Source organism: Actinoplanes sp. TBRC 11911, from assembly GCF_012933445.1.
Classification (GTDB): Bacteria; Actinomycetota; Actinomycetes; order Mycobacteriales; family Micromonosporaceae; genus Actinoplanes.
Map to the genome: position 1 here is coordinate 57,672 of NZ_JABBNC010000018.1, position 56,246 is coordinate 113,917.

58 protein-coding genes and 1 pseudogene (2 of these 59 cut by a window edge) are annotated in these 56,246 nt (G+C 70.7%); 37 read left to right on the plus strand and 22 right to left on the minus strand.

Translation table 11 applies throughout. The features are described 5' to 3' along the window. A protein-coding gene (locus tag HH310_RS23505) for a beta-L-arabinofuranosidase domain-containing protein (RefSeq protein ID WP_169177785.1) crosses the window boundary here: on the plus strand, nt 1-845 show its final stretch. Its footprint begins 1,603 nt before the window's first position; 845 of the gene's 2,448 nt are visible here — the last part of the coding sequence; the start codon falls outside the window, past its left edge; the stop codon is at nt 843-845. 607 nt (nt 846-1,452) lie between these two features. Here the strand turns inward: HH310_RS23505 and HH310_RS23510 are convergent. Then, the gene (locus HH310_RS23510) at nt 1,453-1,686 is read right to left on the minus strand and encodes a TM2 domain-containing protein (RefSeq protein WP_169177786.1); all 234 of its coding nucleotides are present in this window, start codon (nt 1,684-1,686) and stop codon (nt 1,453-1,455) included. Between the two features lie 107 nt (nt 1,687-1,793). Here HH310_RS23510 and HH310_RS23515 point away from each other — a divergent pair, with 107 nt between their 5' ends. After that, nucleotides 1,794-2,846, plus strand: coding sequence for a DUF2293 domain-containing protein (locus HH310_RS23515; protein ID WP_169177787.1), 1,053 nt, complete (start codon nt 1,794-1,796; stop codon nt 2,844-2,846). A 1,126-nt stretch (nt 2,847-3,972) separates the two neighbouring features. Here HH310_RS23515 and HH310_RS23520 read toward each other — a convergent pair. The 3 genes from HH310_RS23520 to HH310_RS23530 form a co-directional block, all read right to left on the minus strand. Beyond that, entirely contained in the window at nt 3,973-4,263 is a 291-nt protein-coding gene (locus tag HH310_RS23520) for a hypothetical protein (protein ID WP_169177788.1), read from the minus strand. Between the two features lie 102 nt (nt 4,264-4,365). Next, the gene (locus HH310_RS23525) at nt 4,366-4,986 is read right to left on the minus strand and encodes a hypothetical protein (protein ID WP_169177789.1); all 621 of its coding nucleotides are present in this window, start codon (nt 4,984-4,986) and stop codon (nt 4,366-4,368) included. Between the two features lie 57 nt (nt 4,987-5,043). Beyond that, nucleotides 5,044-5,922, minus strand: a complete 879-nt coding sequence (locus HH310_RS23530; protein ID WP_169177790.1) for an alpha/beta fold hydrolase — start codon at nt 5,920-5,922, stop codon at nt 5,044-5,046. A gap of 87 nt (nt 5,923-6,009) precedes the next feature. Here HH310_RS23530 and HH310_RS23535 point away from each other — a divergent pair, with 87 nt between their 5' ends. Then, on the plus strand, nt 6,010-6,561 hold the full coding sequence (locus tag HH310_RS23535) for a hypothetical protein (RefSeq protein WP_312034278.1): 552 nt from the start codon (nt 6,010-6,012) through the stop codon (nt 6,559-6,561). A 7-nt stretch (nt 6,562-6,568) separates the two neighbouring features. Here HH310_RS23535 and HH310_RS23540 read toward each other — a convergent pair whose 3' ends face one another. Continuing rightward, complete coding sequence (locus HH310_RS23540) at nt 6,569-7,249, minus strand: metal-dependent transcriptional regulator (RefSeq protein WP_169177791.1); 681 nt, start codon at nt 7,247-7,249, stop codon at nt 6,569-6,571. A gap of 351 nt (nt 7,250-7,600) precedes the next feature. Between HH310_RS23540 and HH310_RS45850 the strand changes: the two genes are divergently transcribed. The 3 genes from HH310_RS45850 to HH310_RS23555 all read left to right on the plus strand — a co-directional run bounded on the left by HH310_RS45850 (nt 7,601) and on the right by HH310_RS23555 (nt 12,398). Next, the gene (locus HH310_RS45850) at nt 7,601-8,299 is read left to right on the plus strand and encodes a recombinase family protein (RefSeq protein WP_169177792.1); all 699 of its coding nucleotides are present in this window, start codon (nt 7,601-7,603) and stop codon (nt 8,297-8,299) included. A 369-nt stretch (nt 8,300-8,668) separates the two neighbouring features. Then, the gene (locus tag HH310_RS23550) at nt 8,669-9,853 is read left to right on the plus strand and encodes an acetoin utilization protein AcuC (protein WP_169177887.1); all 1,185 of its coding nucleotides are present in this window, start codon (nt 8,669-8,671) and stop codon (nt 9,851-9,853) included. A 13-nt stretch (nt 9,854-9,866) separates the two neighbouring features. Then, nucleotides 9,867-12,398 carry a GNAT family N-acetyltransferase gene (locus tag HH310_RS23555; RefSeq protein WP_169177793.1) on the plus strand — a complete coding sequence of 844 codons (2,532 nt, stop codon included), beginning with the start codon at nt 9,867-9,869 and terminating at the stop codon, nt 12,396-12,398. Here the strand turns inward: HH310_RS23555 and sigB are convergent. Continuing rightward, nucleotides 12,395-13,345: an RNA polymerase sigma factor SigB gene (sigB, locus tag HH310_RS23560; protein ID WP_169177888.1), complete on the minus strand. Its 951-nt coding sequence runs from the start codon at nt 13,343-13,345 to the stop codon at nt 12,395-12,397. The genes HH310_RS23555 and sigB overlap by 4 nt on opposite strands. Before the next feature lie 284 nt (nt 13,346-13,629). Here sigB and HH310_RS23565 point away from each other — a divergent pair, with 284 nt between their 5' ends. Then, a complete protein-coding gene (locus tag HH310_RS23565; protein ID WP_169177794.1) occupies nt 13,630-14,415 on the plus strand; it encodes a sporulation protein in 786 nt (261 codons plus the stop codon). Nucleotides 14,416-14,467: 52 nt separating this feature from the next. Here HH310_RS23565 and dtd read toward each other — a convergent pair whose 3' ends face one another. From dtd to HH310_RS23590, 5 genes are all read right to left on the minus strand, one after another. Next, nucleotides 14,468-14,890 (minus strand): D-aminoacyl-tRNA deacylase, encoded by a 423-nt coding sequence (gene dtd, locus HH310_RS23570; RefSeq protein WP_169177795.1) that lies wholly within the window; start codon nt 14,888-14,890, stop codon nt 14,468-14,470. Between the two features lie 87 nt (nt 14,891-14,977). Beyond that, nucleotides 14,978-15,328 (minus strand): hypothetical protein, encoded by a 351-nt coding sequence (locus HH310_RS23575; protein WP_169177796.1) that lies wholly within the window; start codon nt 15,326-15,328, stop codon nt 14,978-14,980. Beyond that, the gene (locus HH310_RS23580; RefSeq protein WP_169177797.1) at nt 15,321-15,746 is read right to left on the minus strand and encodes a macro domain-containing protein; all 426 of its coding nucleotides are present in this window, start codon (nt 15,744-15,746) and stop codon (nt 15,321-15,323) included. The genes HH310_RS23575 and HH310_RS23580 overlap by 8 nt, the downstream gene beginning before the upstream one ends. Nucleotides 15,747-16,355: 609 nt before the next feature. Further along, entirely contained in the window at nt 16,356-16,781 is a 426-nt protein-coding gene (locus HH310_RS23585) for a cytotoxic translational repressor of toxin-antitoxin stability system (RefSeq protein WP_169177798.1), read from the minus strand. Beyond that, nucleotides 16,778-17,194 carry a prevent-host-death protein gene (locus HH310_RS23590; protein WP_169177799.1) on the minus strand — a complete coding sequence of 139 codons (417 nt, stop codon included), beginning with the start codon at nt 17,192-17,194 and terminating at the stop codon, nt 16,778-16,780. Before HH310_RS23590 ends, HH310_RS23585 begins: the two co-directional genes overlap by 4 nt. Nucleotides 17,195-17,297: 103 nt before the next feature. Here HH310_RS23590 and HH310_RS23595 point away from each other — a divergent pair, with 103 nt between their 5' ends. The 10 genes from HH310_RS23595 (at nt 17,298) to HH310_RS23640 (ending at nt 26,534) form a co-directional block, all read left to right on the plus strand. Further along, nucleotides 17,298-17,867 (plus strand): HhH-GPD-type base excision DNA repair protein, encoded by a 570-nt coding sequence (locus HH310_RS23595; RefSeq protein ID WP_211192518.1) that lies wholly within the window; start codon nt 17,298-17,300, stop codon nt 17,865-17,867. 162 nt (nt 17,868-18,029) lie between these two features. Next, the gene (locus HH310_RS23600; RefSeq protein ID WP_169177801.1) at nt 18,030-20,072 is read left to right on the plus strand and encodes a methyl-accepting chemotaxis protein; all 2,043 of its coding nucleotides are present in this window, start codon (nt 18,030-18,032) and stop codon (nt 20,070-20,072) included. A gap of 5 nt (nt 20,073-20,077) precedes the next feature. Beyond that, nucleotides 20,078-21,064 carry a chemotaxis protein CheW gene (locus HH310_RS23605; RefSeq protein ID WP_169177802.1) on the plus strand — a complete coding sequence of 329 codons (987 nt, stop codon included), beginning with the start codon at nt 20,078-20,080 and terminating at the stop codon, nt 21,062-21,064. Continuing rightward, nucleotides 21,037-21,660 carry a CheB methylesterase domain-containing protein gene (locus HH310_RS23610; protein ID WP_248294340.1) on the plus strand — a complete coding sequence of 208 codons (624 nt, stop codon included), beginning with the start codon at nt 21,037-21,039 and terminating at the stop codon, nt 21,658-21,660. Before HH310_RS23605 ends, HH310_RS23610 begins: the two co-directional genes overlap by 28 nt. A 15-nt stretch (nt 21,661-21,675) precedes the next feature. After that, nucleotides 21,676-22,260, plus strand: coding sequence for a HEAT repeat domain-containing protein (locus tag HH310_RS45475; RefSeq protein WP_169177803.1), 585 nt, complete (start codon nt 21,676-21,678; stop codon nt 22,258-22,260). Further along, complete coding sequence (locus HH310_RS23620; RefSeq protein WP_169177804.1) at nt 22,257-23,132, plus strand: protein-glutamate O-methyltransferase CheR; 876 nt, start codon at nt 22,257-22,259, stop codon at nt 23,130-23,132. Before HH310_RS45475 ends, HH310_RS23620 begins: the two co-directional genes overlap by 4 nt. Further along, on the plus strand, nt 23,132-23,524 hold the full coding sequence (locus tag HH310_RS23625; protein WP_169177805.1) for a response regulator: 393 nt from the start codon (nt 23,132-23,134) through the stop codon (nt 23,522-23,524). Before HH310_RS23620 ends, HH310_RS23625 begins: the two co-directional genes overlap by 1 nt. Further along, a complete protein-coding gene (locus tag HH310_RS23630) occupies nt 23,521-25,824 on the plus strand; it encodes a chemotaxis protein CheA (protein WP_169177806.1) in 2,304 nt (767 codons plus the stop codon). The genes HH310_RS23625 and HH310_RS23630 overlap by 4 nt, the downstream gene beginning before the upstream one ends. Then, on the plus strand, nt 25,805-26,086 hold the full coding sequence (locus HH310_RS23635; RefSeq protein WP_169177807.1) for a hypothetical protein: 282 nt from the start codon (nt 25,805-25,807) through the stop codon (nt 26,084-26,086). Before HH310_RS23630 ends, HH310_RS23635 begins: the two co-directional genes overlap by 20 nt. 31 nt (nt 26,087-26,117) lie before the next feature. After that, nucleotides 26,118-26,534, plus strand: a complete 417-nt coding sequence (locus HH310_RS23640; protein WP_211192519.1) for a DUF3099 domain-containing protein — start codon at nt 26,118-26,120, stop codon at nt 26,532-26,534. Nucleotides 26,535-26,603: 69 nt separating this feature from the next. Here HH310_RS23640 and HH310_RS23645 read toward each other — a convergent pair whose 3' ends face one another. After that, nucleotides 26,604-27,479: a PfkB family carbohydrate kinase gene (locus tag HH310_RS23645; protein WP_169177889.1), complete on the minus strand. Its 876-nt coding sequence runs from the start codon at nt 27,477-27,479 to the stop codon at nt 26,604-26,606. A 170-nt stretch (nt 27,480-27,649) separates the two neighbouring features. After that, a complete protein-coding gene (locus HH310_RS23650) occupies nt 27,650-28,597 on the minus strand; it encodes a pseudouridine-5'-phosphate glycosidase (protein ID WP_169177809.1) in 948 nt (315 codons plus the stop codon). 171 nt (nt 28,598-28,768) lie between these two features. Here HH310_RS23650 and HH310_RS23655 point away from each other — a divergent pair, with 171 nt between their 5' ends. The 5 genes from HH310_RS23655 (at nt 28,769) to HH310_RS23675 (ending at nt 32,031) form a co-directional block, all read left to right on the plus strand. Then, a complete protein-coding gene (locus HH310_RS23655) occupies nt 28,769-28,987 on the plus strand; it encodes a DUF3039 domain-containing protein (RefSeq protein WP_169177810.1) in 219 nt (72 codons plus the stop codon). A gap of 25 nt (nt 28,988-29,012) precedes the next feature. Further along, on the plus strand, nt 29,013-29,627 hold the full coding sequence (locus HH310_RS23660) for a trimeric intracellular cation channel family protein (RefSeq protein WP_169177811.1): 615 nt from the start codon (nt 29,013-29,015) through the stop codon (nt 29,625-29,627). Between the two features lie 75 nt (nt 29,628-29,702). Next, on the plus strand, nt 29,703-31,427 hold the full coding sequence (locus HH310_RS23665) for a DEAD/DEAH box helicase family protein (RefSeq protein WP_169177812.1): 1,725 nt from the start codon (nt 29,703-29,705) through the stop codon (nt 31,425-31,427). Between the two features lie 41 nt (nt 31,428-31,468). Continuing rightward, nucleotides 31,469-31,780 carry a hypothetical protein gene (locus HH310_RS23670; protein WP_169177813.1) on the plus strand — a complete coding sequence of 104 codons (312 nt, stop codon included), beginning with the start codon at nt 31,469-31,471 and terminating at the stop codon, nt 31,778-31,780. A gap of 20 nt (nt 31,781-31,800) precedes the next feature. Beyond that, nucleotides 31,801-32,031, plus strand: a complete 231-nt coding sequence (locus HH310_RS23675) for a helix-turn-helix transcriptional regulator (RefSeq protein WP_312034279.1) — start codon at nt 31,801-31,803, stop codon at nt 32,029-32,031. Between the two features lie 72 nt (nt 32,032-32,103). Here the strand turns inward: HH310_RS23675 and HH310_RS23680 are convergent, their stop codons facing one another. Continuing rightward, nucleotides 32,104-32,343, minus strand: a complete 240-nt coding sequence (locus HH310_RS23680) for a hypothetical protein (protein WP_169177815.1) — start codon at nt 32,341-32,343, stop codon at nt 32,104-32,106. A 242-nt stretch (nt 32,344-32,585) separates the two neighbouring features. Next, nucleotides 32,586-34,172 carry an RNA polymerase sigma factor gene (locus HH310_RS23685; protein ID WP_169177816.1) on the minus strand — a complete coding sequence of 529 codons (1,587 nt, stop codon included), beginning with the start codon at nt 34,170-34,172 and terminating at the stop codon, nt 32,586-32,588. 255 nt (nt 34,173-34,427) lie between these two features. Here HH310_RS23685 and HH310_RS23690 point away from each other — a divergent pair, with 255 nt between their 5' ends. Continuing rightward, nucleotides 34,428-35,261 carry an inositol monophosphatase family protein gene (locus HH310_RS23690; protein WP_169177817.1) on the plus strand — a complete coding sequence of 278 codons (834 nt, stop codon included), beginning with the start codon at nt 34,428-34,430 and terminating at the stop codon, nt 35,259-35,261. A gap of 13 nt (nt 35,262-35,274) precedes the next feature. Here HH310_RS23690 and HH310_RS23695 read toward each other — a convergent pair whose 3' ends face one another. Then, nucleotides 35,275-35,826 (minus strand): LytR C-terminal domain-containing protein, encoded by a 552-nt coding sequence (locus HH310_RS23695; RefSeq protein ID WP_169177818.1) that lies wholly within the window; start codon nt 35,824-35,826, stop codon nt 35,275-35,277. Nucleotides 35,827-36,174: 348 nt separating this feature from the next. Here HH310_RS23695 and HH310_RS23700 point away from each other — a divergent pair, with 348 nt between their 5' ends. Both HH310_RS23700 and HH310_RS23705 read left to right on the plus strand, forming a co-directional pair. Then, the gene (locus HH310_RS23700; RefSeq protein ID WP_169177819.1) at nt 36,175-36,471 is read left to right on the plus strand and encodes a DUF4193 domain-containing protein; all 297 of its coding nucleotides are present in this window, start codon (nt 36,175-36,177) and stop codon (nt 36,469-36,471) included. 160 nt (nt 36,472-36,631) lie between these two features. After that, complete coding sequence (locus tag HH310_RS23705; protein WP_169177820.1) at nt 36,632-37,417, plus strand: hypothetical protein; 786 nt, start codon at nt 36,632-36,634, stop codon at nt 37,415-37,417. Here the strand turns inward: HH310_RS23705 and HH310_RS23710 are convergent. Next, nucleotides 37,392-37,898 carry a DUF3093 domain-containing protein gene (locus HH310_RS23710; RefSeq protein ID WP_169177821.1) on the minus strand — a complete coding sequence of 169 codons (507 nt, stop codon included), beginning with the start codon at nt 37,896-37,898 and terminating at the stop codon, nt 37,392-37,394. The two genes, HH310_RS23705 and HH310_RS23710, sit on opposite strands and share 26 nt — an antisense overlap. A gap of 92 nt (nt 37,899-37,990) precedes the next feature. Here HH310_RS23710 and dut point away from each other — a divergent pair, with 92 nt between their 5' ends. The 4 genes from dut (at nt 37,991) to HH310_RS23730 (ending at nt 40,354) form a co-directional block, all read left to right on the plus strand. Further along, complete coding sequence (gene dut / locus HH310_RS23715) at nt 37,991-38,467, plus strand: dUTP diphosphatase (protein WP_169177822.1); 477 nt, start codon at nt 37,991-37,993, stop codon at nt 38,465-38,467. A gap of 12 nt (nt 38,468-38,479) precedes the next feature. Then, a complete protein-coding gene (locus HH310_RS23720; RefSeq protein ID WP_169177823.1) occupies nt 38,480-39,148 on the plus strand; it encodes a DUF3710 domain-containing protein in 669 nt (222 codons plus the stop codon). Nucleotides 39,149-39,248: 100 nt separating this feature from the next. After that, nucleotides 39,249-39,626, plus strand: coding sequence for an OB-fold nucleic acid binding domain-containing protein (locus tag HH310_RS23725; RefSeq protein ID WP_169177824.1), 378 nt, complete (start codon nt 39,249-39,251; stop codon nt 39,624-39,626). Beyond that, nucleotides 39,623-40,354, plus strand: coding sequence for a DUF3159 domain-containing protein (locus tag HH310_RS23730; protein WP_312034280.1), 732 nt, complete (start codon nt 39,623-39,625; stop codon nt 40,352-40,354). Before HH310_RS23725 ends, HH310_RS23730 begins: the two co-directional genes overlap by 4 nt. Here HH310_RS23730 and HH310_RS23735 read toward each other — a convergent pair. Both HH310_RS23735 and HH310_RS23740 read right to left on the minus strand, forming a co-directional pair. After that, nucleotides 40,346-41,023, minus strand: a complete 678-nt coding sequence (locus HH310_RS23735) for a TrkA family potassium uptake protein (RefSeq protein WP_169177825.1) — start codon at nt 41,021-41,023, stop codon at nt 40,346-40,348. The genes HH310_RS23730 and HH310_RS23735 overlap by 9 nt on opposite strands. Nucleotides 41,024-41,025: 2 nt before the next feature. Next, complete coding sequence (locus HH310_RS23740; protein WP_169177826.1) at nt 41,026-41,691, minus strand: TrkA family potassium uptake protein; 666 nt, start codon at nt 41,689-41,691, stop codon at nt 41,026-41,028. 113 nt (nt 41,692-41,804) lie between these two features. Between HH310_RS23740 and HH310_RS23745 the strand changes: the two are divergent. After that, a pseudogene (locus tag HH310_RS23745) lies at nt 41,805-43,866 on the plus strand (APC family permease); the annotation flags it as partial. After that, nucleotides 43,850-45,082 carry a TRAM domain-containing protein gene (locus tag HH310_RS23750; protein WP_312034281.1) on the plus strand — a complete coding sequence of 411 codons (1,233 nt, stop codon included), beginning with the start codon at nt 43,850-43,852 and terminating at the stop codon, nt 45,080-45,082. The pseudogene HH310_RS23745 and the gene HH310_RS23750, both read left to right, overlap by 17 nt. 239 nt (nt 45,083-45,321) lie before the next feature. Here HH310_RS23750 and HH310_RS23755 read toward each other — a convergent pair whose 3' ends face one another. Then, nucleotides 45,322-46,182 carry a bifunctional 5,10-methylenetetrahydrofolate dehydrogenase/5,10-methenyltetrahydrofolate cyclohydrolase gene (locus HH310_RS23755; protein WP_169177828.1) on the minus strand — a complete coding sequence of 287 codons (861 nt, stop codon included), beginning with the start codon at nt 46,180-46,182 and terminating at the stop codon, nt 45,322-45,324. A gap of 173 nt (nt 46,183-46,355) precedes the next feature. After that, the gene (locus HH310_RS23760; protein WP_169177829.1) at nt 46,356-47,099 is read right to left on the minus strand and encodes a DUF5808 domain-containing protein; all 744 of its coding nucleotides are present in this window, start codon (nt 47,097-47,099) and stop codon (nt 46,356-46,358) included. 133 nt (nt 47,100-47,232) lie between these two features. On the opposite strand from HH310_RS23760, the gene dxs reads away from it, so the two are divergent. The 6 genes from dxs to HH310_RS23790 all read left to right on the plus strand — a co-directional run bounded on the left by dxs (nt 47,233) and on the right by HH310_RS23790 (nt 55,144). Next, a complete protein-coding gene (gene dxs / locus HH310_RS23765) occupies nt 47,233-49,137 on the plus strand; it encodes a 1-deoxy-D-xylulose-5-phosphate synthase (protein WP_169177830.1) in 1,905 nt (634 codons plus the stop codon). A gap of 80 nt (nt 49,138-49,217) precedes the next feature. After that, on the plus strand, nt 49,218-50,522 hold the full coding sequence (locus tag HH310_RS23770) for a PQQ-binding-like beta-propeller repeat protein (RefSeq protein ID WP_169177831.1): 1,305 nt from the start codon (nt 49,218-49,220) through the stop codon (nt 50,520-50,522). 3 nt (nt 50,523-50,525) lie between these two features. Beyond that, a complete protein-coding gene (locus HH310_RS23775; protein WP_169177832.1) occupies nt 50,526-51,869 on the plus strand; it encodes a PQQ-binding-like beta-propeller repeat protein in 1,344 nt (447 codons plus the stop codon). A gap of 32 nt (nt 51,870-51,901) precedes the next feature. Beyond that, nucleotides 51,902-53,188: a hypothetical protein gene (locus tag HH310_RS23780; RefSeq protein WP_169177833.1), complete on the plus strand. Its 1,287-nt coding sequence runs from the start codon at nt 51,902-51,904 to the stop codon at nt 53,186-53,188. Between the two features lie 67 nt (nt 53,189-53,255). Continuing rightward, a complete protein-coding gene (locus tag HH310_RS23785) occupies nt 53,256-53,930 on the plus strand; it encodes a response regulator transcription factor (RefSeq protein ID WP_169177834.1) in 675 nt (224 codons plus the stop codon). After that, complete coding sequence (locus tag HH310_RS23790) at nt 53,927-55,144, plus strand: cell wall metabolism sensor histidine kinase WalK (RefSeq protein WP_211192522.1); 1,218 nt, start codon at nt 53,927-53,929, stop codon at nt 55,142-55,144. Before HH310_RS23785 ends, HH310_RS23790 begins: the two co-directional genes overlap by 4 nt. Before the next feature lie 147 nt (nt 55,145-55,291). Here the strand turns inward: HH310_RS23790 and HH310_RS43270 are convergent, their stop codons facing one another. Next, a protein-coding gene (locus HH310_RS43270; protein ID WP_312034282.1) for a DUF2637 domain-containing protein crosses the window boundary here: on the minus strand, nt 55,292-56,246 show its 3' portion. The gene runs 143 nt beyond the window's last position; the window shows 955 of its 1,098 coding nt (coding positions 144-1,098); the start codon falls outside the window, past its right edge — the gene reads right to left on this strand; its stop codon occupies nt 55,292-55,294.

The following is a 56,246-nucleotide window of genomic DNA, read 5'->3' on the forward strand; positions in this document are numbered from 1 at the left end:
ATGACAACGCGAGCGTGCAGGCGGTCAAGGTCGGCCCGATCGTCCTCGGTGGACTGTTCGGCACCCAGAATTTGGGCTCGCTGCCGACGTTGAACCCGTCGACGATCGCGGCCACGTCCACACCGCTGCAGTACACCGCGGGCGGGGTCACGCTGTCCCCGTTCTACAAGGTCCACGGCCAGCGTTACAGCGTGTACTGGTCGGTCTCCGGCGGCGGTACCACACCGCCGCCGTTCGTCGCTCACTATCCGTTCGACAACAGCGCCGCGGACGCGAGCGGGAACGGGCGTACGGCAACGCTCTTCAATGGGTCTTACACGACCGGCCGCAACGGCAGCGCCCTGTCCCTGAACGGCACGTCGACCTACGCCGCGCTGCCCAGCGGCATCCTGGCCGGCGCGTCCGACTTCTCCGTCGCGCTCTGGGTACGGCTCGACGTCGTCACCGCCTGGACCAGGCTCTTCGACTTCGGCACCGGCACCAACTCGTACATGTTCCTGAGCCCCCGATCCGGCTCCGGTACCCTGCGCTTCGCGATCACCACCGGGGGAGCGGGCGCCGAACAGCAGATCAACGGCCCGGCCGCCCTGACCGCCGGCGCGTGGACCCACGTCGCCGTCACCCGCAACGGCAACCTGGGCGTCCTCTACGTCAACGGCGCCGAGGTAGCCCGCAACACCGCCCTGACCCTGACCGCCGGCGCACTGGGCACCACCACGCAGAACTGGCTGGGCCGCTCCCAGTACGCCGACCCGTACCTGGACGGCGCCCTCGACAGTGTCCGCCTCTACAGCCGGGCGCTGACCGCCTCGGAGGTCTCGACGTTCGCCACCAGCGGCACCTGACCTCGGCCTGACAACCCGGCCGGGGCACGCACCTGCAACGCTCCGGCCGGGGCGCACCTTGCTGCTTTTGTGCCGTGGCTGGGCGCGCCGCGGTTTTACGCCCCGGCCGGGCGCACCTTGCCGCTTTTGTGTCGTGGTTGGGCGCGCCGCGGTTTCATGCTCCGGCCGGGCGCACCTTGCCGCTTTGCGCCCCGGCCGCGCCGCCTCGCCGCCCGCCGTCCCGGCGCCGGGTCACACCTTGACCACCGCGATCCGCTGGTGTTTGGGCCCGCCCGGCTCGTCCACGAGTCTGTTGAGGTCGTCCGGATCGCTCGTCAAAAGCACCCCGGGACGGGGCAGCGCCAACGCTGTCGCCGCCACGACCGCGCCGATCGCGCACCGGTGAGGCCATTGCGGCGACAAAATGGCGGCGGTGACCCCCGGCTGCCAGGGCCAGGGGCACCCACGTCTTAGCGCGAGCGGCTCGCCGCCCGACCGGCCCGGCGTGCGAGCGGCTCATTCCGTGAGCGGCTCATCGTGTGAGCGGCTCATCGTGTGAGCGGCTCATCGTGTGAGCGGCTCGGCGTGCGAGCGCCTCGGCGTGCGAGCGCCTCGGCGTGCGAGCGGCTCAGCGGGCCAGTGAGAGGCCGTTCTTGTCCTCGAACTTGCCGATCGCGATCATGATGAAGTCGATCAGCGTCCAGATGCCGAACCCGCCCAGCGTGATCAGCATGAGGATGCCCGTGCCGACCTTGCCGACGTAGAAGCGGTGGACGCCGAGCGTGCCCAGGAAGAACGAGAGCAATAGCGCGGCGAGCCAAGACTTCGTGCCGGTGGCGGGGGCGGTCTGAGTGGCGGTCATGAATCTATGTCTCCTCTGTTTAGCGATACGTCGAAATAAATCGACGCACCATAACGGGACACCACGCACCCAGGCAAGATCGAACGCGCAGGGGTAACCTGCGGTCCATGCAGCCCACCACGAAGCTGGAACGCCGCGTGGTCACCGCTGCCGAGCAGGCGTTGACCCGGCAGCGGTTCGTGAGCCCGCTCGACGTGCTGACCGGCATGGGGTGGGTGCCGCCCGGGCTGGTGACGGACTGGCGACAGGGCCGCGCGCCACACCTGGAAGCGATCGCCGCCGTGTCGCCGGAGCGGCTCGCCGACGCGCTGGAGGTCTTCCACCGCTGGGTGCGCGGCCGTGAGCTGCGCCCGAGCGAGATCGCGTACGTGGCGGCGACCCGTGACCGGCGGCCGCTGCGTTTCACCGAGGCCGGTGACGCCGCGCTGGAGCTGACCTACCGCACCCATTGGACGCCGGCCGACCTGCCGGAACGCCGGCGCGAGCAGATCGCCAGCCGGCAGAGCAAACCGCCGGACCTCGTCGTGGTGCAGCCGGCGCGAGAGTTCACCTGCGCCGGATGCGGGCGCACCGACGGCGACATGCTGATGATGGACGACGCCGGCCCGCTCTGCCTCACCTGCGCCGACCTCGACCACCTGGTGTTCCTCCCGGCCGGCGACACGGCGCTGACTCGCCGCGCCCGCAAGGCCAGCCGGCTCGCCGCCGTGGTGGTGCGGTTCAGCCGCTCCCGCCGGCGCCACGAACGGCAGGGCCTCCTGGTGGAGCAGGCCGCGATCGAGTTGGCCGAGCAGCAGTGCCTGTCCGACGAGGACGCTCGCGCCCGCCGCCGGGATCGCGAGCGGGTGCGGCGCGAAGCCGCGGACGAGTCGTTCCAGGAGGAACTGGCCAACGAGATCGGCCGCCTGTTCCCCGGCTGCCCGGCACCGCGAGCAGCCGCGATCAGCCGGCACGCCGCGGTCCGCGGCAGCGGCCGGGTGGGCCGCAGCGCCGCCGGCCGCGCCCTCGATCCCGACGCGGTGACGCGCGCCGTGGTGGCGTCGGTACGGCACGAGGACACCGCCTACGACGAGCTGCTGATGGCCGGCGTGCCGCGCGAGGAGGCCCGCGACCGCATCCGCGCGGACATCGACCGGGTCCTCAACGGCTGGCGCCGCTGATTAGACGGTCGGCGGCCGAGGTGCGTCCGCGAGTTCGACGAGCGCCCGTTCGGCGAAATGCAGCCCGCCCGCTGTGATCGCGGTTCCCCACGCTTCGATCAGCCGCGTCGCTGCTTGGGCACGTTCAGCCGAGGCCGCACTTCGGCCGACGTGGTGCGCATCCTGCGACCGCTTTGGCCGGTTTGTGCGGCCAGCCCGGGATCGTTTCGGCCGGTTTGGGGGACCGGCGCGGGATCGTTTCGGCTGGTTTGTGCGGCCGGCCCGGGATCGTTTCGGCCGGTTTGTGCGGCCGGCGCGGGATCGTTTCGGCCGGTTTGTGCGGCCGGCGCGGGATCGTTTCGGCCCGTTTGGGTGGGCGATCCGCGATGGTTTCGGCTGGTTTGTGCGGCCGACCCGGGGACCGTTTCGGCCGGTTTGGGTGGGCGCACCCGTTACGCAACGTGGCCACGAGGCTGCGGAAATCATCGCGGTCGCGCGGCGGTCCGGTAGCTGGACGGCGTTTCCGCCATGTGGACAAACGCGGCCACATCGTGGACTTTTGGCGAACCTTGGAGAGTTGCGCCCACATACGAGCCATAACTCTCCAAGGTTCACATCTGGCCGGGAAAGCCCGCCGGGCGAAACACGCATTGCGTGACAAAAGCTCTATCCATAATGGACGACGGTCCCACATCGCGGACGGCGGGTCCAGAAAGTGGTCGCCGGTCTCAGCAGGCGACCGCCCGTCCCACGGAATGGAAGCGCCGCGCCAGCCGTGCGGACCCGGCGGCCCGACCAACCCGCCCGATAACCGAAATATCGGATATGCGAGGCCGACGAGTAGCGCGCAACGCGTTCCCCGGGCACTGTGCCGAACCACGTGACTCGGGCCGACCCGCGTCGGCGCGCGTCATCTGGATCGGCGCCCGTCATCCGCGTCATCCGCGTCATCCGCGTCATCCGCGTCACCCGCGTCGGCCCGCGTCGCCCGCGTCGCCCGCGCCACCCGCGTCGGCCCGCAGATTCGCGCAATGGCCGCCGGCACCGCCCTGAGGCCACCGCAATCTGGCACAACCGCAGCACCGGACAGCCCGCGCCAAGCTCGCTGCTCGCCGCCGGCCACTGACTCGGACCAGGACCTGTTCGCCTAGAAGGTGCGCTTCACGTCGAGGTTGTGGAAGCGCGGGCCACTCGTGCACAACGCCGCCATCTCCTTCGCGAACGAGTCGGTCTCCGGGCGCTCGTTGTTCTCCATCGCCATCTCGTAGGACGGGAACTCCACGATCGTCAGGAACCGGCTCGGGTTGTCGCGGTCCTGCGTGATGGTGAGCCGGAAGCCGGGCGGCGCCCCGCCCATCTCGCTGCGACGTGCCTCCCCGAGCGCCCACATCTCGTCGGGCCGGTCGGTCTCGTACTCGATGATCTGGATGAAGCTCATGCTGCCTCCCACCCTCGGCCGATTTCCGGAAATTACCAGCTCAGCGGTGATCGAGACGGGCTCGACGGCCATTCGGCCCGATCGGATGACCGGCCCCACCGGTCATCCGATGGTCGCGAGGTGCCGCAGATCGTCCCGGTTCCCGGACAAGGTGATCGTCAGCAGACCGTCGTGCACCGCGAGTTCGACGCATTCCGTGCTCCGGTCCAGCAGCCACCCGGCCGGTCGGCAGCCGTGGCCCCAGCCGCGGGATATGACGTGCTGGCGTACCTCGGCCCACAGGTCGTCGCCGGACTGCCCCGGACGGCCGGACGCGGTGATCGTCCGCGAGCACGATGCCGAGCCGCAGTCGCCGTCACCGGTCGGCTGGACCGTGGCGTGCAGGCCGTCCGGCAGCGGCAGCACTCCGCCGGTCGCCGGATAGAAGGGCCCGGGCCGCCACGCGACCAGCCCGGCCAGCACGGTCAGCACCAGCCAGGCGGCAAAGAGAGCGCTCACCCGGCGCCGCTCGATCGCGTGGCCGGCGACCACGGCGGACAGACTCAGAACCAGCCACCCCAGCGAGATCTCCACGGTGCCGCGCGGCACGAGGTAAATCGTCACGCCGGCGATCACGGCCAGGCCGGCGATGGTCGCCGAAACCGTCCACCGGGTCCGCGGCGCGCGCGACATTGCGATCCACAGCACCAGCAGGGGTACGGACAGTAACAACGTCAGCAACATACAAACGATCTTGCAAACCGTCCGCAAGAGACGGACGCGCAAGGGACGGACGTCGGATCAGGCCAGGAAGTCGGTGATCAGCCCGGCCAGAATCGCGGGCTGCTCGATCACCATCGCGTGCGACGCGTCCGGCAACCGGACGGAGCGCAGGTTCGGCACCGATTCGACCTGCTCCAACACCCATCCCCGGTACGCCTCGAAGAGGTCACCGAACGGCTCCTGCTCGGGAAGATTGCGGGTCGGGAGCACGATCATCGACGGGCAGGTCGTACCGGCGTACCCGGAATGAATGTCGAAGGAAGTCATCAGCTCGCGCAATTGAGCCGTGGTCGCGGCCGACGGGCGCAGCGACGTCTCGCCGAACTCGTGCACCAGATTGCGGCGGAAGCCCTCGATCCACACTTTTTCGTTGGCGCCCATGTCGCGGGCCGCCATCTGCTCGCTCTCCACCAGGTCGGGCAGCTGTTCCGCCTCGATGACCCGCCCGGCCGAGGCCGCCTCGGCGTCGGAGATCTCCCGCAGCCGCTCGAGCTCGGCCGCGTGCCCGCCCACCTGGTCGAAGCTGGTGGGCGGCGGCGTTCCGTCCAGGCTGACCACACCGGGTGCCTCCGGGTGCCGCTGACCCCACAGCGCCGCGATCATCCCGCCCAGCGAGTGACCGACCACGGCCGGCCTTTCCAGATCCATCTGGACGCACACCGCGGCCAGGTCACCCAGCACGGCGTCCCACGTCCAGGTGCCGTCCCCGGAGCGGCCGTGGCCACGCAGGTCCACCGTGATGACCCGGTGGTGCGGGCGCAGGGCGCGGGCCAGCGTGGTCATCGTCGCGAGGTTGCCGCCTTCGCCGTGCAGCAGGAGCAGGGGAGGCTGGTCGCCGCCGAAGTCACGCACCGCCAGCGGCAGCTCACCGGCGTCGATGAGACGGTCATTGATCACAGGATGAGCCTAGTTGTAGGCCGACCCTGGCTTCCGCGCGGAACACGCGGTCGGTACCGTGTGCCCGAATCGAGGGAGGATGCCACCGTGCGTTCGCGTACCGTCCTGCTCGGCGCCGTCGCGCTGCTCACGCTGGCCGGCTGCAACAACCGCGGGAAGCTCGACACCGATCCGCTCCCCCCGATCCAGCAGGTGGAACAGCCCGCGGCGTCGGCCGGCGGCGCGTGCATCCTCTGGGACTACAGCTTCATCAACGACAAGATCGGCGTCACCTTCGACGTCGCGGCGGCCGATCAGGTCGACGACACGTCCATCTGCGTGGTGCAGACGGTGGACGCGCAGTGGCCGGACCTGTCCATCTCGATCGTCGAGAGGACGCAGGCCAACGCCAAGCAGTTCCTGGACGATCTGAAGCCGGCGAAGGCCACCACGCTCAAGGGGCTGGGCCAGGCCGGTTACCGGCTGAACTCACCGGCGAGCGGGGGTCACGGCCCGGTGGTCGAGATCGGCTGGCTGAGCCAGGCGAAGCAGCTTCAGACGCTGCGCTTCACCTTCGCGAAGACCGCGCAGGCCGCCGACGTCACGACGATGGACGACAACCTGCTCGAGCTGGCCAAGGCGATGGACACGACCACCTGAGGCCGGGTCAGTGACCGGCCACGAACACCCGGGACGCCACCTCGCGCGGCAACCGGATCTTGTCGCCGGAGCGGTCGATCGTCACGCCGTCGCGCTCCTGGGCCACCGTCACGGACGCGCCCGGGTCGATGCCGGCGGCGTGCAGCTGGCGCAGCACGTCGGCGTTGGTCTGCACGCTCTCGCAGATGCGCCGGACGACGACGCTGCCGGACAGGCCCGGGAACGCGAGGTTGCGCTCGCCGGTCATGCCCTGCTGGAAATCGGCGGTGTCGTCGAGCACGTCCAGGCCCGGGATCGGGTTGCCGTACGGCGAGCGGGTCGGCTTGTTGAGCAGCTCGTACACCTTCTTCTCGACCGAGTCGCTCATCACGTGCTCCCAGCGGCAGGCCTCGTCGTGGGCCTCCTCGTAGGGCATCCCGATGACGTTGACCAGCAGCAACTCGGCGAGCCGGTGTTTGCGCATGACCGCGACGGCGGTGTCCCGCCCGTCCTCGGTGAGCACGAGATGGCGGTCACCCTCGACGGTGAGCAGGCCGTCTCGCTCCATCCGCGCGACGGTCTGGCTGACCGTCGGGCCACTCTGATGCAACCGCTCGGCGATGCGCGCACGCAGCGGCGGAACGCCCTCTTCCTCCAGCTCGAGGATGGTGCGCAGGTACATCTCGGTGGTGTCGACGAGATCGTTCAAAGTTATCTTTGACCTTGCCCTGATTGGCGTACCGGAGACCGCAAGTGTCTCACGAACAGCAACCGATCAACCACCAGGACACCCGCGAATCCATGAGTGCGACAAAGTAACCCAAATGTGCATCTACGTCCAGCTCGCGAGTCAGCTGGTGCGGGGGCCGCAGACGTTCGACGTTTGGCATGCTATGTCTCATGCCTAGATGTCGTATCGCTAGCGGGGTGGGGTCGAATCGAGGCTGTTGTTCGCCGACCGGACCGGCCTGCCGGCCAGCGTCCGACAACGTGATCCGCCATCTCACCGCCCTTCGAGGGCGGCGCGGAACCGTCGTCAACACGGTGGAAAGGGCCCGCCATGGATGAGGCTGTGCCGCTGCGCTGTGTCATCTACTGCCGGATCTCCCAGGACCGCGAGAGCGATGAGAAGGGTGTCACCCGACAGGAAGAGGACTGCCGGGCGCTGGCTCTCGCGCATGGATGGGAGGTTGTCCGTGTATTCGTCGACAACGACCTGTCCGCCTCGACCCGGTCGAAGAAGAAGCGGCGCGGCTACGACTCCATGATCCGCGCAGTCAACGCCGGGACCGTGGACGTGATCGTCTCCTACTCCAACGGCCGGCTCACACGGAGGCCATTGGAGCTGGAGGACCTGATCAAGCTCCACGAGCAGACGAACGTGCTGATCCATACGGTCAAGAGCGGAAACGACGATCTCAGCACTGCTGACGGCCGGATGGTTGCGCGGATCAAGGCGGCGGTTGACGCGGCTGGGCCAACGACGGAAACGTGGCGAGAACGCTGCGGAATCCTCGGATCGCCGGCCTGGTGGCGCACGACGGGAAGATCGTCGGCGAGGGAAAGTGGCCGGCAGTCATCTCGCGGGCCGAGCACGAGGCCATCGTTGCCGCTCTTGGTACGAGAGGCGAACCATCCCGGGCGACCGGAACCAGGGCGCGCAAGTACCTGCTCCCAGGGTTCGTGTACTGCCTGTGCGGCTCTCCGATGTCGGCGCAGGTCTACGACGGTGGCCCCGGCAAGAAGTGGGGTGGCCTGAACCGCTACATCTGCGTCAAGCAGCGAGGAGGGTGCGGCAAGTGCGCGCGCTCGCGTCCGTGGCTGGACGACGTGGTCCTGGAGTACGTGGCTGGCGCGATCGAGGGCCGGACTAGCGTCCCGGCCGAGCGGGATGACGACCCCAATCCCGCAATCGAGGACGAGATCCGCGAGCTTGAGGTCGAGATCCGGCGAGTCCAGGGCGGGCAGGCGAAGGGCATCTACACCGACGACGCTTGGACGCGCCGCCGATCGACTCGATCGCTATCGTTCCTACGCAGCGGCGCTACGGCTGAGCCGACTGGCAGACTTCAACCTGACCGCGCTGGCCTGCGCCTCGAAGGCGGCGCCGTGGGAGCATGGCGGCATGGTGGACCGGACGACCGCGGTGGTGTGGGACCCAGCCCTGCTGAGCTACGACATGGGCGCGCACCCGATGAATCCGGTCCGGATCGAGCTGACCATGGCGCTGGCCCGCGATCTCGGCCTGCTGGACCGGCCGGGTGTTCAGGTGATCACCCCGAAACCGGCCACCGAGTCGGATCTGACGCGGGTGCACCGTGCCGACTACATCGACGCGGTGCGTGCCGCTCCGGACGATCCGTTCTTCTCCGGGTGGGGGCTGAACACTCCGGACAACCCGGTGTTCGACGGCATGCACGACGCGTCCGCGCGCGTCTGCGGCGCGACCATCGCCGCGGCCGAGGCGGTCTGGCACGGCTCGGCGACCCGGGCCGTGAACGTGGCCGGCGGCCTGCACCACGCGATGGCCGCGCGGGCGTCCGGCTTCTGCGTCTACAACGACCCGGCGGTCGCCATCGCCAAGCTGCTCGACCAGGGCGCGCAGCGGATCGCGTACCTGGATGTGGACGTGCACCACGGCGACGGCGTGCAGGCGGCCTTCTACGACGACCCGCGGGTGCTCACGGTCAGCCTGCACGAGACGCCGCTCGCGCTCTTCCCGTGGAACAGCGGGTTCGCCACCGAGACCGGGGGCGGCGGCGCCGACGGCACCGCGGTCAACGTGCCGCTGCCGCCGGGCACCGGGGACGCCGGCTGGCTGCGCGCCTTCCACGCGGTGGTGCCGTCGGTGGTCCGCGCCTTCGCCCCGGAGATCATCTTCAGCCAGTGCGGCGCCGACGCGCACTTTCTCGACCCGCTGGCCGACCTGGGGCTGTCCGTGGACGGGCAGCGCGCCGCGTACATGGCGATGCGCGACCTCGCCGACGAACTCTGTGACGGGCGCTGGGTGGCTACCGGTGGCGGCGGGTACGCGCTGGTCGAGGTCGTGCCGCGAGCCTGGTCGCACCTGCTAGCGGTGGCCACCGGCGAGCCACTGGACCCGGCGACGCGTACGCCGGAGACCTGGCGCCGGATGGCCGGGCAGCGCTGGCCGTCGGCCGAGCCGCCGCGCAGCATGACCGACGGCCGCGACCCGGTCGTCGAGCAGTGGACCCCGGGCCTGGGCGACGACCCGGTGGACCGGGCGATCCTCGCCACCCGCCGAGCCGTGTTCCCCCTGCACGGCCTCGACCCCGACGACCCACGCGACTGAAGGGGGAAACGCCGTGCAGAACGTGCTGCTCGCCGACGGGAGCGCCGTCGGGCTGCGCGAGATCCGGCCGGACGACGCGCCGGCCATTCTGGACTTCCACTCCCGGATGAGCGAGCGCACCCGCTACCTGCGGTACTTCTCCCCATACCCGAGCATCCCCGAGCGCGACCTGGAACGCTTCGTCAAAGTCGATCATCAGGATCGCGAGGCGTACGTCATCGAGGTCGCCCAGCAGATCATCGCGGTCGGCCGGTACGAGCGCCTCGGTCCCGGCTCGCCGGACGCCGAGGTGGCGTTCGTGGTGGAGGACGCCTACCAGGGCCGCGGCATCGGCTCGGTGCTGCTGGAACACCTCGCCGAGAAAGCCCGCGAGCACGGGATGAGCCGTTTCGTCGCCGAGGTCCTCCCGGAGAACCGCGGCATGCTGCGCGTCTTCAGCGACTTCGGCTATCAGGTGCAGCGCACGTACGCGGACGGGGTGGTGCACCTCAGCTTCCCGATCGCGCCGACCGAGCGGTCGCGCCAGGTGCAGGAGTCGCGCGAGCACGTCACCGAGGCGCGCTCCATCGCCCGGTTGCTGGCGCCGCGGGCGGTCGCCGTCTACGGCGCGAGTGCCAGCGGGCAGGGCATCGGCGCCGCGATGCTGGGCCATCTGCGCGACGGCGGTTACACCGGGACGATCGTGCCGGTGCATCGCCGGGCGAGCCGGGTGGCGGGGCTGGAGGCGTACCGCTCGGCCGCCGACGCCGGGGTGACGGTTGATCTCGCGCTCATCGCCGTGCCGCCGGAGGGTGTCGCGGACGCCCTCGCCGACGCCGCCGCGAGTGGTGCCGGCGGGGTGGTCGTGGTGTCCGCCGGGTTCGCCGAGGCCGGCGCCAAAGGCGCCGAGGCCCAGCACGAGCTGATCGAGAACGCGCAGGCCGCGGGGTTGCGCGTGGTGGGCCCGACCAGCATGGGGGTGGCCAACACCGATCCCTCCGTACGCTTGAACGCCACGCTCGCACCCGCACTCCCGGCTCCCGGGCGGGTCGGGTTCTTCAGCCAGAGCGGCGCGCTCGGTGTCGCGCTGCTCAAGGAGGCCGACCGCCGTGGGCTGGGCCTGTCCAGCTTCGTCTCGGCCGGCAACCGTGCCGACGTCTCCGGCAACGATCTTCTGCAGTACTGGCAGGACGACCCGCGTACGGACGTGGTGCTGCTGTATCTGGAGACGTTCGGCAACCCGCGCAAATTCGCTCGCCTGGCGCGCCGGATGAGCCGGATCAAGCCGGTGGTCGCGGTGGCCTCGGCGACCCGGCCGCGCGGGCTGCTCGGCGGCCGTCCGGTGCCCGACGCGGACGCGGTGACCGCGCTGTTCGCCCGCTCCGGCGTGATCCGGGTGGACACCGTGCAGGAGTTGTTCGACGTCGGGCTGCTGCTCACCCACCAGCCGCTGCCGGCCGGGCATCAGATCGCCGTGGTGGGCAATTCGTCGGCGTTGTCCGAGTTGGCGGTGGCCGCGTGCCGGGCGAACGGCCTGAGCGTCGCCGAGGGCTATCCGCACGACGTGAGTCCGCAGGCGGGTGCGCGCGAGCTGGCCGTCGCACTGTCCGCCGCGGCCGCCGACAAGAACGTGGACGCGCTGGTCGCGGTCTTCGCGCCGCCGCTTCCCGGGCAGCTCGCGGACGAGAGCGGCGACTTCGTGGAAGCGGTCGCCGACGTCGCGCGCGACGGCGAGAAGCCGATCGTCTCCACCTTCCTGCTGGGCAGCCTGCCGGCCGGGGTGCCCGCGTATCCGTCGGTCGAGGAAGCGGTGCGGGCGCTGGCGCGGGTCGCGACCTACGCGGACTGGCTGCGGCGGCCGCCCGGCGTGCTTCCGGAACTGTCCGGCGTGGACCCGGACGCGGCGGATGTCGAGGCGCTACCGTCGGAGTTGCTCGCCGCGTACGGGATCGATGTGGTCCCGTCGACGCTGGCCGGCTCGGACGCCGAAGCCCTGGCCGCGGCGGATCGCCTGGGATTCCCGGTGGCGCTGAAGGCGGCCCGCGGCGCCTTACGACATCGAATAGACCTGGGTGCCGTACGCCTCGACCTCGCCGACGAGGACGACCTCCGCACCGCCTACGCGTCGTTGGCGCGCTCGTTCGGACCGGACGTGCTCGTGCAGTCGATGGTCGCCCCGGGCGTGGCCTGCACGATCGAGGTCCGCGAGGATCCGTGCTTCGGCCCGATCGTCGGTTTCGGACTGGGCGGCGTGGCGAGCGAACTGCTCGGCGACGTGGCGTGGCGCGCGGCTCCGCTCACCGACCGCGCCGCGTCCGCCCTGGTCGACGAGCCGCGCGCGGCCCCGCTGCTGCGCGGGTACCGAGGGTCGGCGCCGGTGGACCGGGCCGCCCTCATCGACCTGCTGCTGCGGGTGGGCCGTCTCGCCGACGATCATCCCCGGATCCGCTCGCTGACCCTGAACCCGGTGCTGGCCCGGCCGGACGGCTGCTCGGTGCTGCACGCCGCCGCCGAAATAGGACCGGCGGCGACCCGTGCGGACACGGGACCCCGCCGGCTCCTTTAGCTCGCGTACGCCTCCAGGCGCGACGCCCGCTCCGGGTCGCGCAGCTTCAGCATCGTGACCTTCTCGATCTGGCGGATCCGCTCGCGGCTCAGCCCGAACTCGCGGCCGACCTCGTCCAGCGTGCGCTGGCGCCCGTCGTCGAGGCCGAAGCGCAGCCGGATCACCGCGGACTCGCGCTCGGACAGCGTGGCCAGCACGATCTCGACCTCGTTGCGCAGCTCGCCGCGGCCGGTGGCGCCCGGCTGGTGCTGGTCGGCGGAGGCCACGAAGTCGCCCAGTGCGCTCTCGCCGTCCTCACCGACGGCCTGGTCCAGGCTGACCGGCTCGCGGTCGTACGAGATCAGCTCGATGACCTGGAACTCGGGCACGCTCATCGCCTCGGCGATCTCTGCGATGCTCGGTTCCCGGCCCAGCGACGCGGCCAGGTCACGACGGGTGCGGACCATGCGGTTGACCTGCTCGACCATGTGCACCGGGATGCGGATGGTGCGGGCCTGGTCGGCCATGGCGCGGGTGATGGCCTGGCGGATCCACCAGGTGGCGTACGTGGAGAATTTGTAGCCCTTGGTGTAGTCGAACTTTTCGACCGCGCGGATCAGGCCCAGGTTGCCTTCCTGGATGAGGTCGAGGAAGGCCATGCCGCGGCCCGTGTAACGCTTCGCGATGCTCACGACCAGCCGCAGGTTGGCCTCCAGCAGGTGGTTCTTCGCGACCTTGCCCTCGGCGACGATGATCGCGAGCAGCGGCGCCAGGTCGGGCCCGGCGGCCGGCAGCTTCTCGTCGGCGTACAGGCCGGCCTCGATCCGCTTGGAGAGATCGACCTCCTCGACCGCGGTCAGCAGCTTGGTGCGCCCGATGCCGTTCAGGTAGGCCCGGACCAGATCGGCGGAGGCTCCGCGCTCGTCCGTCGCGTCCAGGTCGGTCAGGAGCTCGACACCGTCCGCCATGCTGTTGTCAACGGCTTCCGCCGTCGTGGACTCCGACGCCTTCATCCTCAGGACCACCTTCAGTCCCCTCCCCGCTGATAACCGTCTGCGTACCCAGCCCCACTGCGTGCCGGTGATCGATAGCTTGGCCCTGAACGCGTTAAACCGAGGTGAGCCAAGCGTCCAGGTGGCACAAATCAGGGAGAACCCTGACGTCGTCAAGCCGACAAGCGGTCGATTCCGTAACTGGGTTGTCGCCGAACGCCGATAATGTTGTTCACACGTCGCCGAGGAGGATTCGGTTCATGGTCTTCAAAAAGATGTTGCAGGCGTTAGGCGTGGGCGGCCCGTCGGTCGAGACGGTGCTCGCCAATCCGAACTGCCGGCCCGGCGGGTTTCTCGAGGGCCAGGTGCACGTCGCCGGCGGCGATCACGCGGTCGACGTGGAATATCTCGCGATCGGACTGATGACGCGCGTCGAGGTGGAGAGCGGCGACGCGGAGTACAACCAGAACCAGGAGTTCCACCGCCAGCGCCTCACCGGTTCGTTCCGGCTCGAGCCCGGCGCGCGCCACGACGTGCCGTTCCGCTTCGACGTGCCGTGGGAAACGCCGATCACCGAAGTGGCCGGTCAGCACCTGCACGGCATGACGATGGGCCTGGCCACCGAGCTGGAGGTGGCGCGCGCGGTGGACAAGTCCGATCTGGACGCTGTCGCGGTGCACCCGTTGCCGGCTCAGGAACGCATCATGGAGGCGTTGCAGCGCCTGGGTTTCCGCTTCAGCCGCGCGGACGTCGAGCGCGGCCGGGTGTACGGCGTGCCGCAACATCTGCCGTTCTATCAGGAAATTGAGTATTACCCGCCGTCGCGCTACGCCGGCGGCATCAACCAGCTCGAGCTGACCTTCATCGCGGCGCCGCGGCATCTGCAGGTGGTGCTGGAGCTCGACAAACGCGGCGGATTGTTCACCGAGGGGCATGACGCGTTCGGAAACTTCACCGTGGAGTATGCGACGGTGGATCAGGTGGACTGGTCCGCACAATTGGACAATTGGCTGACGCAGTCGGCGCGGCGGCGGGGGCTCTTTTAAATTTCGAGCACCCGCGGTCAAGTTTCGAGCGGCGACGTCGCGCGGCCCGCGGTCAGATTTCGAGTAGCAACGTGCGTGGCCCGACGTTCACGCTTTCCACCAGCATGTGCGCCCGGAAACGGCCGGTCTCGACGGTCGCGCCGCGGGAGCGCAGGGCTTGCACGTACGCGGTGACGAGAGGCTCGGCGACCTCGGCCGGCGCCGCGGCGCCCCACGACGGGCGGCGACCCTTACGGGTCTCCCCGTAGAGGGTGAACTGGCTGACCACCAGCACCGGTGCCTTTCTGTCCGCGGCTGACGCCTCATCATCCAGAATGCGGAGCTCGTACGTCTTGCGGGCGAGTTCGGCGGCTTTGGCGGGTGTGTCGTCGTGCGTGACCCCGACGAGCACCAGCAGCCCGTCATCGATCTTGCCGACGATCTGGTCGTCGACCGTCACGCTGGCCCGCGACACGGTCTGCACGAGCGCCCGCATTCGGTTCTCTCCTCGCTTGCGTCGCCGCCCCGGAGCACGGCGCCGGGCCTCCCGCGGTTCGCGGAAGGCCACCTCACGCGCCCGAGATTAGTCGACCGAGGTGCTGCTCGCGTCGCTGGTGTAGCTGTCCGGCGGCGTTTCCATCGCACCCGTGGTGGCGTCGCCGGTCGTCGTGTTCGCCACGCCCGGGCCGCTGCGGGGACGCGTACGGAAGCTGTTGGGTCCGGCATGTCCGCCGGTCGTGGTCATCACCCCGTGGTCCGGGTGAGGTCCGCCGTCGAGAAGCTGCTCGGTGTCCGCCCCCGCCTCCAGCGTGCTGGACAGCCCCGGGTCGTCGTCACCCTTCTCCGGCCGATATGTCTCCGGCTCATCGAGGATCCCGGGACCGTAGTCGCTCCCAAAGATCTCCCGCTCAATCTCTTCGCGCGAGTCACTCATCCCGCGACGGTATCCCCGCAGCCCCCATCGACAAAACCGCACGTGGGAAGGGCAACACCGGCTCCTGAGGCGGGTGGACGACAACCCGCACGCCCGGCAGCCGCGCACCGGCGCTCTCGATCAGCGGCCGCACGTCCGCCCAGGCCAGCCCGCCGAGCCCGCACCCCAGCGCCGGCACCGCCACGGACCCGATGCCCAGCTCCCCGACAACCGCGACGAGCGACTCCAGCCCCGCTGCGATGTCCGGCAGCCGGGAGGCGCTGCGCCAGTGCCCTTTAGTCGGAAAATTGAGGATGTATCGCTCACCCTCCCGAAACGCCCACACCCGCCCGAGCCGCACCTCACCGCGCCCGCACCCGCCCGAGTCGGGGCTGACCGCGCCCGCACCCGCCCGAGTCGCAGCTGACCGCGCCCGCACCCGCCCGAGTCGGGGCTGACCGCGCCCGCACCCGCCCGAGCCTCAGCTCACCGCGCCCACACCCGCCCGAGCCTCAGCTCACCGCGCCCACACCCGCCCGAGTCGCAGCTGACCGCGCCCGCACCCGCCCGAGCCTCAGCTCACCGCGCCCGCACCCGCCCGAGTCGCAGCTCACCACACCCGCAGGCCGCCCGGTAGGCGCGTCTCGCATATCCGACATTTCCCGAGATTTGCCGGATCGGCTGGGCCGCTGGACGGGCGGGCTCGGCACGTGGCCGCGCGGCGCTTCCATTCCGTGAGACGGGCGACCGCATGCTGAGACTCGCGCCCGCATCATGGACCCACCGTCCGCGATGTAGGACCAACGTCCATTGTAGATGATACTTTTGTCTCGTAACGAGGCTTTCGCCCGGCAGCTTTCTCCGGCCGAATGTGAACCTTGGAGAGTTATGGCTCGAATGTGGGCGCAACTCTCCAAGGTTCACAAAAATCCACGATGTGACCGCGGTGTCCACATAGCGGGACGGCCCTGCGGTGAGCGACGAGGAACACCGAGTCGGCGGAGCCCCGGCCCGCATCGGCAACACCCGCGGCAGACGCTCGCCGGGCTCAGGAGCCTTCGGCCCAGAATCGGGTCAGGCGGCCGACGGCTTCGTCCTTGGTCATGGCGGCCACCTCCGCTTCGGCGAGGCCGACGCGGTGGATGAGGAGATGGACGAGTTCGAGGGGGAGCGAATCGGCCGGCACGTCCGGAGCGCCGCGGGCGGGTCTGACGCCGTCCTGCACACAGCTCCAGAACTCGGCGGCCTTGACCTCGAGCTGGTCATGCAGGATGTGGGTCCAGATGCGCGGACCGTACGTGGTCCGATCGACCGGGTGCGAGATCCTGGTTCGCAGGATGCGGGCATCCCGTAGGCGCAGCTCGTACGTGATGTGGTGGGTGCCGGTTCGTCCGCGGGCATCGCGGACTCGATCCCAGCCTTCGATCACGCAGAACTTCTCGTGTGACTCGCGGGTCGGCTCGGGCCGGCTCATCGGCCCGTCGCCACCAGCCACTCGCGCAGCTGGTTGTCGTCGCTGAGGGAGATCAGCTGGACGAGGCCCCAGTTGGCGGAATGGTTGGGCGCGTCAAGCAGGCGGTCCTGCCAGTCCTCGGCATACTCGCGCAGAGCGACAATCATCTCGCTGAGCGCCTCGTCGACCGTCGCGCCGTCGGCGGCCACGGGCAGGTCGGGAATGAAAACCGACCAACCGCCGCCCTCGGCGACAATCTCGGCGCGAGAGGGTGTCACGGCTGCGAGAAAGTGGCGAAGCCGCTCCTGATCGACGAAGGCCGTCGTCCGGGACTCCCGCCGAACCGTCGCCACGCGTCCACGCTCGGCCGCATCAAGGAGGGCCTTCAGATGAGTCCGGGCTTCTGTGTAGCTTTCGTAATGAACCGCTGACATCGCACCCTCCCACTCCTTATCAAGCCTGCCCCGTCGCCAGAGGTACGTCAAGTACTTAACGTACCTCTCGGTCGGGGCCGTCCAGCTATGGAAGATGACTCGCATGACGATCTCGCTGCCGGTACCGGCTGAGGCCAACGAACTGCTCAACGACGATCCACTGGCGCTCATCATCGGCATGACTCTCGACCAGCAGATTCCGCTGGAGAAGGCGTTCACCTCGCCCTGGGTTCTCGCGCAGCGCCTCGGGCACGCGCCGACCGCCACCGAGCTCGCCGAGTTCGACCCCGAGGCGCTCAACGCGATCTTTGCCGAGCCGCCCGCGCTGCACCGGTTCCCCAAGGCGATGGCCGCCCGCGTGCAGGACGTCTGCCGGGCGCTCGTGGACCGCTACGACGGGGTGCCCGCCAACCTCTGGGCCGGCGTTGACGACGGCGCCGAGCTGCTCAAGCGGGTCGCCTCGCTGCCCGGGTTCGGCAAGCAGAAGTCGCAGATCTTCGTGGCGCTGCTCGGCAAGCAGTACGCCGTGCGGCCGGCCGGCTGGCGGGAGGCCGCGGGGCACTACGGCGAGGAGGGCTCGTTCCGGTCGGTCGCGGACATCGTCGACGAGGCCTCGCTGGGCAAGGTGCGCGCTTTCAAGAAGGAGATGAAAGCCGCCGCCAAAGCCGGATAAGTCCGCTTTTAAGTATTTGAATATCCCCTCGACCCGCGATTTGTCGGTGCCAGGATCGCTCTAGGCGAACCGCGCCGGCGGAAACCCCGATCAAGCACCCGTACGCCCGGACAAAGCACCCCGGGTGATCAGCCGTGCCTGAGAAGGAGTGGGAGGGGACTCATGCCGTTGACGACGAGCACCACCAACGGGCGTGCCACCGACAAGTCCCGGCCGCCCGCCGCCACCTCAGAGCCGGCCCGCGATGCCCGCCTCGGGGGCACCGGGCAGAACAGCCGCGACGGGAGCACTGGGCGGAGCCGCGACGGGGGCACCGGGCAGAACGGCCGCGATGGAGTCACCGAGCGAAACCGCCGCGACGCCGCCACCGAGCAGAGCCGCCGCCAAGCCCGCTCGGTGGCCCGGCAACAGCAAGCCGCGGAGCGCATCGCCGTCGCGACCGCCCAGATCTCCGCCCAGAACGCCCAGGCCGCCGAGGCCTCCCGCCAGCTCACCGAGTCGATGCAACAGATCTCGGCCGGCGCCGAGCAAGCCTCCGGCGCCACTCAGCAAAGCCTGGCCGCGATGAGCCAGGTGGACGACCGCGTGGGCCGCCAGGGCCGCACCACCCGCCAGGTCGCCGAGCTGAGCCAGGCGCTGCAGAACCTCCTCGCCGAGACCCGCGACGGCATCAGCGGCCTGCTCGCGAACGTCGACAGCGCTTCCGCCCGCCAGGCCGCCTCCGTCGTGACCATCTCCGAGCTGGAGAAACAGGCGGACGAGATCGGTGAGATCGTCAAGACCGTCGCGCATATCGCGGACCAGACCAACCTGCTCGCCCTGAACGCGGCGATCGAGGCCGCCCGGGCCCGCCAGCACGGCAAGGGTTTCGCGGTGGTGGCCGACGAGGTACGCACCCTGGCGGAGACAAGCGAGCGCAGCGCCCGGCAGATCCGCGACCTGATCGACGAGGTCCGGGCCAGCGTCACGCGGATCGCGTCCGCGGTCCAGTCGTCCGCGGAGACGGCGCGCGGCGAGGTCGAGAAGGGCAAGTCGATCACGGATCAGCTGGAGACGCTCCGCGGCGACATGGGCGTGATCATGGACGGCGCCACCGAGATGGCGCAGGCGGCCGCGGAGGCCTCGCGGGCGACGGTGGTCGCGAAGACCAGCTCCGAGGAGATCGCCGCCGCCGCCGAGCAGCAGTCGGCGGCCTGCGAGCAGGTGCTGCTGACGGTCGGCCAGCAGACCCAGGCGTTGCAGCAGAGCGAGGAGGCCGCGGACGCGCTCGCGGAGATCTCCGAGGGCCTGCGCACGAGCATCGACATCAGCAAGAACGCCGAGGAGGTGGCCGCGACGGCCGAGGAGCTCTCCGCCGCCGTCGAGGAGATCACCCGCGCCGCGAACCAGATCAACCTGGCCATCCTGGAGATCAATTCGGGGGCCCGGACGGCGGCCGAGAAGGGCCAGCGGACGGTCGAGGCGGTGACCCGGATCGAGCAGGGCGCCCAGCTGTCCGAGGCCCGGGCCGGCGGTGCGGTGGGGCGATCCGACGCGATCCTGACGATGCTCGCCACCAACAAGGACGCCGTCGATTCGATGATCGAGGCGATCGGCCGGGCCGCGCGGGACGGCATCGAGAACGTCCGCAAGGTGACCGAACTGGAGCAGATCTCCCGGCGCATCGACAAAATCGTCGACGCCATCGCCAGCGTCTCGATCCAGACCAACATGCTCGCGGTCAACGGCTCGGTGGAGTCCGCCCGGGCCGGCGAGTTCGGCAAGGGTTTCGCGGTGGTGTCCACGGACATCCGCAACCTGGCCCGCGACTCGGCCGACAACGCCGACCGGATCAAGGACCTGGTGAAGTCGGTGCAGGACCGGATCATCGAGGTGCGCGGGGACCTGGCGGAGACGAGCCGGCAGGCGCTCGCCGAGGTCGAGGTCGCCAAGGCCACCACCGCGCGGCTCGTCGACATCGGGCGGGACATGCGGCAGGTCCGGGCCGGCAACGACGAGGTGCGCGAGTCGGCACTGCAGATCGTTGGCACGCTCGCCGAGGTCAAGGCCGGGCTGGAGCAGATCGCGACCGCGGCCGAGGAGGCCGGGCAACTGGCCGCGCAGGCGTCGACGGCCGCCAACGAGCAGGCCCAGGGCGCCGAGGAGCTGGCCGGCGCCGTGGAGGAGATCGCGGCGCTGGCCGACGACCTGCAGAACGTGACGTGACCGCAATGGCGAGCGAAACGGCCGACGACGACCACGTCACCTTCGACATGGCCGGCCAGCGGTACGCCTTCCCGATGAGCCGGGTGCGGGAGATCGTCCGCATGCCGGCTCTGGTCCGGGTGCCGCTCGGGCCGCCCGCGCTGGAGGGCCTGGCGAATCTGCGGGGCCGGATGCTCCCGGTGGTCAGCCTCCGGCGGTGCTGCGCGATGCCGGACGCCGAGCACGACGACGCGACCCGGGTGATCATGGTGGACGGCGGCGTACCGCTGGGCTTCGTGGTCGACCGGGTGTCCGGCGTGCTCAGCATGGCGACGGTCGAGCCGGCCGAGGATCCCCTGATCGGCGTGATCAGGACGGACCACGACGTGATCCCGGTCCTGGACGTGGACCGCCTGGTCGGCGCCGAGTTCAACCGGCCGGCGGCCCAGCACGTGACGGCCGGCCAACCGGCCCAGACGCCGGAGCGCGGCGACGACGGGGCCGCCGCGACCCGCGACGAGGTCGTCGAGCGGCCGGCCGAGACCGACGACGAGGACGTGTACGTCGTTTTCCGGCTGGACGGGCAGGAGTACGCCGTCGACGTGGACGCGGTCCAGGAGATCATTCGCGTGCCGGGGACACTCATCGGCGTACCCAGGTCGCTTGATTTCGTCGAGGGTCTGGTGAACCTGCGTGGTGCCGTGCTGCCGGTGGTCGACCTGCGGACCCGGCTCGGCCTGCGGCGGCGCGAGCGCGACGAGCGGCAGCGCATCGTGGTGCTGATCATCGACGGGGTGCGGACCGGCTTCGTCGTCGACTCGGTGGCCGAGGTGGCCCGGGTCGGCCGGCAGGTGCCGGAACCCGCGCCGCGCCTCTCCGCGGACCAGGCCCGGGTGGTGTCGAAGGTGGCGAACCTGCCCGGCCACCGGCGGCTGCTGCTGATGATCCAGCTCGACCAGTTGCTGCCCGCCGGGCACGCCGAGGCATGGGAGGACGCCCTCGCGGGCGTCTGACCGTCCAGATGGCCACCACCGGCGGGGTCGACCTCGTGCTGATCGGCTCGTCCACCGGCGGCCCGGCCCTGCTCACCCAGCTGTTACCCCAGCTACCGGCCACCCTCGGGGCGCCGGTGGTGGTGGCCCAGCACATCCCGGCGTCGTTCACCGGCACGCTCGCCCGCCGCCTGGACGAAATCTGCGCCTTGCGGGTCCACGAGGTCGACCGGATCATGACGCTGCGCCGGGGCGGCGTCTACCTGGGCCGGGGCAGCGCCGACGTGGTGGTCGCCCGGCGCACCGACGGCCTGATCGTCAAGTCGGTGCCGGCCGCCGCCGAATACCGCTGGCATCCGAGCGTGGACCGCCTGGTGGCCAGCGCCCGCCGGCACGTCGACGCGCACCGCATGGTGTGCGCGCTGCTCACCGGCATGGGCGACGACGGCGCCACCGAGATGGCCGCGGTCCACCGCGCCGGCGGCCGCACGATCGCCGAGGCCGAGGAGACCGCCGTGGTCTGGGGAATGCCCGGCGACCTCACCCGGCGCGGCGGCGCGACCGAGGTGCTGCCGTCATACGCGATCGCCGACCGGCTGGCCGGCTGGGTCCGGTAGAAGAGGAGAAACCACGTGGGACTCGTCCGCCGCAAGCCGGAACCCGAAGCGGAACATCCGAAACCGTCGGTGGAGCAGCTCGACGATCCGGACCCGGAACATCGCCGGCAGGCCGCGCTCGGACTCGAGGGCGTCGCCGAGGCGGTGCCGGCGCTGCTCGACCGGGTCGCGGCCGAACGGGAGCCGCAGGTCCGCGACGCGATGCTGACGACGCTGGCCGCCGTCGACAGCCCCGCCGTCGCCGAGGCGCTCGCCGGGCACCTGGCCAGCGACGACGCCGCGCTGCGTACCGCTGTCGCGGAGGCCCTGGCCACCATGCCGGTGTCGGTCCCGGCGATCATGCCGGGCCTGCTCACCGACCCCGACCACCGCGTACGCGTGATGACCGCGATGATCCTCGCCGACCTGCCCCACCCGGCGTCGTTGATGTGGCTCTCCGACATGATCCGCGACGACCCGCATCCGAACGTGGTCGCGGCCGCCATCGACGCGCTGCTGCCCTCGGCCGGGCCCCAGCACGCCGAACTGCTGCGGGGCGCCGCGCGGCGCTTTCCGGACGACCCGTTCCTGCGGTTCACGGTGGATGCGGCCCTGCGATGACACGCGCGACGTCGCCCGGCCCCGGGCTCGGCCAGGCCGACTTCGAGAAGTTCCGCGAGTACTTCTACAAACGCACCGGCATCCAGTTCGCCGGGTCCAAGCGTTACTTCGTGGACAAGCGGATCGACGCCTGCATCCGCGGCGCCGGCTTCGACAGCTTCCTGACCTGGTTCGCGGCGCTACGACTCAGCGACCAGCCTGACCTGCTTCAAGACGTGATCAACCAGCTCACCATCAACGAGACGTACTTCCTGCGCGAGGACTACCAGTTCGACTCGATGATCAAGACGGTGTTGCCGGAGGTGCTGGCCGCGCGTGGCGGCGCGGCCCGGATCGACGGGCCCGTCAAGATCCTCTCGCTGCCCTGCTCAACCGGCGAGGAACCGTACTCGATCGCGTTGCGCCTGCTCGAGGAGTGGGACCAGATCGACACCGTGGACGTGGAGATCCACGGCGCCGACATCGACAGCGCGGTGCTCGACCAGGCCCGGCACGGTAGCTACGGCGAGCGGTCGCTGCAGCGGGTGCCCAAGCGCTGGGTGACCAAGTACTTCGCCCCGGTCGGCGCCGGCCGCTTCCAGCTCGACGCGGAGATCCGCGACGTGGTGACGCTGCACCAGATGAACGTCTGCGACACCGCGGCGATGCGCAGGTTCCGCGAATTCGACGTGGTCTTCTGCCGGAACGTGCTGATCTATTTCGACGAGCTGTCCAGCCGGCGGGCCGCGGAGAACCTCTACGGCGCGATGCGTCCCGGCGGCTACCTGTTCCTCGGCCACTCCGAGTCGATGAGCCGCATCTCGCCGATCTTCACACCCACCCGCCTGCCCGAGGGCATCGTCTACCAGCGACCGAACACCGGAGCGAAGTGATGACCGAATCCCCGCCGAAGGTGCTGGTCGTCGACGACGCCGCCACCGTCCGGCTGTACCACTCGAAGCTGCTCGGCGACGCCGGTTTCCACGTTGCCGAGGCGGCGAACGGCCTGGAAGCGGTCGAGGCGGCGCTGACCACCGCGTTCGACCTGTTCCTGGTCGACATCAACATGCCCAGGATGAACGGGTACACCTGCGTGGAGACGCTGCGTTCGGAGACGGTCGGCACGCCGGCGCCGGTCGTGATGATCAGTACCGAGGACCGTCCCGGGGACGCCGACCGGGCGTACGCCGCGGGCGCGAACCTCTACCTGGTCAAACCGGTCGCCGCGGACCGTCTCGTACGGGTGTGCCGGATGCTCACCGCCGGACGGGGTGACGCCGCGTGAACGCCCTGCTCGCCCAGTTCCTCGCCGAGGCCGCGGACCTGCTCGCCCAGGTCGACGAGGGCCTGCTGCAACTCGAGCGGGAGCCGGGCGACCCGGCGCTGGTCAACGAGGTGTTCCGGGTCGCGCACACGTTCAAGGGCTCGTCCGGGCTCTTCGCGTTTCCCGAGCTGACCCGGCTCACGCACGCTGCCGAGGACCTTTTGGACGCCGTACGGGGTGGCGGTCTGTCCCTGGACAGCGGGATGACCGACGACCTGCTCGCCTCGTTCGATCTGATCCGTGGCTGGCTCGCGCACGTCACCACGCACGAACGGCTGCCCTCGTCCGCGGCCGGCGACGCGGCCAGGCTGATCACCAAGCTGCGCGCGCCGCTGGGCGGGGAGAAGGCGCAGGACGAGGCCGCGGCGGTCGTGCACGTCGCCCGGCGCGTCGTCCCGGCCTGGCTGGACCACTTCGACCAGCGCTGGCTGACCGAGGCCTCGACCTGGCTGCGCACCACCTCGTCGCGGATGCGCTTCCTTCGCTACACGCCCGACCAGGGATGTTTCTTCCGCGCCGAGGATCCGCTGCACCTGGTCAGCGAGATTCCCGCGGTGGACCGGGTGGACGTCGTCACGCCCGATTCGTGGCCGCCTGAGTTCGACGCGTACGCGTGCCTGATCGGCTTCGTGGTCGCGACCCGCGCCGGCGTCGGCGAGATCGACTACCTGTTCCGCTACGTCGGCGACCAGATCGAGGTCGTCGAGCTGGACGGCGAGGCGATCCGCCGGCACCTCACCGGCGAGCCACCGACGGCGACCCCGCACGATCCGGAGCTGGTGGCGGACGCCCAGGCCGTCCTGGCCGGCGCGCTGCGGTGCCTCACGCTTGGCGACACCATTTCCGGTACGCGGCTGAGTGCGACCGCCCATGCCGTGGGCGCCGCGGCTCGGGCCTTGGGCGAGCCGGTCGACGCGGCCGAGGCCGACCCGCCCGAGCTGCGCGAGATCGTGACCCGGCTGCTCGGCGACGCCGCCCCGACCGAGGCAGAGGTGCCACCGCGGCCGGCGATCGAGATGCCGGCGGACAAACCGGACCGGGCGCACGCCGACGACCCGGGCGGCCAGGTCGGCACCAAGATCCTCAAGGTGGACCAGGAGAAGGTCGACCACCTGATGGAGCTGGTCGGCGAGCTGAACGTGGCCAAGAACGGCCTGCCCTTCCTGGCCGACGCCGCCGAGGAGGAGTTCGGCAGCCGGGTGCTCAGCCGCCGCATCCGGGACCAGCACGCCGGCCTGCACCGCATCGCCGAGGATCTGCAGGCCGCGGTGATGGACGTGCGGATGCTGCCGCTCTCGGTGGCCTTCAACCGCTTCCCGCGCCTGGTCCGCGACCTGGGCCGGCGGCTCGGCAAGAGCGTCGAGCTGACCGTCCACGGCGAGGACACGATGGCCGACAAGGACGTCATCGAGGCCCTCGGCGACCCGCTCGTGCACCTGGTGCGCAACAGCCTCGACCACGGCGTCGAGACGCCCGCCGAGCGGCTCGCGTCCGGCAAGCCGCCGACCGCCCGGATCACCCTCGCCGCGGTGGCCGACGGCGACGCGGTGACCGTCGAGATCGGCGACGACGGGCGAGGGGTGGATCCGGACCGGGTGAAACGCAAGGCGTACCAGAAAGGTCTGATCTCGGAGGACGAGCTGGAGACGCTGGGGGAGGCCGACGCGGTGGATCTGGTCTTCCGGCCCGGTTTCTCCACCGCCGAGCAGGTGTCCGATCTGTCCGGTCGCGGCGTCGGGATGGACGCCGTGCGCGCCGGCGTGGCCAAGCTCGGTGGCACGGTCACCATGAAGTCGGAGCCCGGCCGCGGCACGTCGACGACGCTGCGGCTGCCGCTGTCCATGGCGGTCACCCAGGTCATGGTGGTCAGCGTCGCCGGCCAGCGCTTCGGCGTACCGGTCGACCTGGTCCAGGAGAACATCCGGGTGCCCGCCGCCGAGATGAGCCGGATGCTGCACTCCGAGGTCGTGGTGCTGCGCGGCGAGGTGGTCCCGGTGATCGACCTGGCCCGCGTGCTGGAGATGCCGTGGACCCCGGACCCGGACTCGGACCGCGCGATCCTCGTCGTCAGCCTCGGCGACCGGCGCGCCGGCCTGCTGGTCGAGCGCTTCCACCGCGAGGTCGACGTGCTCCTCAAGCCGATGGAGGGCCTGCTCGCCTATGCCGGGGAGTTCGCCGGCACGGCACTGCTGGGCGACGGCCTGGTCCTGCTCGTGCTCAACGTGAAGGAGGTGCTCGGCCTTGCCGATCGAGTTTCGTGACACCCTTGCCACGCTCAGCGGGGTGGTCACCGTCGATGAGGTGGACCAGTTCGCCGGCTGGTTGCGCACGACCCCGAAGGCGCGGGTCAGCCTGCGCCGCTGCCGCCATCTGCACACCGGCGTGTTCCAGGCGATGCTGCGCTACCGGCCGAAGGTGACCGCGGCGCCGACCGACCCGTTCCTCGCGGTGCGGGTGTTGCCGCTGCTCAACGGCGGTATTTCCGGGCCGCCACCGGCCCGCCACCGAAACGCCACTTCGTGACCCATTTGCAGTGGGTGTTCCGGCGAGGTCGATGCAAGGATGGGGGATCGGATCGGAGACCCCCATCGTGAAGAAGCAGTCGGAACGGCCCGTTCTCATCACGAACGCGGCCCGAAGTCAGGAAGCGCAGTTCCGCAGCCGGCAGATCCGCTACGTGACGATGATGAGCATCCGCGCCGCCTGTCTGGTGCTCGGCGCCGTGCTGGTCAGCGTGCATCCGCCGCTGCTGTGGCTGTGGCTGGTGCTGTGTGTCGCGGGGATGGTGCTGCTGCCCTGGATGGCCGTGCTCATCGCGAACGACCGACCGGCCAAGACGAAGGAAGAGCGCGCCGCCACCGAGCTGGCCAAGGAACAGGCCCGGCAGGCCGCGCTCGAGCAGCACCCGGTGAAGGACCAGGAATACTTCACCGTCGACTCCGAGGTCGTCCGCGACCGCGAGAAACCGTAGGACGGTCCGCGCGGCCGCGCCGACCCTGCGGAATGCCGCGCGGCGATCGGGGCTTACGTCCGGCTTGGCTTACGGCCTCGCGCCGATCTTGCGGACGGCTGCGGCTCCGAGTCTGGCGCCCGCGCTCAACGCGTCCGCCGGGTCGGCTCCGGCGCACCAGGCGGCCAGCAGACCCGCGGCGAAGGCGTCACCGGCGCCGGTCGGGTCCTTCATCGGTACGCGTCCCGGCGTCACCGACCGCACCGGCCCACCCCGCGCGGCCCAGGTGGCGCCGTCCGCGCCGCTTTTCACGACCACGTTGCGTACGTGCTCGGTCAGCCGCACCGCCTGCTCGGCCGGTGGCGCCGCGCCCGCCAGCACGTCCGCCTCGTCCGCGTTGCACAGCAGCAGATCGGCGTCGCGTACCCAAGCCAGGAAGGCCGTGGCACCCACCGAGCGTAAGGGTGCCGCCGAGGCCGCGTCGACGCTTGTCGTCAGGCCCCGGCCGGACGCCGCCGCCAGGGCCGCGAGGCCCGCCCGCCGACAATCCGCGTGCAACAGCGGGTAACCGGAGAGATGCAGGTGGCAGGCGCCGGTCGCGGCCTCGATCGCGGCCGTCACGTGGTCCGGGTCGAGCAGCAGCGCGGCAGCCCGATCGGTGATCATCGTGCGCTCGTGCGGCCCGGCCAGCACCACCACACTGCCGGTGACCGCGCCCGCGTGCGTGCGGACCGCGCAGTGCACCCCGGCCGCGGTCAGCTCGGCCACCCGCTCCCGGCCCGCCGGATCGTCGCCCACGGCCGCGACCAGCGTGACCGGGTGCCCGGCGTGGGCCAGCCAGGCGGCCGTGTTCGCGGCCTGACCACCGCCGCCCACGGTGACCGCGGCGGCCGTGTCCGAGCCCGGCTGGATCGGCCCGTCGTGCACCACCAGCACGTCGGTGACCAGATCCCCGACAACGATCACCCGGCCCGGCGAAAAACCGGCGTCGGCCGTCCCGGGGCGTTCGTCGTCGGTCGGGCCGGGGCGTTCGTCGTCGGCCGTCCCGGGGCGTTCGCCGTCGGTCGGCCCGGGACGTTCGCTGCCGGTCGGGCCCGGACGTTCGTCGCCGGTCGCGCCGGGACCTTCACTCGCGGTCACGCGGGGACGGAGAAGCCCAGCGGCGCCGGGGCGGACGTGCCGGCCGCAGCGATCTGAGCGGCCAGCGCCGCGTTGCGCAGGATGATGCGCACGTTGACCGCGAGGCTCTGCCCCTCGGTGCTCTCGTGGAAGTGACCGAGCAGGAACGGCGTCACCGCCTTGCCGGTGATCCCGTCGCGGGCCAGCAGCTCCAGCCCCTCGGCCAGGGTGCGGTCGTGCAGCTCCGGGTCGAGCTGCTCGTCGACCGGCAGCGGGTTGGCCAGCACCAGCGCGCCCGCCCCGACACCCTGGTCGTTGCGCGCCGAGATGACGTCGGCGACCTGCTGCGGCGAGTCGAGCTGCCAGTCGATGTCGAACCCGCCGTCGGTGATGAAGAAGCCGGGGAAGCGGCGGGTGCGATACCCGGCGACCGCCACCCCGAGCGTCTCCAGCCGTTCCAGCGTCGCCCCGACGTCGAGGATCGACTTCACCCCGGCGCAGACCACCACGATCGGCGTCCGGGCCAGCGTGGTCAGGTCGGCGGACTCGTCGAAGGTCACGTTCGCCTCGCGGTGCACCCCGCCCAGGCCGCCGGTGGCGAACACACCGATCTCCGCGGCCGCCGCGATCGCGCTGGTGGCCGCGACCGTGGTGGCGCCGTCCGCCTTCTTCGCGGCCGCCACCGCGAGGTCGCGCACGGACAGTTTGGCCACGCCGTCGGCGAGCGCCAGGTGCTGGATCTGGTCGTCGTCCAGCCCGACGAATAACTCGCCGCCGATCATGCCGATGGTGGCCGGCACGGCGCCGTTGTCCCGTACGGTCTGCTCAATTTCGCGCGCTACGCGAAGATTGTCCGGGTGGGGCAGTCCGTGCGAAATAATGGTGCTCTCCAGTGCCACCACGGGCCGGTCGTCCCGCCGCGCTCGGCTCACATGATCGCCATAGCGAATGCCAAAGTCAGTCACAGGCAAAACCTTAAAGCTCAGAACCGAGCCGGCCGCGATCGGTCTTGATCATCAACTTCGGCGGAGCACGCACGATCGAGCGCGACGGACTCTGTGTCAGACTTGTTTGGTTCACCGCCGTCATGGGGGGCAGGCGGTTTGATTCCGTGCGTGAACTGAAGGGCATATGTCGTGAGCACGCAGATCCTCGAGCGTCCCGAGACCAAGGACGCCGACACCGGACCCGAGATGTTCCACTACGTGCGCAAGGAGAAGATCGCGGAAAGCGCGGTCATGGGCACGTTCGTGGTGGCGCTGTGTGGCGAGAAGTTCCCGGTGACCAAGTCACCGAAGCCGGGTTCCCCGGTGTGCCCGCAGTGCAAGGAGATCTACGAAGCCATGAGTCACTGAGAAAAGTGCTGTTCGGAGTCCGTGCGTGACGGGCGCAACCGGCCTGCTCACCGCGGATCTGATCGGCGTTGCCGTCTTCGCGGCGTCCGGGGCGTCGGCCGGGGTCGCGAAGCGGCTTGACCTGTTCGGCGTCGCGTTCGTCGGTTTTGTCGCGGCGCTCGGCGGCGGCATCCTGCGCGATCTGGTGATCGGCGCGGTGCCGCCGCTGGCGTTTGCCGACTGGCGGTACCCGATCACCGCGGCCGCCGCGTCGGTGGCCGTCTTCTGGCTGCATCCGCACGTCAACCGGCTGCGTCGCACCGTCCTGGTGCTGGACGCGGCCGGCCTCGGCCTGCTCACCGTGACCAGCACGCTCAAGGCGCTGGACGCCGGCGTACCGGACGTCGGCTCCTGCCTGATCGGCATGCTCGCCGCGATCGGCGGCGGCCTCGCCCGGGATCTGCTGACCGGTGAGATCCCGGTCCTGCTGCAACGCGACATCTACGCCATCGCGGCACTCGGCGGGGCGATTCTCGTCACGGTTCTGCATGAGTTCGGGCTGACCGGGCCGGTCCCGGTGGGTGTTTCCGCGGTGCTCATCACCGGTGTCCGGCTGCTCGCGCTCTATCGGCGGTGGTCCGCGCCGATCGCCATGCCCTGAGCCCGGACTGGCTATGCTGGGTGCCGCCTCCGCCCGCGGAGGCGTTTTGGCGTTTACCGAAGGGAAGGTCTGACCGTGAGCCCGCCCCTTCCGGACCTGGAGACCTTCCCGCCCCTACGGGCGTGGCAGCGCAAGGCCCTGGTGGAGTATCTGAGGCGCCGCAGCGACGATTTCATGGCGGTGGCGACCCCGGGCGCCGGCAAGACCACGTTCGCGCTGCGGATCGCGGCCGAGCTGCTCGCCGACGGCACCGTCGAGGCGGTCACCGTGGTCTGCCCGACCGAGCATCTGAAGACGCAGTGGGCGACCGCCGCGGCCCGGGTCGGTATCCAGCTCGACCACGCCTTCCGCAACGCGGACATCCACTCGTCGCGCGACTTCCACGGCGCGGTGCTGACCTACGCGCAGGTGGGCATGGCCCCGGCCGTGCACCGGCGGCGCACGATGACCCGCCGCACCTTCGTGATCCTCGACGAGATCCACCACGCCGGCGATTCCCGTACGTGGGGCGATGGGGTCAAAAGCGCTTTCGAGCCAGCCGTACGCCGTCTCACGCTCACCGGCACGCCATTCCGCTCGGACGACAACCCGATCCCGTTCGTCGAGTACGAGCGGGGCCCCGACGGCCTGCAGCGTTCCCGCGCCGACTCGGTGTACGGCTACGCGGACGCGCTGCGCGACCGGGTCGTGCGCCCGGTGCTCTTCATGGCGTACTCGGGGGAGACCCGGTGGCGCACCAACGCGGGCGACGAACTCGCCGCCCGGCTCGGCGAGCCGATGACCAAGGACCTGATCGCGCAGGCCTGGCGTACGGCGCTGGACCACCGCGGCGACTGGATGCCCCAGGTGATGCGGGCCGCCGACTCGCGCCTGTCGAAACTGCGCGAGCACGGCATCCCGGACGCGGGCGGCCTGGTCATCGCCAGCGACCAGCAGACCGCACGGGCGTACGCGAAATTGCTGCATGAGATCACCGGGGAGCCGGCCGTGGTGGTCCTCTCCGACGACGAGGGCGCCTCCGGCCGGATCGCCACGTTCGCCACCTCGCAGCAGCGGTGGATGGTCGCCGTCCGGATGGTCTCGGAGGGCGTGGACATCCCGCGGCTGGCCGTCGGCGTGTACGCGACCAGTGCCTCCACCCCGCTGTACTTCGCGCAGGCGATCGGCCGTTTCGTGCGGGCCCGGCGCGAGGGCGAGACCGCGACGGTGTTCCTGCCCAGCGTGCCGCACCTGCTCGGGCTGGCCGGCGAGATGGAGGCGCAGCGCGACCACGTCCTGGGCGCGCCCAAGGAGAAGGACGGGCTGGACGACGACCTGCTGGAGCGTGCCCAGCGCGAGGAGGACGCCTCCGGCGAGATGGACAAGCTGTTCGAGGCGCTGTCCGCGACCGCCGAGCTGGACCACGTCATCTACGACGGCACGGCGTACGGCACGGGCGCCCGCAGCGGCACCCCGGAGGAGGAGGAATACCTCGGGCTCCCCGGGCTGCTCACCCCCGACCAGGTGGAGGTGCTGCTGAACAAGCGGCAGACCGAGCAGCTGGCCGCCCAGAAGCGCCGGCAGGCGACCGAGCCGCCGGTGCCGGCGCAGCGCGAACAGGCGCCGCCGATGACCGCGGGGGAGCGCCGCAACAGCCTCCGCCGCCAGCTGAACACGCTGGTGGCCGCGCACCACCACCGCACCAACCTGCCGCACGGCAAGATCCACGCCGAGCTCCGGCGCCTGTGCGGGGGTCCGCCGAGCGCCCAGGCCACCATCGAGCAATTGGAAGAGCGGATCGCCACGATCCAGACGATGTGAAGTCTTCTTGACGTCAAGAGGACTTCACATCATGATGGGTGGTGCCGCTGCTGATCGTGCTCGGGGCGCTGATCCTGCCGATGTTCTGCTGCACGCTCTACGTGCGCGGCCGGCGGGTCGACACGACGCCACGGACCTGGGGGGCCAAACGCCTCACGCTCTCGGTCCTCGGCAGCCTGCCGCTCGTGGTCTTCGCGCTTGGCGCGTCGTATCAGAACTCGGCGCACTTCGTCTGGGCGAACTCGCTGATCGGCGCCGTGATCGGTGGGTTGATCGGGGGCTTCGTGACGGCCCGCAGGTCGAAGCAGCGCCGCCGCGCGGAAGCGGCCGCCGAGCTGGCGGACGTCGACTGATGGCACCGGCAGGCGGTCCGGTGCGGGCCGCTGAGACAGACGGCGCCGCGGGCGTACGCATCCGGGCCGCGCGCAAGAACGCCGGACTGACCCAGCAGGGCTTGTCCGCCGCGGTCCAGGTGAGCCGCCAGACCATCATCGCGATGGAGACCGGCGACTACGCCCCGTCGGTCTACTTGGCCCTCAAAGTGGCCAGAGCCTTAGAAGTGACTGTGGAAACCCTGTGGGGTGAAGACTCCACCGGACAGTGAGAAGGGGGCCTGCCCCACACCCGGGCAAACCCCCTCGTTCACGTCTTTAGTTGTGGGGGATGTGCGGAACATTCAGTTGGAGTTAGACATCATGTCCGCGCCACGCCAAGTGAAGTCCGGGTCCGCGTTGTACTGAACCGCGATCTTCACCAGGTCCTCGGCGTACCGGTTGGCGTGGTGTCCACAGAACACCAGCTCACCGCCACCAGCCAGTGTCAAACGGAGCTTTCCTGCTGCATTGCAGCGGTCGCACCTTTCATCGGCTGCTGGGCCGGCCAAACTTCCCGCCGGCGGCGTGAGAGTCGGGGTCATCGCCTTCCTCCTCTGGTCGAACCGATGAACATGTTCCTCGGCTACTGCTCACCATCGTGCAACACCCTGCACCGTTGCAGCCTTCCCACAGTGCCCCGAGGGGACCGAGGTCACACGTGGTCGGACTAGTGTGCCGTGATCCAAGGGTGCCACGTCAACGATCACTTCTACACAACGGTCTGATCACCACCCGGGGATGTACGGGTGGTGACCATTCGGACACGCGATGTTGACGGGACGCCCTAATCCAGGTAGTCGCGAAGCACCTGGGACCGCGACGGATGCCGCAGTTTGGACATCGTCTTGGACTCGATCTGCCGGATCCGCTCACGCGTCACCCCGTACACCTGACCGATTTCGTCCAGGGTCCGCGGCTGGCCGTCGGTCAAGCCGAATCGTAGCCGGACCACGCCAGCCTCCCGCTCGGAGAGCGTCTGAAGAACCTGCTGGAGCTGGTCCTGCAGCAGCGAGAAGGACACCGCGTCGACCGCGACGACCGCCTCGGAGTCCTCGATGAAGTCGCCGAGCTGGCTGTCGCCCTCGTCGCCGATGGTCTGGTCGAGCGAGATCGGCTCCCGGGCGTACTGCTGGATCTCCAGCACCTTCTCCGGGGTGATGTCCATCTCCTTGGCCAGCTCTTCCGGGGTGGGCTCGCGGCCCAGGTCCTGAAGCAGCTCACGCTGTATGCGGCCGAGCTTGTTGATGACCTCGACCATGTGCACCGGGATGCGGATGGTGCGGGCCTGGTCGGCCATGGCGCGGGTGATGGCCTGGCGGATCCACCAGGTGGCGTACGTGGAGAATTTGTAGCCCTTGGTGTAGTCGAACTTCTCGACCGCGCGGATCAGACCGAGGTTGCCTTCCTGGATCAGGTCGAGGAAGGCCATGCCACGGCCGGTGTAGCGCTTCGCGAGCGACACCACGAGCCGCAGGTTGGCCTCGAGCAGGTGGTTCTTCGCCCGCTCGCCGTCGCGGCCGATCCAGCGCAGGTCGCGCTCCATCGTGCGCTCGAGCTTTTCCTCGCCCTCGTCGCAGGCGCGCAGACGCTCGGCCGCGTACAGCCCGGCCTCGATCCGCTTGGCGAGCTCGACCTCCTGCTCGGCGTTCAGCAGGGGGACCTTGCCGATCTGCTTCAGGTACGCGCGTACGGAGTCGGCGGAAGCGGTCAGCTCGGCGTCCCGGCGCGCTTGCTTGAGCGCCTCGGACTCCTCGTCGTCCCACTCGAAGTCGCCTTCCTCGGCCGAGCTGGCGGCGTCGGTCGCGGCGGCCGCCACCATCGCGGGCGGCTCGTCGACGATCACGTCCTCGATCTCGGCGGCGAGCTCCTCGGGATCGATCTCGCCGTCGGCGGGACCTTCCTCGCCGGGCCCGGCGGGCTTGGCCGGCTTCGTGGCCGTCGCGGCCTTCTTCGCGCCGGGGACGGCCTTCGCCGTCGCCTTCTTCGCCGCGGTCTTCTTCGCCGGCGTGGCGGGCGGGGCGGCGTCGTCGCCCTCGGGGGTGGGCTTGGCGGCCGACGCGGCCTGCTTCGGCGGTGCCGGCTTGCGGGCGGGCGCGGCCTTGGCGGTGGTGGCCTTGGAGGCGGGGGTGGCGGCCCGGGCGGCGGCGACCTTGGGTCGGCGAGTGCTCACCGAACCGTCGACGACGACCGTGATCCCGGCGTCCACGAGGCCGCGCAGGATCTTTCTGGCCTGAGCCGGGTTCACCTGTGCGGCCTCGAGCGTGCGTCCGACCTCGGCTGACATCAGCTGGCCGCCGGCGCTCTGGGCTCGGACGATCAGGGCCTCGGTGAGGGAGCGAACGTCGGCACCGTTCTGGTGGACTTCAGTCACGAAAGACCTTCCGGAGGCGATGAGGTTGTGCACGGCCATGAGCCCAGCTCAGCGCACGGCGAAGAGGCTGGCCGGTGTTGGTGTGGGGACCCCCGGGACACGGACGGGCGGAGCAGCTGGTGTCCGTGAAGCGGTGGGCAGGGGTGAATTGTAGCGCCGTCCAGCGAGATCCTCCCGCCGCAGCGCGCCGCCGGGGCCGGTGACCTCGCCGGAGACACCCGGCGGGAAGATGTTAGCCGCGGAAAGGACGGATACGTGAGCGAGTTTCGCGGGACATCGACGCCGGACGAGTTGCTGGTCATCGCCGTCCGGGTGGCGCGGGATGCGGCCGCCACCGCACGGCGGATGCGCACCGAGGGCGTCACCGACGTGCAAACCAAGAGCACATCCACCGATGTGGTGACAGCGGCGGACAAGGCGGTGGAGCGCCAGGTCATCGACGCGCTGCGCGCCGAGCGGCCGCGCGACGCGGTGCTGGGCGAGGAATACGGCGATTCGATAACACCTGAGTCGACACCTGAGGCGGGTACGGTCCGCTGGGTTCTCGATCCGATCGACGGCACGGTCAACTACCTGTACGGCCTGCCGGCGTACGCGGTCTCGCTCGCCGCCGAGATCGACGGCGTCGCGGTGGCCGGCGTGGTGATCAACGCGGCGACCGGTGCTGAGTGGACGGCGGCCCGGGGCGGCGGCGCGTGGCGCGACGGACGACGGCTGACCCCCTCGGTGCGGACGACCCTGGACCAGGCTCTGGTCGGCACTGGCTTCGGCTACGACGCTAGGCGCCGGGCGCACCAGGGTGCGGTGGTCGCGCAGTTGATCACCCGTGTGCGTGACATCCGCCGGATCGGCGTGGCGTCGCTCGACCTGTGCTCGGTCGCGGAGGGCACCCTCGACGCGTACTACGAGAAGGGGCTCAATCCCTGGGACCACGCGGCGGGCGGCCTGATCGCCACGGAGGCGGGCGTGACGGTCGGCGGCCTGCGCGGTGCACCGGCCGGGCTCGACATGGTCGTAGCGGCCCCGCCAGCGCTGTTCGCGCCGCTGCACGACCTGCTGGTCGAGCTGGACGCGGCCGGCGGGGCCTGAGGAGGCGTACGGGCTAGGAGTCCTTGTTCTTGTCCTTCTCGACCGGCTTCACGCAGGCGCCCGGCGGAAGGGTCGGCTCGCCCACCTCGACCAGGGACTGGTTCACCTCGGTCGTGGTGGCGAGCTGGCGGTACTCGTTGCCGATGACGATGTCGATGACCGCGCCCTTCTGCTTGGCGTTGTAGGTCATCTTGGACTGGGCCAGGAAGTACGCCCGGAGCAGCTGCGCCTTGCCGACGGTGTCCGGACCGTACTTGATCTCGGCGACGCCCTTGTACTTCGTCTTGCTCTCGGCCGGCTTCTGCACGGCGAAGCGCCGGTTCTTGAACTCGTTCGTCACGCTTTCGGCCAGTCCCGCGATCTTCGTCCCGTTGTAGACCTTGACGGTGACCTCGGCCGGATCGTCGGGCAGCTGCATGTCGGCGAGCGGGGCACCGGCCGGGCAGTCCTCCCCCACGGTCGTGCCGCCCTGCGTGTCGCGAGCCAGGGCGGTGATGACGAAAACCACCGCGGCGACGGCGAGCACGCCGACGACGACGAGCGCTCGGACGCGCGCAAAGCTCATGGGCTGGCTCCAGGGTCGGTCGAGATGTCGCGCCACCGGGGAATGGGCGGACCTGTCGAGAGGTTAACGTCTGTCCGCCAGGCACGCGGAAACCGGGATTCCCTCCGGCGCGTTGACGATGATCCAGAGCGTTGGGCACCTACTTTGATGTCGCCTCGGTCACATCGGGAACAATGTTGTGCCTGTGTGCGTACTTCTTGGCCGCGACGGGGTAAGGTTCCGCGCTCGCTGGGAGGTTTCGCACATCAGCACGAGTGTCAGAAATCGTCTTGCCGAACCGGGAACCGAAACCTCGTTGCGGGCGTTACTAACGCTTAGTGACCCATCGATACAGGAGAGTGAAATCCGATGGCCACCGACTACGACGCTCCGCGTCGCGATGAGGTCGACCTCGGCGAGGACAGCCTTGAGGAGCTGAAGTCTCGCCGCGCCGACGCACAGTCGGGTGCAGTGGACGTCGACGAGGTCGAGGTGGCGGAAAGCTTCGAGCTGCCCGGCGCCGACCTGGCCGACGAGGAACTCACCGTCAAAGTGCTGCCCATGCAGTCCGACGAGTTCCGATGCGCCCGCTGCTTCCTCGTACATCACCGCAGCCAGCTGGCTGTGGAGCGCAACGGGGAGCTGATCTGCCGCGAGTGCGCCTGACGGCCACTCGTACGCAGCGCACCAACCCGGCCGCGACGACGCGGTCGGGAGTTCTCGGCTTCCCTGAGCCTGTTGTCCGGTCGCCCTAGTTTTGAAGTGGGCCGGTGCCGGGCATCTGACCGGTAAAGCCGCCCGCGGAACAACGACGGGGAGGACGAGGATGACCCGCCCGGAACACACCGAGCGGGACGAGGCCGAGGAAACGGCTCTCGTGCCCGCTACTGACGAGGAGCTTGGCAAGACGGTCGCCGCGCTGACAGCCGATGACCTCGAGCCGGACGACCGCCGCCGGCTCCTCGGGCGCCTGGTGGAGGACATCCGCCGGCGTGGGCTGGGCCAGTTGTTCCGGCCCAAGGCCGCGGTCCGCTGGATGGCCGACGTGGTCACCGACGTGGCACCGCACGTGCCGGTCCGGGACCGCGACACCCTGCAGCGTCATTTTCCCGGCCTGACCGACGACGACCTGGCCGATCGCCTGATCCGCAACGCCGCCCGGGGCACCGCCAGCGTCGGCGCCGTCGGCGGCGGCGTCGCCTCCATCGAGTGGGTCGCGACGCCGACCCTGCTCTCCGCGCCCGTGCTGCTGGCCGCCGAGACGGTCGCGGTGGTGGCGATCGAGCTGAAGCTGATCGGTGAACTGCACGAGATCTACGGCGCCCCGATCCGGGGTGGCCTCGGCGAACGTGCCGGCGGGCTGCTCCAGGCGTGGTCCGGCCAGCGCGGCGTCAACCCGCTGATCCCCGGCGTGGGCCTGGCGAGCGTGCTGGGCACGGCCGCCCGGCGCGAACTGCAGACGTCGCTGCTGAAACGGTTCGGCCGCAATCTGAGCACGCTCGGCCCGATGCTCACCGGCGCGGCGGTCGCCAGTTACCTGAACCGGCGGGCGACCCGCAGTCTCGGCGAACACGTCCGCAAGGACCTCAAGCGGAAGGCTCTCGAGGGCTGACCGCGGCGTCGCGCGCGGCGAGCAGCGCGGTCGCCAGCTCGACCGGATGCCGGGTGGACACCACCCAGAACGGCGTCGGATCCGCCGGGTCGTCCAGCAGCACCTGCACGGCCGGGCCGATCCAGGGGCGCTGGATCACGAAGGCGAGCGGGTGCGCGCCCACGCCCAGCGACTCCCGCTTGCCGGCCGCGTCCAGCGCGATCACGTCGCCGATCACCGACACCGGTAAGCGCGCGTCGTCGACCAGGAACTCGTCGCCGGTGACCGCCACCTTGATCCGGCCGGCCCACAGCAGCAGCGCCGCGGTCAGCGGGACCAGCACCACGAACGGGATCCAGGCCGGGACCGTCGTGAAGCTCATCAGAACCTCGAAGACCAGCAGCAGGGACGCCACCATCGCGGTCGGCCACGCCCAGAACGACACCCGCAGCCGCTCGGCGTACGCGGGCGCGGTGGTGCGGGCGCGGGGCTCCGATGTCACCCTGGAAGGGTACGGCGCGCCTCCGCGACCGGGCACGGCAGGATGGCAGGGTGAGTGCCGCCCGTCGCCGCCACGAGTGAGGAACGTGTGCCTTGACCGAGGACTTGACGATCCCGATCCGTCGTCTCGACCCGCAGCTGCCGCTGCCCGCGTACGCGCACCCGGGTGACGCCGGCGCCGACCTGTTCGCCGCCGAGGACGCTTCGCTGGCGCCCGGGGCCCGCGCCGCGGTCCGTACCGGCATCGCGGTAGCTATTCCGGTGGGGTTCGTCGGCCTGGTGCATCCCCGCTCCGGTCTGGCGGCCCGGCTGGGCGTCACGGTCCTCAACGCGCCCGGTACGGTCGATGCCGGCTATCGCGGCGAGATCCTGGTGATCCTGGTGAATCACGACCCGGTGAACACTGTCAAGATCTCCCGCGGCGACCGCATCGCCCAATTGGTCGTCCAGCGGGTCGAGCGAGCGGTGTTCCTCGAGGTCGACGAGCTCGACGACACCGCGCGCGGTGCCGGCGGGCACGGCTCGACCGGCGGGCACCACGCGCTGCCCACGCAGCAGAAGCAGTCCTGAAAGGTGGCAGTGATGTTCTCCCGTAAGCGTGGCGGCCCCAAGCACGTGCGCGCCACCGACGCCCCGCCGTCCGACGCCCTGGCGCAGAGCCTCGAGGCCGACGACGAGCCCACCCCGCCCGAGCGCGGCCCCTGGGACGAGAGCTACGCCCCGGACGACGTCGAACGGCTCGACCTGGGCAGCCTGCGCATCCCGGCGGTCGACGGCGTCGAGGTCCGGGTCCAGGCCAACCCGGACGGCGCGGTCGAGCAGATCGTGCTGGTCGACGGCGACAGCGCGCTGCAGCTCGGGGTGTTCGCGGCCCCGCGCACCGAGGGCATCTGGGACGAGGTGCGCGAGGAGATCTCCGAGGCGATGGCCGCCGACGGCGTCAAGCCCCAAGAGGTCCGCGGCCCGTACGGCATCGAGCTGACCGCCCGGGTGAACACGCCGGAGGGCCCCGCCGATGTGCGGTTCGTCGGGGTGGACGGGCCGCGCTGGATGGTCCGGGCGCTCTACCAGGGCGTTGCGGCCGCCGACCGGGGTCGCGAGGGCGCCCTCGGCGAGGTGCTCTCCGGCCTCGTGGTGGTCCGCGACGCCGAGGCCCGGCCGGTCCGCGAGGCGTTGCCGCTGCACCTGCCGAAGGAGATGACCGACCAGGCGCAGGACGCCTCCGGCGCGAACGGCAGCGCGCCGAATTAGGCGATCGTGACAGAGGTCACCGGACCCTCTTCCGGCGTACCGTGGATGAACGGAACAGGGACACTGAGCCGTCCATCCCCGCGGGGCGAGGAGAGGGTCCATGACCACCGACGAGCGCACCGGCCTGCGCAGGTTCTTAGACCGGCTGACGGCCACCGACTCGGAGCTCGACGCCGAGGATCTCCAACGGGAGAGCGCCAAGTGCGGTGCCATTCCCGCCACTCAATGCCGCCGTGGCCAGGTCGTTTCGGTGTCCGGCCGGCTCCGCACCGTGGCGTACACTCCTCGAACGAACCTGCCGACCTTGGAGGCCGACCTCTGGGACGGCAGTGACGTGGTCACGCTGGTCTTCCTGGGCCGCCGGTCGATAGCCGGCATCGAGCCGGGCAGGCAGCTCACCGCACGTGGCCGGATCGCGATCCGGGACGACCGCAAGGTCATCTACAACCCGTACTACGAGCTGGAGGCGCCCCGGTGACACCCGGTAGCGAGCCGGTCGAGGAGAGGCTCGCCGAAGAGGTGGTCGAGGGACTCGATCTGCAACCCGAAGAAGAGCCTCTGCCGTCCATGAGCGAGCTGCTCGCCGACCAGCTGGGCGGCGTGCGCGGCCTCATCGAGTCCAGCCTGCCCGTGCTGGCATTCGTCGTGCTCAACGTCGTCCTCGGCAACGCGGTGGTCGGCCTCGAGAAGCAGACCGCCCTGACCTGGGCGATCATCGGCGCGGTCCTGTCCGCCCTGGGCATCGGCGCCTACCGCCTGGCCCGCAAGCAGCCCGTCCGGCACGCCGTCAACGGCCTGCTCGGCATCGCGGTCGGCGCCTTCCTGGCCTGGCGCACCGGCCGAGCCCAGGATTTCTATCTGCCCGGCATCCTGCTGACCTTCGGCCAGGCCGCGGTCCTGCTGATCTCGGTCATGGTGCGCAAGCCGATCATCGGGTACGCGTGGGGCATCCTCGCGAACAAAGGCCGGCACGACTGGTTCGCAAACCCCCGGCTGTTCCGCACCTTCCAGTGGCTCACTCTGGTCTGGGTGGCGTCGCTGGGCGTGCGCGCCGGCATCCAGTACTACCTGTGGGCGCTGGGCGAGGCGAACGCGCTCGGCGTGGTCCGGATCCTGATCAGCTGGCCGATCTATGCCGCTACGTTCGCCTTCACCGCCTGGGCCATCCACCGGGTGACCAGCGCCCCGGAAAAGGCCCTAACTTAGCTCCGGCCCCGCGTTGCCGAGCACCACCGCGCGGATCTGATCCTCCACCTCGGTCGTGCAGACGAAGATCAGCTCGTCGCCGGCCTCCAGCGGGTCGTCCGCGGTCGGCACCACCACACGCTTGCCCCGCAGGATCGCGACCAGCGCGGCGTCCCGTGGCAACGGCACCGACCGCACCGGCTTGCCCTCGTACGGCGCGTGCTTCGGCAGCGTGATCTCGACCAGGTTCGCCTCGCCCTGCCGGAACGTCATCAACCGCACCAGGTCGCCGACCGTCACCGCCTCCTCGACCAGCGCGGCCATCAGACGCGGCTTGCTGACCGCCACGTCCACGCCCCACTGCTCGGTGAACAGCCACTCGTTCTCGGCGCGGTTCACCCGGGCCACCACGCGCGGCACCGCGAACTCGGTCTTGGCCAGCAACGAGACGACCAGGTTGACCTTGTCGTCGCCGGTCGCCGCGACGACCACGTCGCAGCCGGCCACGTCCGCCTCCTCCAGGCTGCTCAGCTCGCAGGCGTCGGCGAGCACCCACTCGGCCTCCGGCACCCGTTCCGGGCGCAGCTGGCGCGGCTGGCGCTCGATCAGCATGACCCGGTGGCCGTTGCCGATGAGCTCCTGAGCGATCGACCGGCCGACGTTGCCGGCCCCGGCGATGGCGATCCGCATGCTCAGTTCCCCTCCTTCTCCGCGCCCGCGGCTATGTTCAGCACGTCCCCGACGGTCTCGTCGGTGACCAGCATGAACACCTGATCGCCATCCTGGATCACGGTGGACGGGGTGCCGAGCGTTCCCATCCCGAACCGCATCAGATACGCCACCCGGGCGCCGGTGCGCTCCTCCAGCACCTTCAGCGGCCGGCCCACCCAGTCGCGGTGCAGCGGCGCCTCGACGATCGAGACCACGCTGGTCGGGTCGCGGAACACCTCGACGGTGCCCTCCGGGACCAGGTGCCGGACCATGCGGTCGGCCGCCCAGCGGATCGTCGCCACGGTCGGGATGCCCAGCCGCTCGTACACCTGGGCGCGCCGCGAGTCGTAGATGCGGGCCACCACCCGGGAGACGCCGAACGTCTCGTGCGCCAGGCGGGCCGAGATGATGTTCGAGTTGTCGCCGCTGGAGACCGCCGCGAAGGCGTCCGCCCGCTCGATCCCGGCGGCGCGCAGCACGTCGCGGTCGAACCCGAAACCGGTCACCGTGATGCCGCCGAACTCGGCCCCGAGCCGGCGGAACGCGTCCGCGTTCTGGTCGATGACGGCCACCGAGTGGCCACGCGCGTCGAGGTTGTGAGCGAGCGTCGAACCGAGCCGCCCACACCCCATGATCACCACGTGCACGTGTCGCGTCCTCCAGGATCAATACTCACCCGTGTGAGCGTGCCATGCGCCCGTAACGGCCGCGTCCCGGGGCCGGATACGCAACGAGCATGGCGGCCGTACTCTTGGCACTCGTGGCAAGTACGACATCCCTCGCCAAGCGGCTGCTGCTCGGTCGGCCGTTCCGCTCCGACAAGCTGCAGCACACGCTGCTGCCGAAGCGGATCGCGCTGCCCGTGTTCGCCAGCGACGCGTTGTCGAGCGTGGCGTACGCACCCGACGAAATCCTGCTGACCCTGTCCATCGCCGGTGCCGGCGCCTTCGTCTTCTCCCCGTGGATCACCCTCGCGGTCGCGGTCGTCATGGTCACCGTGGTCGCCAGCTACCGGCAGAACGTGCACGCGTACCCCTCCGGCGGCGGCGACTACGAGGTCGCGACGGTGAATCTGGGGCCGCGCGCCGGTCTCGGGGTGGGCAGCGCGCTGCTCGTCGACTACATCCTGACGGTCGCGGTGTCGACCTCGTCGGGCGTCAACAACCTGGGCTCGGTCGTCCCGTTCGTGGCCCAGCACAAGGTCGCCTTCGCGATCGGCGCGATCGCCCTCCTGGCCTCGCTCAACCTGCGCGGCCTGCGGGAGTCCGGCACCGCGTTCGCCATCCCGACGTACGCGTTCATCGTCGTCATCGTCATCATGATCGCTACCGGGCTGATCCGGGTGTTCGTTCTCGGTCAGGACCTGCGGGCCCCGTCCGCCGACCTGGTGATCACGGCCGAACAAGATCATCTGACCAGCTTTGGTTTCGCCTATCTGCTACTTCGGACTTTTTCCTCGGGCTGCGCGGCCCTGACCGGCGTCGAGGCGATCTCCAACGGGGTGCCGGCGTTCAAGCCACCGAAGAGCAAGAACGCGGCGACCACACTGATGCTCCTCGGCGGCATCGCCATCGTCATGCTGGTCGGCATCGTGCTGCTGTCCCGCGTCATCCACCTGCAGTTCGTCGAGGACCCGGCCACCCAGATCGTCAGCGGCCCGGCCGGTTACGAGCAGAAGACGGTCACCGCCCAGCTCGCCGAGACGGTCTTCGGCCAAGGCTTCCTGCTGTACGTCGTCGGCGCGGTCACCGCCCTGATCCTCTTCCTGGCCGCCAACACCGCGTTCAACGGCTTCCCGGTGCTCGGCTCGATCCTGGCGCAGGACCGCTATCTGCCCCGCCAGCTGCACACCCGGGGCGACCGGCTGGCCTTCTCCAACGGCATCATCTTCCTGGCGATCGCCGCGATGGTGCTGGTCGTGGCGTTCCAAGCGTCGACCACCCGGCTCATCCAGCTCTACATCGTGGGCGTGTTCGTCTCGTTCACGCTTTCGCAGGGCGGGATGATCCGGCATTGGAACCGGCTGCTGAGAACCCAGCGAGATCCGTTACGCCGCCGCCAGATGATCCGCTCGCGAGCCATCAACACATTCGGCATGATCCTCACCGGCGCGGTCCTGGTCGTCGTCCTGGTCACCAAGTTCCTGCTCGGCGCGTGGATCGCGATCGCCGCGATGCTCGTCATCTACGCGCTCATGCTGGCCATCCGCAAGCACTACACCCGCGTCTCGCAGGAGCTGCAGCCCACCGACGAACGCCCGGTGCTGCCCTCGCGCAACCACGCCGTGGTCCTGGTCAGCAAGGTGCACCTGCCGACCCTGCGGGCCGTGGCGTACGCGCAGGCCACCCGGCCGGACACGCTCACCGCGGTCACCGTGAACGTCGACGACAAGGACACCAGGGCCATCCAGCAGGAATGGGAACGCCGGCAGATCCCGGTCCCGCTCACCGTCGTCGACTCGCCCTACCGCGAGATCACCCGCCCGATCATCGACTTCGTGAAAGGCATGCGCCGGGGCTCACCCCGCGACGTGGTCACCGTCTTCGTCCCCGAGTACGTCGTCGGCCGCTGGTGGGAGAACCTGCTGCACAACCAGAGCGCGCTGCGGATCAAGAGCCGCCTGCTGTTCGAGCCCGGCGTGATGGTCACCAGCGTGCCGTGGCAGCTGCGCTCCAGCCAGGACCGCGACCTCGACCGCATCGACCGCAACCTCAGCCAGGGCCCGGCCCGCGGCCCCCGCAACCGCCGCGCCGCCGACCAGCCGCAGGCCACCATGGCCGCCGACCGCACCCCGGAGACGCACCCGTGACCCCCGACCTGGAACTCGATCTCGTCCAAGGCGATCGGATCGAGCTCACGGTGGGAGCGCCCGCGCACGGCGGCCATTGCGTCGCCCGCCTCGGCGGCCGCGTCGTCTTCGTCCGGCACGCACTGCCCGGCGAAGAGGTCACCGCCGAGATCACCGAGATTCACAAAAGCTTCCTGCGCGCCGACGCCGTCGAGATCCACTCACCCTCTCCGGACCGGATCACCCCCGCTTGCCGGTACGCCCGTCCGGGCGCCTGTGGCGGCTGCGACCTGCAGCATGTCTCCGCCGACGCGCAGCTGCGCTGGAAGGGCGCCGTCGTCGAGGAACAGCTGCGCCGTCTGGCCGGCCTTTCGCTGTCCGTACGCGTCGAGGCGTTGCCGCCGTCGCTCGGCTGGCGCACCCGCGTGCGGTACGCCGTCGACGCCCTGGGACGCGCCGGCCTGCTCCAGCACCGCTCCCACCAGGTCGTCCCGATCGAGCGCTGCGTCATCGCCCACCCCGCGATCCAGGAGCTGGACCTGCTGGAACGCGTCTGGGACTCGGCGAGCTCGGTGCAGGCCGTGGCCTCCTCCGGCGGCGAGGTGGCGGTGCTGGAACGCGGGCCCGGCGGGGGAGCGGTGGAAGACGACCCGACCTCGTCCCCCATGGGCGGAACGCTGATAAGCGGGCCGTCGGAGCTCACCGAGGTCGCGGCGGGACGGACCTTCGGCGTACCGCCGCAAGGGTTCTGGCAGGTGCACCCGGCCGCCGCGGACACCCTGACCGCGTCCGTACTGGACATGCTGCGCCCCGTCGAGGGGGAGACCGCGTGGGACCTCTACGGCGGCGCCGGCCTGTTCGCGGCCGCGCTGGCGGGGCACACCCGAGCGCGGGTGACGCTTGTCGAGTCGTCCCCGGTCGGGGCCGCGGCGGCCCGCGCGAACCTTTCCGACCTCCCGGTGGAGGTGGTCCACGCCCGGGTGGAGTCGGCTCTGCGCCGCCTGCACACCCCAGCCCCGGACCTCGTCGTGCTGGACCCGCCGCGGTCCGGCGCCGGGGCGCGGGTGGTCCGCGAGATCGCCGCCGCCGACCCGCGCGCCGTCGCCTACGTCGCCTGCGACCCGGCGTCGCTGGCCCGCGACGTGGCGACCTTCGCCACGCTGGGCTGGCGGCTGGCCGAGCTCAGGGCCTTCGACTGCTTCCCGATGACCCACCACGTCGAGTGCGTCGCCCTGCTCCTGCCGGCCTGACCAAGCTGTGGGGGGTCAGCGCTGTGTGGGCGTTGCGGGTGCCCACACTGCTGGGTGGTTGGTCGGGGTGTGGGGAGCTGGGTCGGTGTGGGCGTTGCGGGTGCCCACACTGCTGGGTGGTTGGTCGGGGTGTGGGGAGCTGGGTCGGTGTGGGCGTTGCGGGTCCCCACACCGCTGCGCGGCCGGTCGCGGCGTGGGGAGTTGCGTGCGGCCTGAGCGACGTCAATGCCGCCACGTTGTCAGGCTGTTGCCCTCTCGGCCGCGGCCACCGCGTTGCGGAAGAGCATCGCGACCGTGGTCGGGCCGACGCCGCCGACGCGCGGGGTGATCGCGCCCGCCACCTCGGCGACCGACTCGTCGACGTCGGGGAGCAGGCGGCGCCCTTCGTAGCGGACGCCCGCGCCGATCACGGTGGCGCCCGGGCGCACGTGTTCGGGCTTGATGATGCCGGGGACGCCGGCCGCGGCGACCAGGATGTCGGCGCGCTTGGTGTAACGGTCCCAGTCGGGCACGCCGGTGTGCACCACCGTGACGGCGGCGTTGGCGGTCGGGCGTTTCTGCGACAGCAGCAGCGCCAGCGGGCGGCCCAGCGTGGCGCCGCGGCCCAGGATGACGACCTCGCGGCCGGACACCGGGATCTCGTAGTGGGCGAGCAGCGCCTCGATGCCGGCCGGGGTGTTGGGCAGCGGTCCGGGCATGCCCAGGGCCAGCCGGCCCATGTTCAGCGGGTGCATGCCGTCGACGTCCTTGTCGGGGTCGAGGGTCTGCAGCGCCGCGTCGTAGTCGAGGTGGGCCGGGATCGGGTATTGGATGAGGACGGCGTGCACGTCGCGGTCGGCGTTGAAGCCGGCGATGACCTCGAGCAGGTCGTCCTGCTTCGCGTCGGCGCCCAGGTGCCGGTGCGGTGAGGCAAACCCGAGCTCGCCGGCCTGGCGCTGCTTGATCCGGATGTATCCGGCGCTGGCGTCGTCGTCGCCGACCAGGATGGTGGCGAGGCTGGGCTGGACGCCGCGGGTGCGGAGGCGGTCGGCGCGGGTGCGGACGTCGGCCAGCACGGCCTCGGCGACGGGGGCTCCGGGAAGAAGTCGAGCGGTCGGCATGGATCTCCTCCGCACGGGGCCCAGGCGGTCGACTCCCGTGACAGGCTCCCCGATGGTTGACCCATCCCCGTGCCGCCAGTCGCGTCTGCGGTCCAGCCTATCGAGCGCCCCACGAAAGGCCGGGAGCGCCCGACCCCAAGGCCGCCGGAAGGCCGGGAGCGCCCGGCCGGCCCCTAGACCGCGAAGTGGCCGAGGAACGCCGTCAGCACCGGCACACACACCAGGGCGATGAGCAGCCCGAGCCCGGCGGGCCGGCCGAGATTCAGGGTCCAGCCGACGCCGAAGCGCTTCGGCACGAACAACCGGCGGTCCTCGCGGTCCGCGTAGAACGCGCCCCGCCACGGACTCTGCGGCTCCTGCCGCCCGGCGGCGACGGTCGCCACGGCCAGCGCGGCCAGCCCGGCGGCCAGGCTCAGGCCGATGCCGATCACCTCGCCGGCCTGCAGCGACGTGCGGCCCAGCCAGATCGGCTGGGCCAGCAGGAACAGCGCGAGGTCGACGCTCGCGGCCAGGATCAGCAATGCGTGGGCGTGCAACGCGACGGCCCGCTCGCGGCGGCGCCCGGTGTCGTCCGGGGTGGGCTCACCGGCGTACGGGATCCGCAGCATCAAGGCGACGGCGGCCGCGAGGACCGCGGTGACCAGGATCTGGATGGTCACCGGGAAGAAGGCGCTGAACGGCGTCGTGGGCACGAACGAGTCGGCGTCGCCGTGGATGTCGAAATGGCTGGGTAACTCGTTTGGCAGGCCCGGGTAGCGCGCCGCGCCGGTCAGCACGCCCAGGCCGATCAGCAGGATCGAGGGCAGACCCCAGAGCCACGGGTACGGCAGGTGGCGGGCACCGCGGCGATCGAAGGCGATCAGGGCCGCCAGGATCGCCGCGAAGGCGAGCAGGAGAGCGCTGACTGCCACGGTCACTCCATCGAAGCTACGCCCCGCCGACAACATCGACCGGGGTGTGAAGTAGATCACCACGGCCCAGATATGAAGGTTGTGTGTAGGGTCTTCGCGGCGGATGCGTCTTGGCGCCACGCCGATAGACTTCGCTCTCATGAGCGAAGCCCTCCCCGGCACGACCGGTGTCCTCGCGAGCATCACCGCCCCCGGTGACCTCAAGCGCCTCACCGTCGAGCAGCTGGACATGCTGGCCGCGGAGATCCGCGACTTCCTGGTCGCCAAGGTGTCGCGTACCGGGGGGCATCTGGGGCCGAATCTGGGGATCGTGGAGACCACCCTCGCTCTGCACCGCGTCTTCGACTCGCCGCGCGACCGGGTGCTGTTCGACACTGGCCATCAGGCGTACGTGCACAAGATCGTTACGGGCCGGCAGGAGGGCTTCGACCTGCTGCGCCAGCGTGGCGGCCTCTCCGGGTACCCGAGCCGCGCGGAGAGCGAGCACGACCTCATCGAGAATTCGCATGCCTCCACCGCGCTTTCGTACGCCGATGGTCTGTCCAAGGCGTTCGCACTGCGCGGCGAGGAGCGGCACGTGGTGGCCGTGGTCGGCGACGGCGCGCTGACCGGCGGCATGTGCTGGGAGGCGCTCAACAACATCGCCTCGGCGAAGAACCGGCTGGTCATCGTCGTCAACGACAACGGCCGGTCGTACGCGCCGACGATCGGTGGCCTGGCCGATCACCTGTCGACGCTGCGCCTCAACCCGGGCTACGAGCGGGTGCTCGACCTGGTGAAGGACGCGCTGGGCTCGACGCCGGTGGTGGGCAAACCGGTCTACGAGGTGCTGCACGCGGTCAAGAAGGGCATCAAGGACGCGGTCGCCCCGCAGCCGATGTTCGAGGATCTCGGCATCAAATACCTGGGCCCGGTCGACGGGCACGACGTGGCGGCGATGGAGTCGGCGCTGCGCCGGGCCAAGGGCTTCAACGCGCCGGTCATCGTGCACGCGGTGACCCGCAAGGGCTACGGCTACCGCCCGGCCGAGGACGACGAGGCCGACTGTCTGCACGGGCCGGGCGGCGCGTTCGACGTGCAGACCGGCAAGCTGCTCGCGGCGCCCGCGGTGAAGTGGACCGGGGTGTTCGCCGACGAGCTCGTGAAGATCGCCGACGAGCGGCCGGACGTCGTCGGCATCACCGCCGCGATGGCCGAGCCGACCGGGATCGCCAAGCTCGCCCGGAAATATCCCGAGCGCGCCTACGACGTGGGCATCGCCGAGCAGCACGCGGTCACCAGCGCCGCGGGCCTGGCGATGGGCGGCCTGCACCCGGTCGTCGCCGTGTACGCGACGTTCCTGAACAGGGCGTTCGACCAGGTGCTGCTCGATGTCGCGCTGCACGAGCTGCCGGTGACGTTCGTGCTGGACCGAGCCGGCATCACCGGTCCGGACGGGCCGAGCCACTACGGCGTCTGGGACATGAGCGTCTTCGGCGTGGTGCCGGGCCTGCGCATCGCCGCTCCGCGGGACGCGGCGACGCTGCGTGCGGAGCTGCGCGAGGCGGTCGCGGTCGAGGACGGCCCGACGATCGTACGTTTCCCGACCGGTGCCGTACCGGCCGATCTGCCCGCCGTGCGCCGTCTCGGCCAGGTCGACGTGCTGCGCGAGGACGAGCGTAAGGACGTGCTGCTGGTGACGGTCGGCTCGTTCGGCACGCTCGGCATGGAGGTCGCCGACCGGTTAGCGCAGGAGGGTCACGGCGTGACCGTGGCGGACCCGCGCTGGGTGCGTCCGGTGCCGGTCGAGCTGGCCGGTCTGGCCGGGCAGCACCGGCTGGTGGTGACCCTGGAGGACGGGGTGCGCGCGGGCGGTGTCGGCGACGCGGTGGCGAGCATGCTGCGGGACGCGGGCGTGGACGTGCCGCTGCGTGACTTCGGCGTTCCGGTCGGTTTCCACCCGCACGGCACGCGGGCCGAGATCCTGGAGTCGCTGGACCTGACTCCGCAGGTCATCGCCCGTGAGGTGGCCGCGACGGTGTCCATTCTGGAGCCCGCCTCTTAACAAACTCGGATTTCGGCCGGAAGCCGGGCGAGCCGGACGCTTACATGGGCGTTTCGTTATCTCGCCGTTATCTTCAAGGCATGAGTTTGGAGAGCGGCGTCGTCGTCATCGAACTCGGTCTGGAGCGCGGCGAACCCGACTCCTACCGCAACTCGAGCCGGCGCACGACGCCGCGGTGGGTTCCGTCCATGCTGGTCGCCGCGTTACTACTGGTCATTCTCGGCGCCTCCGACCCGCCCGCGAAATCGCCGCTCTCGCAGGTGTTCCGGCTGCAGGTCGCGCCCGGCGACGCGTACACGCTGACCAGCGACGGCACGCTGGTGGCGCAGACGCTGGGGCAGCTCACGTCGTACGACCTGGCGAACGGGCAGATCCTGTGGCAGTCCGCCCAGGCCGCGCCGACCTACCGGCTGCGGCAGGTCGAGGGGCTGGTGCTGATGCGTCCGTTCCAGTCCGGCGGACGCGATCCGGGCACGTCGGCCGTCGCGCTGAGTAACGGGGCAAGCCGCTGGGAGCACGACGGCAACGTGCTCACCGTGCCCGGCTCACCCACCCTGCTCGCGGTGCAGCCGGTCCGCAGTTACGCCGGCGCGAACCGGCGGGTGGAGGGCGCGATCGAGGCGCTCGACCCGTTCAGCGGCGACACCCGGTGGACGGTTCAGGTGCCGGGCACCGGCGTGCTGCTGGGCGTGCCCGGACCGGCCGACACCGGCTCGCGGATGCTGCTGGTCAACTCCGACCGCACCATGGATTTGCACGACCTGGACGACGGCCAGTTGCTGGCCTCCGAGAGCATCCCGGCTGCCGACTACGGACCGGGCAACCCGTCGGTGGCCGGCGGGGTGATCCTGCTCTGGCATCCCGGCGTCTCCGGCATGCAGATCTCCGCGTACGGACCGCTGTCGCTGCGTCCACTCTGGACGCGACCGGCCTACCGCGCCGACGTCATCAAGGAGTGCGGCTTGCTGGCCTGCCTGGTCGGCGACGACGGTGTGCGGGCGATCGACCCGGTGACCGGGGACCCGCGATGGTACCGGCCGCAATGGAAGGACATCGACGTCCAAGGCACCATGACCATTGCGTACGCCGAGGAGGCCGACCAGAAGCCGGTCGCTGTCGTCGACCCGGACACCGCCGAGGTGAAGGTCGACCTGGCCGGGTGGCGCCCGGTGGCCGGCACCAGCGCAGGCGATGCCTTCCTGGTGACTCGAGCCGTCGACGCGGGAGCCCGTAGCATGGTCGCCGTGGTCCGGCCGGACGACCGCCAACCGCGGCCCCTGGCCGATCTGCCCGCGGGCACCGGCGACTGCGAGTCGGCGCCGAACAGGTTGGCCTGCCGGAACATGTACGGCGAACTGGTCGTGTGGGCGTACCGGGAGGGGTGAGTCTTGGCGCTGATCGAGCTGGACCTGACCACCCAGTTCGACCCGGCACCCAGCTCGCCACCGCCCGTCCACCGCTACCGGCTGCCCGGGCTGATCCTCGCCGCCGCCCTGGTGTTCCTGCTCAGCGGCGCGGCACCCGACGCGCCCCGGCTCTGGCAGACGGCCGGATCGATCCCGTTGAGCGGTAACGACTCGCTGTTCGCGCTGGCCGGCGGCGAGGTCTACACGGTCGCGTCGACGCCCGGCACGCGCACCGTGCGGGCCTTCCTGCTCGGTGCGAAACCACGCCAGGTGTGGTCCACCTCGTTCGCGGCGCGGCCGCGGCAGCCGGACGACGTCGGCTACACCCGGATCGCCGCGCAGCGGGCCGGCGACGTGGTGCTCATCAACGACGGGCCGTCGACCACCGTGCTGGACGTCCGCACCGGACACGTGCTCTGGTCCACCGCGGTGCCGGTGGCGCCGATCGACGGGGCCGACCTGGGCGTCGTCGAGGTGCAGCAGTTCCGGGCCGGCACGATCTACGACCAGGATTCGGGTGATCCGGGCGCGCTGTACTTCGGGTCCACCGGCCAGCCGCACACCGAGCCGCCGGTGCACACCGAGATCCACGGGGTGGACCTCCGGACCGGCGCGACCGTCTGGTCGGTGCCGGAAAGCGGCTCGGTGAACGTCCTGCCCACCTCGAACGCGGTGGACATCGTGTCGTCGCAGCGGCTGGAGCGCCGCGCCGCCGCCACCGGGCGGGTGCTCGCCACCCGTGCGCTGCCGCCGGTCGACGGCCGCCTGCCGACCGGCGGCGACATCATCGGCGGCACCATGGTCGTCTCCTACGGCTCGTTCGGCGAGCAGGAGACCGGGTACGCCCCGGACACCCTGCGCCGGCTCTGGTCGCGATCCGTGCCGGAGATCCTGCTCGACCCGCCGAGCTGCGGAGACGTGCTGTGCGAGGGCGGCCGGTCGCGGCTCGACGTGCTCGACCCCGTCAGCGGGAAAGCCTTGTGGCGCGCCCCGGCCGACGTCGATCTGAGCCGGCGCGACGGTTACGTGGTCGAGACGGACACCCAGACCGGGGCGGTGCGGCGTCTCGCCGACCCGGCCACCGGCCGCACCCGCGTCGATCTCAGCGCCTGGGGTGCCGAGGCGGTCGGCGCGTCCGGCGCTCCGATCGTGCTGCGCGGCATCCGCAGCCCGTTCCGGAGCGTGTTCGGCGTCGTCGAGCCGCGGCGCGACGCGGTGCAGCCGCTCGGCGAGGCCAGCGGGACGCTCGGCGATTGCGCCGCGGACAGCGCGCACGTGGTGTGCCGTACCGATCAAGTGCTGCGTATCTGGGCTTATCGGGCCTGACCCGCTGGCCCGTTCGGCGCACAATGAGGCCGGTGAGCGCCCTTATCGACCTCGGTGAAATTCCGCGGGAACTGGCCGCCGGGCCCGTCGAGACCCGGTCGCCGTTCCCGTCGAAGGTCGTGCTCGGCGCTCTCTCGCTGGTGCTGCTCACGCTGCTCACCGGGGCCATGCATCGCGCGCCCCAGCGACCGCCGACGATCGTCGCGGCCCGGCTGGGCGACCTCACCTTCATCACCGAGGGCCAGCTCGCGGTCGTGTCGGCCGGGCGTCCGGTGCTCGGCTCCGACGTCGCGAACCGGGTCGTGACCACGTACGCGCTGCCGGCCGGCCGGATGACCAGCCGCACCTCGGTCGCGGTGTCCGGCGGGGTCACCTGGGTGTGGCGGGGCGCCGGCGTGATCCTGGTGTCGTACCAGGTCGACAGCACCGGCACCTGGGCCGTGGTGGCGGCCGCCGAGGGCACCGAGCGGACGCTGTGGCGGCGGGAGGCCCGCTGGATCGGCGCCTCGGCCGCGGACGGGCTGGTGGTGCTCAGCGCCGACGACGCCGAGCTCGGGCTGGACCTGAGCACCGGCCGGGTCCGCTGGTCGGTGCCGCACCCGCCGGACGGCTACACGACTGCGGTCGGGGACGGCACCGGGTGGCCCTCGTGGCTGGTCACGCTCACCGACTCCGGCGGGCTGGAGACCCGCGACCCGCATACCGGGAAGGTGGTCGCCGCGCTCGCGCTGTCGTCGCTGCCCGGCCGCCAGAACGGGCTGATGTGGGCGATCGACGGCCTGATCGTGGTGCAGGACGGCGACCGTGGCTTCGACGCGTACCACGTGCCCGGCCTGGACAAGGCCTGGACCACCACCGCCGACCTCTCGCAGAGCTGGACCGACGGTGACTGCGGGCGGCTGATGTGCGCCTTCCGCATGCAGCGCGGCCTCAGCGTGGTCGACTCGGCGACCGGCCGGTTCATGTGGTCGGCCGAGCGATGGGCGTACGCCGAGGCGGCCGGCGGATACCTGCTCGCCGCCGAGCCGGACCGGGACATCGACGATCCGGCGGTCTGGGTGCTCGATCCGGACACCGGGCGCGTGCTGGGCGACTTCGGCCGGTGGGAGGCGCGGGGACGAGCTTCGGACGGGACCGTGTACGGGACACTGGACGTGCCCGATACGCACCGAATGTTCTACGGGGTGCTCGATCCGGCCACCCGGCACGTCCGCATCCTCGGCAGCGGCACGTCGGTGTCGGGCAGCTGCGAGATCGGCCCGGACGTGCTGCTCTGCCGCCTGCTCGACGCGTCCATCGCCCTCTGGCCGCTTCGGTAGCCTTCACTTACGGCCTCTTCACACCCGGTCGGCGAGGCTGGACGCGGCGGTTCTCTGGAGGTCTGCGGTGCGTGTGCTGGTGGTGGAAGACGAGCGGAACCTCTGCGACGCGATCGCGCGCGGGCTCCGGCGTAAAGGCATGGCGGTCGACGTGGCGTACGACGGCCTCAAGGGCCACGAGATGGCGTACGTGACGCGGTACGACGTGGTCGTCCTCGACCGTGACCTGCCCGGCATGCACGGCGACGAGATCTGCGCGGCACTGGTCGAGTCCGGCGCGCTGACCCGGGTGCTGATGCTGACCGCGAGCGGGTCGATCGCCGACAAGGTCGAGGGGCTTGAGCTGGGCGCCGACGACTATCTGGCCAAGCCGTTCGCCTTCGAGGAACTCGTCGCCCGGGTGCAGGCGCTCGGCCGGCGCGCGACCCCGGCGGCCCCACCCGTGCTCAGCGTCGGCAATCTGGTGCTCGATCAGACCCGCCGGGTGGTCACCCGCGGCGGCCAGCCGATCGAGCTCACCAACAAGGAGTTCGGCGTGCTGGAGGAGCTGCTGAAGGCGCGGGGCGGGGTGGTGTCCAGTGAGGAACTGCTGGAACGGGTCTGGGACGCGAACACCGACCCGTTCACGACCACGGTCCGGGTCACGGTGATGACGCTCCGCAAGAAAGTCGGTGACCCGCCGCTGATCGAAACCGTGGTCGGGGCGGGCTATCGCGTGCCGGAACCGGTCGGGCTCTCATGACCGTCTACCTCGGCCGCAGCAACCGCAAGGTGGACTTCAGCCTGCGACCCACGCTGCGGCTGCGGCTCACGCTGCTCAACGGCATCCTGCTGGTCGGCGCCGGGGTGGTGCTGGTGCTGCTGGCGTGGCTGCTGGTCGGCGACGCGATGCACCCGGTGGACGCGCTGCAGGCCGGGTCCACGGTCACCCTCGCCGACGGCACCACCCGCGACGCCGCCCAATGGCAGGCCGGGGTGGTCGACCACGCGTCGACCGAGGTGCTGGTCAAAGGTCTCACGGCGTTGATCGCGATCGGCATCATCGGCATCGCCGGGGCGTACGCGGTGGCCGGTCGTGCCCTGCGTCCCCTGCATCGCGTGACCCAGACCGCGCAGCGGCTCGGCGAGGAGACGCTGGACCAGCGCATCCGCTACTCCGGCGCGGACGACGAGGTGGCCGAGCTGGCCCGCACGTTCGACGCGATGCTCGACCGGCTGGCGGCGGCGTTCGAGTCGCAGAAGAGGTTCGTGGCGAACGCGTCGCACGAGCTGCGCACCCCCCTGGCCGTCATGCGCACCGAGATCGACGTGACCCTCAGCGACGACGAGGCCGACGTGGACGAGTACCGCCGGATGGCCAAGGTCGTGCGCAACGCCTCCGAACGCGCGAACGGCCTGGTCGACGCGCTGCTCGTGCTGGCCCGCTCGGAGGCGCAGTCGGGCCGGCGGCTGGCCCGCAAGACCCCGGCCGACCTCGCGGTCTGCGTGACGAACGCGTTGTCCGCGGTGCGCTCCGAGGCCGAGCGCCTCAAGCTGGACGTGACAACCGACCTGAAACCGGCCCCGGTGGTGGGCGACCCGAGCCTGCTCGACCGCCTGGCGGGCAACCTGATCGAGAACGCGATCCGCTACAACCACTTGCTGGGCCGTCTGTGGCTGCGCACCGACACGGTGGACGGCCAGGCCCGGCTGGTGGTGGGCAATACGGGGTACGAGGTGGAGCCGGCCGACGTGCCCGGCTTGTTCGAGCCGTTCCGCCGCGGCGGCTGGGAACGCACCGGCGCCCGCGGTTCCGGGCTGGGCTTGTCGATCGTCCGGGCGGTGTGCGACGCGCACGGGGGGACGGTGTCGGCGGTGGCCCAGGAGGGCGGCGGCCTGGAGGTCACGGTGTCGTTGCCGACGGCGGACGCGACCCCGGTGGTGGCGGCGACGGCAAGCGTGCCGCGCGCGTCCTGACCGGCGCGGCGAGTTCAGCGCGGCCGGTCGGGCCGGGCTGCCGTCCGGCCCGGCGGCCGGGTCGTGGTCGGATGGGGCCGGTGAGGCGGCCATGTCGCGGTCGGATGGGGCCGTTCAGGCGGCCATGTCGCGGTCGGATAGCTCCGGTCAGGCGGCGAGGTCGCGGTCGGTCGGCATTGTTCCGTCCGCCATCGCGGCGGCCTCCTTGCGGACCTTGCGCCACGTTGTCGGGCTCATGCCCAGTTCGCCGGCCAGTTGGGTCTCGGTGATGCCGGGGTGGTCGGCCTTGATCTGAGCGGCCATCGCCAGGGTTTCGGCCGGGTCGCGGCGCTTCCGGTCACCGGTGCCCTGCCGAGCAGGCGGGGCCGGTTGGCGTGAGGCGGAGGCGGGTGCGGTCACGGTCGGGCCGGCCGGACGCTGGGCCGGGACTGCCCGTTGCCGTTGCGGCCGGGGGGTGGGCTGCGCGAAGGAGCCGTCCGATCCGGTTCGCGGTAGCACCGCAGAGGCCTCGGCGAAGACGGCGGGCGGCAGGTTACTGCGCCGTGACGGCGTGCCAGGAGCCGGCACCAGACCGGGAATCGCGGAAGCGTCGCGACCGATGATCCCCGATGCGGATTTTTCCGATATTTCGTATTCGTCTGGGGCGGTGGTCAAGTCTGCGGCGACAACCCGACGGTCTTGCGCGAAGCTCGAAGCGTCGGCGGCGTTGCGGTCTCGCGCTGTTCCGGCGGCGACGGCGTGGCGGTCGCGCGCGGTGCCCGAACCGTCGGTGGCCGCGGTGACGGACTCGCGCGCCTGCGCGGCGACATCGGCAGCGGACCGCTCGCTGTCCGCGGCCGTGCGGGTGCGTTCCAGTTCCGCGATGCGGCCGGTCAGTTCGACCAGGCAGATGCTGGCCACGATGATCAGGCCGTCGACCGAGAGCGGGAGCAGGTAGGGGGAGGCGCCCGTCTCGCCGTAGCGGGCCGCCACCCCGGCCATGTGCCAATAGGACACCCACGCGGCGATCCCGGCGATGATGGCGGTGGCCAGCACGCGGGCGGCGGCCAGCAGGCGGCGGTGCACGGGGACCCGGGAGATCAGCTCGACCGTGAGGAGCAGG

Excerpts from the sequence above, each read along its gene's own strand:
- HH310_RS23515 (WP_169177787.1), top strand. The coding sequence starts at position 1,794 with ATGCAGCCCACCACGAAGCTGGAACGCCGCGTGGTCACCGCTGCCGAG.
- HH310_RS23705 (WP_169177820.1), top strand. The coding sequence starts at position 36,632 with ATGACCCGCCCGGAACACACCGAGCGGGACGAGGCCGAGGAAACGGCT.
- HH310_RS23695 (WP_169177818.1), bottom strand. The coding sequence starts at position 35,826 with ATGAGCTTTGCGCGCGTCCGAGCGCTCGTCGTCGTCGGCGTGCTCGCC.
- HH310_RS23640 (WP_211192519.1), top strand. The coding sequence starts at position 26,118 with ATGCAAGGATGGGGGATCGGATCGGAGACCCCCATCGTGAAGAAGCAG.
- HH310_RS23625 (WP_169177805.1), top strand. The coding sequence starts at position 23,132 with ATGACCGAATCCCCGCCGAAGGTGCTGGTCGTCGACGACGCCGCCACC.
- HH310_RS23585 (WP_169177798.1), bottom strand. The coding sequence starts at position 16,781 with ATGAGCCGGCCCGAGCCGACCCGCGAGTCACACGAGAAGTTCTGCGTG.
- HH310_RS23520 (WP_169177788.1), bottom strand. The coding sequence starts at position 4,263 with ATGAGCTTCATCCAGATCATCGAGTACGAGACCGACCGGCCCGACGAG.
- HH310_RS23600 (WP_169177801.1), top strand. The coding sequence starts at position 18,030 with ATGCCGTTGACGACGAGCACCACCAACGGGCGTGCCACCGACAAGTCC.
- HH310_RS23525 (WP_169177789.1), bottom strand. The coding sequence starts at position 4,986 with ATGTTGCTGACGTTGTTACTGTCCGTACCCCTGCTGGTGCTGTGGATC.
- HH310_RS23755 (WP_169177828.1), bottom strand. The coding sequence starts at position 46,182 with ATGCCGACCGCTCGACTTCTTCCCGGAGCCCCCGTCGCCGAGGCCGTG.
- HH310_RS23720 (WP_169177823.1), top strand. The coding sequence starts at position 38,480 with ATGTTCTCCCGTAAGCGTGGCGGCCCCAAGCACGTGCGCGCCACCGAC.
- HH310_RS23595 (WP_211192518.1), top strand. The coding sequence starts at position 17,298 with ATGACGATCTCGCTGCCGGTACCGGCTGAGGCCAACGAACTGCTCAAC.
- HH310_RS45850 (WP_169177792.1), top strand. The coding sequence starts at position 7,601 with ATGGATGAGGCTGTGCCGCTGCGCTGTGTCATCTACTGCCGGATCTCC.
- HH310_RS23620 (WP_169177804.1), top strand. The coding sequence starts at position 22,257 with ATGACACGCGCGACGTCGCCCGGCCCCGGGCTCGGCCAGGCCGACTTC.
- sigB (WP_169177888.1), bottom strand. The coding sequence starts at position 13,345 with ATGGCGGACGGTGTCGAGCTCCTGACCGACCTGGACGCGACGGACGAG.
- HH310_RS23610 (WP_248294340.1), top strand. The coding sequence starts at position 21,037 with ATGGGAGGACGCCCTCGCGGGCGTCTGACCGTCCAGATGGCCACCACC.
- HH310_RS23605 (WP_169177802.1), top strand. The coding sequence starts at position 20,078 with ATGGCGAGCGAAACGGCCGACGACGACCACGTCACCTTCGACATGGCC.
- HH310_RS23725 (WP_169177824.1), top strand. The coding sequence starts at position 39,249 with ATGACCACCGACGAGCGCACCGGCCTGCGCAGGTTCTTAGACCGGCTG.
- HH310_RS23790 (WP_211192522.1), top strand. The coding sequence starts at position 53,927 with ATGACCGTCTACCTCGGCCGCAGCAACCGCAAGGTGGACTTCAGCCTG.
- HH310_RS23735 (WP_169177825.1), bottom strand. The coding sequence starts at position 41,023 with ATGCGGATCGCCATCGCCGGGGCCGGCAACGTCGGCCGGTCGATCGCT.
- HH310_RS23680 (WP_169177815.1), bottom strand. The coding sequence starts at position 32,343 with ATGACCCCGACTCTCACGCCGCCGGCGGGAAGTTTGGCCGGCCCAGCA.
- HH310_RS23700 (WP_169177819.1), top strand. The coding sequence starts at position 36,175 with ATGGCCACCGACTACGACGCTCCGCGTCGCGATGAGGTCGACCTCGGC.
- HH310_RS23590 (WP_169177799.1), bottom strand. The coding sequence starts at position 17,194 with ATGTCAGCGGTTCATTACGAAAGCTACACAGAAGCCCGGACTCATCTG.
- dxs (WP_169177830.1), top strand. The coding sequence starts at position 47,233 with ATGAGCGAAGCCCTCCCCGGCACGACCGGTGTCCTCGCGAGCATCACC.
- HH310_RS23510 (WP_169177786.1), bottom strand. The coding sequence starts at position 1,686 with ATGACCGCCACTCAGACCGCCCCCGCCACCGGCACGAAGTCTTGGCTC.
- dtd (WP_169177795.1), bottom strand. The coding sequence starts at position 14,890 with ATGCGGGCGCTCGTGCAGACCGTGTCGCGGGCCAGCGTGACGGTCGAC.
- HH310_RS23575 (WP_169177796.1), bottom strand. The coding sequence starts at position 15,328 with ATGAGTGACTCGCGCGAAGAGATTGAGCGGGAGATCTTTGGGAGCGAC.
- HH310_RS23770 (WP_169177831.1), top strand. The coding sequence starts at position 49,218 with ATGAGTTTGGAGAGCGGCGTCGTCGTCATCGAACTCGGTCTGGAGCGC.
- HH310_RS23565 (WP_169177794.1), top strand. The coding sequence starts at position 13,630 with ATGGTCTTCAAAAAGATGTTGCAGGCGTTAGGCGTGGGCGGCCCGTCG.